The following is a 57,156-nucleotide window of genomic DNA, read 5'->3' on the forward strand; positions in this document are numbered from 1 at the left end:
AGTGGGCGATACCGTGCTGTTCCCGGTGTCCGAAGCCATCGACAAAACCATGTGGGAGCAAAAGAAGCTGTTCCCCAACGCCGACTTCTACCATGCCTCGGCGTACCACTTCATGGGCATCCCGACCAAGCTGTTCACCCCGATCTTTGTCTGCTCGCGCCTGACCGGCTGGGCTGCACACGTGTTCGAACAGCGCGCCAACAACCGCATCATCCGTCCAAGCGCCGAGTACATCGGCGTTGAACAGCGCAAGCTCGTGCCAATCGAGCGTCGCTGAATGAGGGAGTTGACGGCCGCTGTTGACTAAATGTGGGAGCGGGCTTGCTCGCGATTCGGCTACCTCGGTCTTTCAGCAAGACCGTGTCGATGCTTTCGCGAGCAAGCCCGCTCCCACATGAGCGCTGCGCCGTCACTCTTTTTTGTCATTACCGTGATCGAGTCCCGCACCATGAATACTGAATTTCGTAAAACGCTGCCGGGCACCCGGCTGGATTACTTCGACACCCGTGCGGCGGTCGATGCGATCACCCCCGGTGCCTACGACACACTGCCTTACACCGCGCGCGTGCTGGCCGAAAACCTGGTGCGGCGTTGCGATCCGGCCACGTTAAATGCCTCCCTGAGCCAGTTGATCGAGCGCAAGCGCGACCTCGATTTTCCGTGGTTCCCGGCGCGTGTGGTGTGCCACGACATCCTTGGCCAAACCGCTCTGGTTGACCTCGCAGGCCTGCGTGATGCCATCGCCCAACAGGGCGGCGACCCGGCGCAAGTCAACCCGGTGGTGCCGACCCAACTGATTGTCGACCACTCGCTGGCCGTGGAATGTGGCGGTTATGACCCCGAGGCGTTTGAAAAGAACCGCGCCATCGAAGACCGCCGCAACGAAGACCGTTTCCACTTTATCGAGTGGACCAAAAAAGCCTTTAAAAACGTCGACGTGATCCCGCCGGGTAACGGCATCATGCACCAGATCAACCTAGAGAAAATGTCTCCGGTGATTCAGGTGCGTGACGGCGTAGCCTTCCCGGACACCTGCGTCGGCACCGACAGCCACACCCCGCACGTCGACTCGCTGGGCGTGATCGCCATCGGCGTCGGCGGCCTCGAAGCTGAAAGCGTGATGCTCGGTCGAGCCTCGTGGATGCGCCTGCCAGAAATCGTCGGCGTTGAGCTGACCGGCAAGCTGCAACCGGGCATCACCGCCACCGACATGGTGCTGGCGCTGACCGAGTTCCTGCGTAAGCAAAAAGTGGTCGGCGCCTGGCTGGAGTTCTATGGCGAAGGCGCTGCGGCGCTGACCCTGGGCGACCGCGCGACTATTTCCAACATGGCCCCGGAATACGGCGCCACGGCGGCGATGTTCTACATCGACCAACAAACCATCGATTACCTCAAACTGACTGGCCGCGAAGACCAGCAAGTGCAGTTGGTGGAGCACTACGCCAAGGTCAACGGTCTGTGGGCCGACAGCCTCAAGGGCGCGCAGTACGAGCGAAACCTGAGCTTTGACCTGTCGTCGGTGGTGCGCAACATGGCTGGCCCAAGCAACCCGCATGCGCGGGTGGCCACCAGCGATCTGGCGAGCAAAGGCATCGCCGGGCAGTGGGATGAAGTGCCGGGGCAAATGCCCGATGGCGCGGTGATCATCGCTGCGATCACCAGTTGCACCAACACCAGCAACCCGCGCAACGTGATTGCCGCCGGTTTGCTGGCCCGCAACGCCAACAAATTGGGGCTGACCCGCAAACCGTGGGTTAAATCGTCGCTGGCGCCGGGCTCGAAAACCGTGGCGCTGTACCTGGATGAAGCGGGGCTGACTGACGAGCTGGAGCAACTGGGCTTTGGCGTTGTGGCGTTTGCCTGCACCACGTGCAACGGCATGTCCGGGGCGCTGGACCCGGTGATTCAGCAAGAAATCATCGACCGTGACCTCTACGCCACGGCCGTGCTGTCGGGGAACCGTAACTTTGACGGGCGTATTCACCCGTACGCCAAGCAGGCGTTTCTGGCCTCGCCGCCGCTGGTGGTGGCTTATGCGATTGCCGGGACCATTCGTTTTGACATCGAAAAAGACGTGCTGGGCCTGGACGCTCAGGGCAATGAAATCCGCCTGAAAGACATCTGGCCGAAGGATGAAGAAATCGACGCAGTGGTCAAGGCTTCGGTGAAACCGGAGCAGTTCCGCCAGGTGTACATTCCGATGTTCGCCATTCACGAAGACACCGGCCCGAAAGTCGAGCCGCTGTACGACTGGCGCCCGCAAAGCACCTATATCCGCCGCCCGCCGTACTGGGAAGGGGCGCTGGCCGGTGCGCGTCCGCTCAAGGGCATGCGCCCGCTGGCCGTGCTGCCGGACAACATCACCACCGACCATTTGTCGCCGTCCAACGCGATCATGCTCGACAGCGCCGCCGGTGAATACCTGGCGAAAATGGGCTTGCCGGAAGTCGACTTCAACTCCTATGCCACCCACCGTGGCGACCACCTTACCGCCCAGCGCGCGACCTTTGCCAACCCGAAACTGTTCAACGAAATGGTCATCGAGGACGGCAAGGTCAAGCAGGGTTCGCTGACCCGCCTCGAGCCGGAAGGCCAGGTGATGCGCATGTGGGAAGCGATTGAAACCTACATGGATCGCAAGCAGCCGCTGATCATTATTGCCGGTGCCGACTATGGCCAGGGTTCGTCCCGTGACTGGGCGGCCAAGGGCGTACGCCTGGCGGGTGTGGAGGCGATTGCCGCCGAAGGTTTTGAGCGCATTCACCGCACTAACCTGGTGGGTATGGGCGTGTTGCCGTTGGAGTTCATGCCGGGCACCAACCGCAAAACCTTGCAGATCGACGGCAGTGAAACCTACGACGTGATTGGCGAGCGCACCCCGCGTGCCACGCTGACGCTGGTGATTACCCGTAAAAATGGCGAGCGCGTCGAGGTGCCGGTGACTTGCCGCCTGGACACGGCTGAAGAAGTGTCGATCTACGAAGCGGGCGGCGTGTTGCAGCGCTTTGCCCAGGACTTCCTGGAGTCGGCAGCCGCTTAACCACTTCCTGTAGGAGCGAGCTCGCCTCGCGATCTTTTGATCTTTTAAAAAGATCGCGAGGCGAGCTCGCTCCTACAGAGGACATGACAGGATTCTATTCATGGCTTTTGCAGCGCAAATCAAAATCCCGGCGACGTATATGCGGGGCGGTACCAGTAAAGGGGTGTTTTTCAGCCTGCTCGACTTGCCTGACGTAGCTCAGGTGCCGGGGGCGGCCCGTGATGCGTTGTTGTTGCGGGTGATCGGCAGCCCGGACCCTTATGAGAAGCAAATCGACGGCATGGGCGCCGCCACGTCCAGCACCAGCAAAACCGTGATCGTCAGCAAAAGCCTACACGCTGACCATGACGTCGACTACCTGTTTGGTCAGGTGTCGATCGACAAGCCTTTTGTCGACTGGAGCGGCAACTGCGGCAACCTGTCGGCGGCGGTCGGTTCGTTCGCCATCAGCAGCGGTCTGGTCGACCCAAGCCGTATACCGCGTAACGGCACGGCGGTGGTGCGCATCTGGCAAGCCAACATCAGCAAAACCATTATTGCCCACGTGCCTATTACTGACGGCGCGGTCCAGGAAACCGGCGACTTTGAACTGGATGGCGTGACCTTTCCGGCGGCAGAGGTTCAGCTTGAGTTCCTCAACCCGGCGGCAGAAGAAGAGGGCGCGGGCGGTTCGATGTTCCCCACCGGCAACCTGGTGGACGACCTGGAAGTGCCGGGCGTCGGCACCCTTAAAGTCACGATGATCAATGCGGGCATCCCGACCATTTTCGTTAATGCCCACGACATCGGTTACACCGGTACGGAACTGCAGAACGACATCAACGCGGATGCGAAAGCGCTGGCGCTGTTCGAAACCATTCGTGCCCACGGTGCGTTGCGCATGGGCCTGATCGATAACCTCGACGATGCCGCCAAGCGCCAGCACACCCCCAAAGTGGCGTTTGTGGCCAAGCCTGCGGATTACTTTTCGTCCAGCGGTAAGCCGGTGAGCGCGAACAGCATTGATTTGCTGGTGCGTGCCTTGTCTATGGGCAAACTGCACCACGCCATGATGGGCACCGCTGCGGTAGCGATTGGCACGGCAGCCGCCATTCCGGGCACCTTGGTCAACCTGGCCGCGGGTGGTGAATTGCGCAGCGCCGTGCGCTTCGGCCATCCGTCGGGCACCCTGCGGGTGGGCGCACAAGCGCAGCAGGTTGACGGCGAATGGACCGTGACCAAAGCCATCATGAGCCGCAGCGCGCGGGTCTTGATGGAAGGTTGGGTGCGGGTGCCCCCGATTTGAAATAAAAACCTGTAGGAGCGAGCTTGTCTCGCGATCTCTTAACGACCCAACAGATCGCGAGGCAAGCTCGCTCCTACAATTGGTATGTAGAGCGGGCATTCAGACCTGCCAGCCTGACCCTGAGGATGGAACACGACACTCATTCACCCACTTGGAGTCACTCCACATGAGCGCCAACGTCGACCTCAACAACCGTCCCGACTATGACAAGGTTTTGCAGGACATTGCTGACTACGTCCTGACCTACCGCATCACTTCCCCAGAAGCCCTGAACACCGCCCGAAACTGCCTGATGGACACCTTGGGCTGCGGCCTGCTGGCGTTGCGTTTTCCGGAATGCACCAAGCACCTGGGCCCGATTGTCGAGGGCACGGTGGTGCCGTTCGGCGCCCGTGTGCCCGGTACGTCGTTTCGCCTGGATCCGGTCAAGGCTGCATGGGACATTGGCTGTATCGTCCGTTGGCTGGATTACAACGACACCTGGCTGGCGGCGGAGTGGGGGCATCCTTCGGATAACCTGGGCGGTATTCTGGCGGTGGCCGATCACCTCTCGCAAAAACGTGTGGCCAATGGCGAAGCGCCGTTGACCGTGCGTGCGGTGCTGGAAGCGATGATCATGGCGCATGAGATTCAAGGCGTCATTGCTCTGGAAAACTCTTTCAATCGCGTCGGCCTTGACCATGTGCTGCTGGTGAAAGTCGCGTCGACGGCGGTCTGTGCCAAGCTGATGGGCGCTGACCGCGAGCAGTTGCTGGCGGCGTTGTCCCATGCGTTTGTCGATGGTCAGGCCTTGCGCACCTATCGCCACGCGCCGAACGCCGGCTCGCGCAAGTCGTGGGCAGCGGGGGATGCGTCGAGCCGCGGCGTGCGCCTGGCAGATATCGCGCTGCGCGGTGAAATGGGCATTCCGGGCGTGCTGACGGCGCCGCAGTGGGGCTTTTACGACGTACTGTTCAGCCACACCAACAAGGACCTGGCGCTTAAGCCTGAAGGGCAGCGCCAATTCAGCCTGTCACAGCCTTATGGCACCTATGTGATGGAAAACGTGCTGTTCAAGATCAGTTTCCCGGCTGAGTTCCATGCGCAAACGGCGTGCGAAGCGGCCGTGACCTTGCACCCGCAGGTGAAAGATCGCTTGCATGAGATCGACAAAATCGTGATCACCACCCACGAATCCGCGATCCGGATCATTTCCAAGCAAGGCCAACTGGCCAATGCGGCGGATCGAGATCACTGCATTCAATACATGACCGCCGTGCCGCTGGCATTTGGCAACCTGGTGGCTGAGCAGTACGAAGACGATTTCCACGCCGCGCATCCGATCATTGATGAACTGCGCGAGAAGATGGTCATTGTCGAAGAACCGCGCTACACCCGTGAATACCTGGAGGCCGACAAGCGTTCGATTGCCAACGCCATTCAGGTGCTTTTCAAGGACGGCACCCACACGGAGCAGGTGGTGGTGGAGTACCCGATCGGCCATCGTCGGCGCCGGGCTGAAGGCATTCCGTTGCTGGAAGACAAGTTCAAGGCCAACCTGGCCACGCGCTTTGTCGGCCAACGCTGCAAGCAGATTTTTGAACTGTGCAAAGACCAGGCGAAGCTTGAAGCAACGCCGGTTCATGCATTTATTGATTTGCTGGTGATTTAAACCCAATCCCCTGTAGGAGCGAGCTTGTCTCGCGATCTTTTGATGGTTTAAAAGATCGCGAGGCAAGCTCGCTCCTACAAGGCGGTGGGGTTATTTAAAACGTCGCTCCACGCCTTTTTCGACCAGGATCTTGGCCGAGATTTCTTCTACCGAGAAATGGGTGGAGTTGATGTGCGGGATGTTTTCGCGCTGGAACAGGCTTTCGACTTCGCGCACTTCAAATTCGCACTGGGCGTAGCTGGAGTAGCGGCTGTTGGGCTTGCGCTCGTTGCGAATGGCGGTGAGGCGATCCGGGTCGATGGTCAGGCCGAACAGTTTGTGCTTGTGCGCGCGTAAGGCCGCGGGCAGCTTCAGGCTTTCCATGTCGTCTTCGGTCAACGGGTAGTTGGCCGCCCGAATGCCGAATTGCATGGCCATGTACAGGCAGGTCGGGGTTTTACCGCAACGTGACACGCCCACCAGAATCAGGTCGGCCTTGTCGTATTTGTGTGTGCGCGCGCCGTCGTCGTTGTCGAGGGCAAAGTTCACCGCCTCGATACGCTCCATATAGTTGGAGTTATGGCCAATTGAGTGGGATTTACCCACCGAATAGGAGGAATGTTCCGCCAGTTCCTGCTCCAGAGGCGCCAGGAAGCTGGAGAAAATGTCGATCATGAAGCCATTGGCGGTCGCGAGGACTTCGCGAATATCCTGATTGACGATAGTGTCGAAGATTATCGGGCGAACACCGTCTTTTTCGGCGGCGTTGTCGATTTGTTGTACCATTGCCCGCGCTTTTTCCACGGTATCTATATAAGGGCGTGTGAATTTGCTGAAGGTCACGTTTTCGAATTGCGCCAACAAACTCTGGCCGAGGGTTTCGGCTGTGATGCCGGTGCCGTCGGATATAAAGAAAGCAGATCGTTTCATTTGCGCCTTGGGCCTTAAGCTGGTGACGTTTCTTGGATATGATAGGCGCGATTTTGTCGCCCGCAATGGCAGGCAGTGTCACTTATTTTCCAGGTCCAGGCCACAATCGCCGAGATACTCCATAGATGGAGTGTCCGGCACCCTGAGCTTTTCCAACACAGTTAGTGGAGAGATCACCTTGGTAGAGTACGTAGTTTCCCTCGATAAGCTCGGCGTCCATGATGTGGAGCATGTGGGGGGCAAGAACGCATCCCTCGGCGAGATGATCAGCAACCTTGCAGGCGCTGGTGTATCGGTTCCCGGTGGTTTTGCGACGACTTCCCAGGCATACCGTGATTTTCTTGAGCTGAGCGGCTTGAACGATCAGATCCATGCAGCGTTGGACGCGCTGGATGTTGATGACGTCAACGCCCTGGCCAAGACCGGCGCCCAGATCCGTCAATGGATCATGGAAGCCGAGTTCCCTGAGAAACTCAACGCTGAAATCCGTGCTGCGTTTGCGACCCTCTCGCAAGGCAACCCGGACATGGCCGTTGCCGTACGTTCTTCGGCCACCGCCGAAGACTTGCCGGACGCCTCCTTTGCCGGTCAGCAAGAAACCTTCCTGAACATCCGTGGCGTTGAAAACGTGATTCGTGCGGCCAAGGAAGTGTTCGCTTCCCTGTTCAACGACCGTGCGATTTCTTACCGCGTGCACCAAGGGTTTGACCACAAGCTGGTGGCCCTGTCGGCTGGCGTACAGCGCATGGTGCGTTCCGAAACCGGCACCGCAGGCGTGATGTTCACCCTGGACACCGAGTCGGGCTTCCGTGATGTGGTGTTCATCACCGGCGCCTACGGCCTGGGCGAAACCGTCGTACAAGGCGCGGTCAACCCGGACGAATTCTACGTTCACAAACCAACCCTGGAAGCCGGTCGCCCAGCGATTCTGCGCCGCAACCTGGGTAGCAAAGCGATCAAAATGATCTACGGCGACGAAGCCAAGGCCGGTAAATCGGTCAAGGTCATCGACGTAGAGAAGGCGGACCGCGAGCGTTTCTGCCTGAGCGACGCTGAAATCAACGAACTGGCCAAGCAAGCGATGATCATCGAGAAGCACTACAAGTGCCCGATGGACATCGAGTGGGCCAAAGATGGCGACGACGGCAAGCTGTACATTGTTCAGGCCCGTCCTGAAACCGTGAAGAGCCGCACCCAGGCCAACGTGATGGAGCGTTACCTGCTCAAAGAAACCGGCACTGTGCTGGTTGAAGGTCGCGCCATTGGCCAGCGCATCGGCGCGGGCAAGGTACGCATCATTAAAGACGTCTCCGAGATGGACAAAGTCCAGCCGGGCGACGTGTTGGTGTCGGACATGACTGACCCGGACTGGGAACCGGTCATGAAGCGCGCCAGCGCTATCGTTACCAACCGCGGTGGCCGTACCTGCCACGCCGCGATCATCGCGCGTGAGCTGGGTATCCCGGCGGTCGTCGGTTGCGGCAACGCCACTCAGTTGCTCAAAGACGGCCAGGGCGTGACGGTTTCGTGTGCTGAAGGCGATACCGGTTTCATCTTCGAAGGTGAGCTGGGCTTCGACATCAAGAAAAACTCCGTCGATGCCATGCCGGAACTGCCGTTCAAAATCATGATGAACGTGGGTAACCCGGACCGTGCGTTTGACTTCGCGCAACTGCCGAACGCCGGTGTGGGCCTGGCCCGCCTGGAGTTCATCATCAACCGTATGATCGGCGTGCACCCAAAGGCACTGCTGAACTACGACGGTTTGCCGCAAGAAATCAAAGACAGCGTCGACAAGCGCATCGCGGGTTACAGCGATCCGGTTGATTTCTACGTCGACAAACTGGTTGAAGGCATCAGCACCCTGGCTGGCGCGTTTACCCCGAAAAAAGTGATCGTGCGTCTGTCGGACTTCAAGTCCAACGAATACGCCAACCTGATCGGCGGCAAACTGTACGAGCCGGAAGAAGAAAACCCGATGCTGGGCTTCCGTGGTGCTTCGCGTTACATCAGCGAAAACTTCCGCGATTGCTTCGAGCTCGAGTGCCGTGCCCTCAAGCGCGTGCGCAACGACATGGGCTTTACCAACGTCGAAATCATGGTGCCGTTCGTACGCACCCTGGGCGAAGCGAGCCAAGTGATCGACCTGCTGGCTGAAAACGGCCTCAAGCGTGGCGAAAACGGCCTGCGCATCATCATGATGTGCGAGCTGCCATCCAACGCGATCCTGGCTGAAGAGTTCCTTGAATTCTTCGACGGTTTCTCGATCGGCTCCAACGACCTGACTCAGTTGACCCTGGGCCTGGACCGTGACTCCGGCGTGATCGCTCACTTGTTTGACGAGCGTAACCCGGCCGTTAAAAAGCTGCTGTCCAACGCTATTCAGGCGTGCAACAAGGCTGGCAAATACATCGGTATTTGCGGTCAGGGCCCATCCGATCACCCGGATCTGGCGCTGTGGCTGATGGAGCAAGGCATTGAAAGTGTGTCGTTGAACCCGGACACCGTACTGGAAACCTGGTTCTTCCTGGCTGAAGGCCAAGCGCAAGCTTGAGTCGTTGAGAGAAGGGGCAGGGCAACCCATGGGTTGCCTTGCTCTCTATACGTGTTAGGGCGAGTTCGTGTTCGGATTCGCCCTTTTTTGTGCAAGAGCATTATGCAAAGCAGCAGCCATTTATTTCCCGTTGCCCTGATCAGCGCTGAGCGACGGGGTGATCTGAGCGAAGACGTCTATCGCTTGAAACCCGCCAACAGCCCGGATATTTCCGTGGAGTTGGTGGTGACCCGTCTGGGCATGGCCGATGCGGGCCAGGTGCGGGGTGTGCCGGTCATTTTGTTGCACGGCAGTTTTTCCAATCGACGCTTCTGGTATTCGCCCAAAGGTGTCGGGCTAGGGGCCTTTTTGGCCCGGGCCGGCTTTGATGTGTGGCTGCCTGAAATGCGCGGCCATGGTTTGTCGTCGCGCAATATTCACTGGGCCAAAAATCGGGTGGCGGATTACGCCCGCTACGATTTGCCAGCCATTGGTGCGTTTGTGCGCGAGCAAAGCGGGCAAACGCCGCATTGGATCGGCCATTCCCAAGGCGCTATCAGCCTGGCGGCAGCCCTGGGCGGTGAGTATCTGCAGGCGGCAGACGTGGCCTCGGCGGCGTTTTTTGGCTGTCAGATCAATCGCCGCTACTGGTCGCTGAAAATCCCGCCGGTGCAGTGGGGCGCTTATCTGTTGTTGAAGCGATTTGCGCAGTTGTCAGGCACCCGTCTTAAACGTGGCCCTGAAGATGAGCCGGTCAGCATCGCACTCGAAACCCTGCGCTGGAATGGCTTTATGGGCCGTTTTAAAGACGCGGATCGCGATTGGTGGGCCGGCTTGGCACAGGTTGAACTGCCGGTGCTGGTGGTGGCCGCGGCGGGCGACCGACAAACGCCGGAATGGGCTTGCCGCAAGCTGTATGACCAACTGGGCGCCGCGCCGCGCCAGTTTGTGTGCCTGGGGCGCGAGCAGGGGTTCAGTTCCGACTTTAACCATGTCGACATGCTGGTCAGCCCGGCGGCTCAGCAAGAGGTGTGGCCGCGGGTGCTGAACTGGCTGGCCCACGCTGAAATGCGTTGATTGAAACCGCTCGGCAAGGGGTAGGGGGTTTCGGCGGGTAGTGGTTGCGGCTACTATATGACGCTTGTGGTGTTTCTGGTCATATTTTGTGGCCGGTTAGCTAATGAGTTCTCTTTGGCGAGTGCGCGGCATGTTTAACGCCAGCGCTCGTCAGAACGTCTATAACAGTAGTGCTGCCGTTTTTCATCTTGCTGCGCCCACCTTAAACAGGAGCTAGTTCATGAATCACTACCTTACCCCCGACTTGTGCGATGCCTATCCAGAGCTGGTGCAAGTGCTGGACCCCCTGTTCAGCAACTTTGGCGGGCGTGATTCCTTTGGTGGTGAGATCGTGACCATCAAGTGCTTTGAAGACAACTCGCTGGTCAAGGAGCAGGTTGAGCTCAAGGGCCATGGCAAGGTGCTGGTGGTGGATGGCGGCGGCTCTCTGCGCCGGGCGTTGCTGGGCGACATGCTGGCTGAAAAGGCCGCTAAAAATGGCTGGGAAGGTTTGGTGATTTATGGCTGCATCCGCGACGTCGACGTGATTGCGCAAACAAACCTGGGCGTTCAGGCGCTGGCCAGCCACCCGATGAAGACTGACAAGCGCGGCATTGGCGATTTGAACGTGGCGGTGACCTTTGCGGGTGTTACGTTCCGTCCCGGAGAATTCATTTATGCCGATAACAATGGCGTTATTATTTCGCCTTCAGCTCTGAAAATGCCGACATGATTCAGGGCAAAAGCTCAACGCTCTAATCACAAGGACCACGGATGCAAGAGGAAGACAACGCACAGTGGGGGCTGGTGTATGCCCTGGTGCTGGACGGTAAGGGCGGTGCTCGCCATATCCCGCGCACTGAGCTGGACACGCTGGAACTGCAAAGTCATGAAAGCCTTTGGTTGCACTGGGATCGCAGTCACCCGCAAGCCCAGACCTGGCTGCGCGGTTCCAGTGGTTTGAGCGATTTCAGTTGTGATTTGCTGCTCGAAGAAAACACCCGTCCCCGTCTGTTGACCTTGCCCAACAACGAACTGTTGCTGTTTTTGCGCGGGGTTAACCTCAATCCGGGCGCTGAGCCGGAAGACATGGTTTCGCTGCGCATCTTCGGCAGCTCGCAGCGGGTTATCTCACTGCGTTTGCGAAGGCTGCGTGCCATTGATGAAATGCTCAGTGATTTTGAGCAAGGCGATGGCCCAAAAGATCCCGCCGAATTGATCTTGTACCTGGCTCAAAACCTGACGCTGAAGGTCCAGGATTTGATCGGCGACCTGTCCGAAATCGTCGATGACGAAGAAGATAAGATAGATGCCGACGAACGGTATACGCCGGAGCACGGTGCTATCTTGCCGATCCGTCGAAGAGCCGCCGGTTTGCGTCGTTTTCTGGCGCCGCAACGGGATATTTTCGGGCAACTCGCGCGAACAAAAATCCCGTGGTTCAGCAGTGATGTGCTCGATTACTGGAACGAGCTCAACAACAGCCTGACGCGCTACCTGGAAGAGCTCGAACTCACGCGAGAGCGCGTGGGGCTGGTGCTTGAGGCCGTAGACCGGCGCATGAGCGAGCGCATGAGCCGCATCATGTACCGCTTCGGGGTGATCACCGGGATCTTTTTACCGATTACATTTCTCACGGGCTTGCTCGGGATCAATGTGGGCGGCGTGCCGTTCTCTAATAATCCTTGGGGTTTTCCCGTGGTTTGCAGCCTGATGGTGGTGATTGCCGTCGTGCAGTGGTGGTTTTATCGACGTTTGCAGTGGCTTTGAATGGGCGCGGAATGTGACCCGATTAAAGTGGCTTGCGTCTTTCACTGAGATACCGAGAGGTGCATATGCACGATCCGTTTGAACAGTCGCTACGTGAAATGCTCAAAACGCCGTCATCCAGCCGTGACGATGATGCGTGTTTGGGGCGAGTGCTGAAAACCGCCAATCGCCAGGTAGGCGCGGGCGATCTATTCAGCCTGCCCGGTCGCTGGATGCAAGCGCTGACGATTGCATTGAATAGCGGTTCGGCCCATATTGCGCCCGTTTCGCGGCGCAAACCTGCTGCTCGCCCTGTTGATAAGGCTGATTGAACATGGAACTTGATCTCTGGACTCAGAGCCTGGTCACGGCAATGACTGCCCTGTGGACTAAAATTGCCAACTTCATCCCGAACCTTTTCGGGGCGCTGGTTGTCGTACTGCTGGGCTTCGTGGTTGCCAAACTGCTCGATACCCTGCTGTCCAAGTTGCTCGCAAAGTTGGGCCTCGATCGCCTCATGGGCGGCACCGGCCTGACCAAGATTCTGGCTCGCATCGGCATCAAGGTGCCGATCTCGATCCTCATTGGCAAAATTGTTTACTGGTTCATCCTGCTGGTGTTTCTGGTGTCGGCGGCGCAATCGCTGGGGCTGGACCGCGTTTCTGCGGCACTGGATATTTTTACGGTTTATTTGCCCAAGGTTTTCGGAGCTTTGCTAGTGTTGTTGGCGGGTGTGCTACTTGCACAGTTGCTCAATGGCCTGGTGCGGGGAGCGGCCGAGAGCGTCGGGTTTGATTACGCAAGCGGCCTGGGGCGTGTTGCCCAGGGGTTGGTCATCATCATCAGTATTTCCGTGGCTATCAGTCAGTTGGAGGTCAAAACCGACCTGCTGAACCACGTGATTGTGATTGTGTTGATTACCGTTGGTCTGGCTGTGGCCTTGGCCATGGGCTTGGGAAGTCGTGAAATTGCCGGTCAGATTCTGGCCGGGATCTATGTGCGTGAGTTGTACCAAGTTGGGCAAGAAGTGCGAGTTGGCGAGGTCGAAGGGCAGATCGAAGAGATCGGCACGGTTAAAACCACGTTGCTGACCGAGGAAGGTGAGCTAGTCTCCATTTCCAATCGGATCTTGCTGGAGCAGCACGTGACAAGCCGCTAATGCGGCAAACCCTGCTAATGTATGCCGCCGTAAAAATGCCTGCTTTGAAGGCTGATACGGTGGCCATTGACCTGACTGTCGGCACGACTCGTTTTGAATAAAGCCCAATCGCTATCCATGCGCTACGATCCCCGCGAGCTCTCTGATGAGGAGTTGGTTGCGCGCGCGCATGATGAGTTGTTTCACGTTACGCGTGCTTATGAAGAATTGATGCGTCGCTATCAACGCACTTTGTTCAACGTTTGTTCAAGGTATTTAGGGAACGATAGGGACGCGGATGATGTCTGTCAGGAAGTGATGCTTAAGGTGTTGTACGGCTTGAAAAATTTCGAAGGAAAATCGAAATTCAAGACATGGCTATATAGCATCACTTACAACGAATGCATCACACAGTATCGAAAGGAACGGCGAAAGCGTCGCTTGATGGACGCATTAAGTATTGACCCCCTTGAGGAAGCGTCTGAGGAAAAGGCGCCGAAACCTGAGGAAAAGGGCGGACTTGATCGCTGGTTGGTGCATGTGAATCCGATTGATCGCGAAATTTTAGTGCTGCGTTTTGTCGCAGAACTGGAATTTCAGGAAATCGCAGACATAATGCATATGGGTTTGAGCGCGACGAAGATGAGATACAAGCGCGCTCTTGATAAATTGCGTGAGAAATTTGCAGGTCTTGCTGAAACTTAGTTCAGTGCAAATGGCTCTACGTGTAGGCAAGGTCTGATAGACTTGCCGCCGAGTTGTCCCCCGGTATGTGGGACTGCTTTACAATCACCAGATGGGGATTTAACGGATGAAACTGAAAAACACCTTGGGCATTGCCATTGGTTCCTTTGTAGCCGCAACTTCGTTCGGTGCCCTGGCACAAGGCCAAGGCGCGGTCGAGGGTGAACTGTTCTACAAAAAACAGTACAACGACAGCGTCAACCACGTACAAGACGGTTACAACCCAGGCGCATCGATCGGTTACTTCATCACTGATGACGTGTCGATCAACTTCGCTTACGACAAGACCAACTACACTCGTTCGTCGACCAACACTGGCAACCAGAAGCTGCAAGGCGACAACTTTGGTCTGAACGCTCAGTACCACTTCGGCACCGTAGGCGACGCTCTGCGTCCATACGTTTCCGGCGGTGTTGCTCACAAGAGCCTGTCGAACGTTGTAGCTGATGGCCACAGCGGCCGTGACAAGTCGACTTTCCTGACTGCTGGCGCCGGTGTTAAGTGGTACATCACTGACAACCTGTTCGCCCGTGCAGGCGTTGAAGCTGACTACAAACTGGACAACGGCCGTTGGGACTACGCTCCTACCGTTGGTCTGGGTGTGAACTTCGGTGGCAGCGGTGGCAAAGTAGCTCCTGCTCCAGTTCCAGCTCCAGCACCAATCGCTGAGCCAGAACCAGAAGCTCCGATCGCTGAAGTGGTTAAAGTTGAGCTGGACGTGAAGTTCGACTTCGACAAAGCCGTTGTTAAGTCTCAGTACCTGCCAGACATCAAGAACGTTGCTCAGTTCATGCAGCAGTACCCTGCGACCAGCACTACTGTGAATGGTTACACTGACAGCGTCGGTACCGATGCTTACAACCTGAAACTGTCCCAGCGTCGTGCTGACTCTGTGCGTCAGGCTCTGGTACAGCAAGGTGTTTCGGCTGGCCGTGTAGACGCAGTTGGTCACGGTAAGGCAGATCCAGTTGCGACTAACGCAACTGACGAAGGCCGCGCTCTGAACCGTCGCGTTGAAGCCGTTGTACAAGCTCAATCTAATTAATTTTAGATAAGCTGCCAGAAAAACCCGGCTCAGGCCGGGTTTTTCTTTGCCTGTGATTTGCCAGGCGGCGCGGCTATAATTGCGCCCACTTTCCGTCACCCATCGAGTCCATTGCGCCCATGTATAACCTGGCCCGCCAGCTGCTTTTCAAACTGTCCCCTGAAGCCTCTCACGATCTGTCGCTGGATTTGATCGGGGCGGGCGGCCGTCTGGGGCTTAATGGTTTGTTGTGCAAGGCACCGGCGAAGCTGCCAGTGACAGTCATGGGGCTGAATTTTCCAAACCCGGTCGGTCTGGCTGCCGGTCTGGATAAAAACGGCGCAGCCATCGATGGTTTCGCCCAATTGGGTTTTGGCTTTATTGAGATCGGCACGGTCACGCCGCGCCCTCAGCCAGGCAATCCAAAGCCACGTATTTTTCGCTTGCCGGAAGCGCAGGCCATTATCAACCGCATGGGCTTTAACAACCTTGGAGTTGATCATTTGCTGAGTCGCGTTCAGGCGGCCCGCTACAGCGGCATTCTGGGCATCAATATCGGCAAGAACTTCGACACGCCGGTTGAGCGTGCCGTCGACGATTACCTGATCTGCCTGGACAAGGTGTATGCCCACGCCAGCTACGTCACCGTCAACGTCAGTTCGCCGAACACACCGGGTTTGCGCAGCTTGCAGTTCGGTGATTCGCTCAAGCAGTTGCTCGAAGCCCTACAACTGCGTCAGAACGAACTGACGCAGCGCCACGGCAAGCGCGTACCGCTGGCGATCAAGATCGCACCGGACATGAGCGACGAAGAAACCGTGCTCGTGGCTCAGGCGCTGCTGGAGACCGGGATGGACGCTGTTATCGCCACTAACACCACGCTCAGCCGCGTCGGCGTTGAAGGTTTGGCCCATGGGGATGAGGCGGGCGGCTTGTCTGGCGCCCCGGTGCTCGAAAAAAGCACGCACACCGTCAAGGTGCTGGCCGCTGAGCTGGCAGGGCGTTTGCCGATCATCGCGGCCGGCGGGATTACAGAAGGCAAGCACGCGGCTGAGAAAATCGCCGCGGGTGCGAGCCTGGTGCAGATCTACTCAGGCTTTATCTACAAAGGCCCGGCGCTGATTCGCGAATCGGTTGATGCCATTGCAGCGTTGCCGCGCAAGTAACGGGCAGCGCCTGGCGTGCGGGCATAAAAAAGGGCTCCTTTAGGAGCCCTTGGGCCGAAGCCCGCCGCCTGGATAGGACGGCAAGGTTAAATCGTTGTCGCTTCAAGGTGATGTCGGAAGGTGTCCAGTGTTAGCCGACGGCGTTGATTTCGTTGAGTCTGTGGATGCCCGCAGTGCCAGTCATACCGTCCCAGTTGTCGCCGCGTCCTTCGCGCCAGCCGTTAATCCAGGCTTGACGTACCGACGGTAGAGTAAATGGGCAAAGCTCACGGGATTTACCATGTACGCCATTTTGATATCCGCGCAAAAATGCTCTTTCCAACGGATCACGCTTAAGTCTTCTCATAGGGTGTTTCCCTCACTTGTTGACTGTTTTATTTAGCGTCGACCTTCCAAAGGTCGGGGCAGACTGATCTGCCGTCGGGGGTGCTCGCTGCCGGCGTGGCGAGCCTTTCTGTTGTTGCCTGTGCGGCGACAACCTGAGTCCAGTTCTAACCAATGCACTCGGGTGAGGGAATGATCGTTTTGTCATAAGCACGTAACGAAAATGGTGTTACAGCCATAAGACAGGCTGTTTTTACTCGTCCGGCTCCGGCAAAAGCCTGACAGGACGAGCGCTTGCAAAGATGATGAGTTTCATTCTCCGTTGCTAATAGCTGCCTGCTCCATTTGGGCACTATTCGACGAAGGGTCTGAATATGACCAATTGTTTCTTAATGAATGACCTGCCTCAGCGTCTAGACTCACTCTGCCTCAGGGTGGGTGTTGTCGCTGAAGTGGAACGGCACAGTTTCGTGCCACGCGAGCGCTCTTCAAGAAAAGCGCTTGATTGAAAACGGAGCAGGCGATGCGTTGCCTGCCCACAGAAAGCTAAAAGCTCAGGAATCCCATGTCGGATCGTAACGAACTCTTCCTTACCTGCCCTAAAGGCCTTGAAGGTCTGCTCCTCGAGGAGGCTATTGGCCTTGGTCTTGAGGAAGCTCGCGAGCACACCTCGGCCATTCGTGGCTTGGCAGATATGGAAACTGCCTACCGTCTGTGTCTGTGGTCACGCCTTGCCAACCGCGTGTTGCTGGTCCTTAAGCGCTTCCCGATGAAGAACGCCGAAGACCTGTACAACGGCGTGCTCGACGTTGACTGGCATGATCACATGGTCCCGGACGGCACCCTGGCCGTTGAATTCAGCGGGCATGGCTCGGGCATCGATAACACCCACTTCGGTGCCTTGAAGGTCAAGGACGCCATCGTCGACAAGCTGCGTACGCCGTCTGGTGAGCGCCCGTCGATTGACAAGTTCAGCCCGGACTTGCGTATCCACCTGCGCCTGGATCGCGGCGAAGCGATTCTGTCCCTGGACCTGTCGGGCAGCAGCCTGCACCAGCGTGGCTACCGTCTGCAGCAAGGTGCTGCGCCCCTGAAAGAAAACCTCGCCGCCGCCGTGCTGATCCGTGCCGGCTGGCCGCGCATGGCCGCTGAGGGCGCCGCACTGGCTGACCCGATGTGCGGTGTGGGTACGTTTCTGGTCGAGGGCGCAATGATCGCCGCCGACATTGCGCCGAACCTCAATCGCATTCATTGGGGCTTTGATGCCTGGTTGGGTCACGTACCGGCCATATGGAAAAAACTCCATGAAGAAGCCACTGAGCGCGCAGAAATCGGCATGGCCAAGCCGCCGCTGTGGATTCGCGGATACGAGGCTGACCCACGGCTGATTCAGCCTGCGCGCAACAACATCGAGCGAGCTGGGCTGAGCCACTGGATCAAGATTTACCAGGGTGAAGTGGCGACCTTTGAGCCGCGCCCAGATCAAAACCAGAAAGGCCTGGTGATCTGCAACCCGCCGTACGGCGAGCGTCTGGGCGATGAAGCAAGCTTGCTTTATCTCTACCAGAACCTCGGTGAGCGTCTGCGTCAGGCGTGTCTGAACTGGGAAGCGGCGGTGTTCACCGGCGCCCCGGATCTGGGCAAGCGCATGGGCATTCGCAGCCACAAGCAGTATTCGTTCTGGAACGGCGCTTTGCCGTGCAAGTTGCTGTTGATCAAGGTCACCCCGGATCAGTTCGTGACGGGTGAGCGTCGTACCCCGGAGCAGCGTCAGGCCGAGCGTGAACAGGCTGAGTCTGTGGTCGAAGCGCCTGTGCAGCAGCAGTTCAACAAGAACGGCAACCCGATCAAGCCTGCACCGGTGGTGATCGAGCAACCGCGCTTGAGCGAGGGCGGGCAGATGTTTGCCAACCGTCTGCAAAAGAACCTCAAGGCACTGGGCAAATGGGTCAAGCGCGAGGGGATTGATTGCTATCGCGTTTACGACGCCGACATGCCTGAGTACTCGATGGCGATCGACCTGTATCACGACTGGGTCCATGTCCAGGAGTACGCCGCGCCTAAATCGGTTGACCCGGAAAAAGCCTCAGCCCGTATGTTCGACGCCCTGGCGGCGATTCCACAGGCGCTGAACATCGACAAGAGCCGGGTGATCGTCAAGCGCCGTGAGCGTCAGAGCGGCACCAAGCAGTACGAGCGTCAAAGCGCGCAGGGCAAGTTCACTGAAGTGATGGAAGGTGGCGTAAAGCTGCTGGTGAACCTCACCGATTACCTGGACACCGGGCTGTTCCTTGATCACCGTCCAATCCGCATGCGCATCCAGAAAGAGGCGGCCGGCAAACGCTTCCTCAACCTGTACTGCTACACCGCAACGGCGAGTGTGCACGCTGCCAAAGGCGGTGCGCGCAGCACCACCAGCGTTGACTTGTCCAAGACGTATCTGGACTGGGCGCGGCGTAACCTGTCGCTGAACGGTTTCTCGGACAAAAACCGCCTGGAGCAGGGCGATGTGATGGCCTGGCTGGATGCCTGTCGTGAAGAGTACGACTTGATCTTCATTGATCCGCCGACCTTCTCCAACTCCAAGCGCATGGAAGGCATCTTCGACGTTCAGCGTGACCATGTGCAGTTGCTCGATCTGGCCATGGCGCGTCTGGCGCCGGGCGGCGTGCTGTACTTCTCGAACAACTTCCGCAAGTTCGTTCTGGATGAGCATCTGGCCGCGCGTTATGCCGTTGAAGAAATTACCGCGAGCACCATCGATCCGGACTTTGCCCGTAACAGCAAAATCCACCGGGCCTGGAAAATCACGGCCCGCTGATGCTGCCCCGGCGGTAATCAGCCCATATAAAACGCCCCCTTTCTTGCGATCGGGGGCGTTTTTTATTGCCTGCCTGACGTTATGGCGCGATAGACACTGTTCGGTTAGCCACGGCTGGCTGGCGATACAGGTCCAGCAATACCTGATCGAGAATCGAAGACGCACCCCACGGGCGCGGGTCGTTCAGAATGGCGACCACGGCCCAGGTGTCGCCGTTGCTGTCGCGGCTAAAGCCGGAAATGGCGCGTACGGTATTCAGGGTGCCTGTCTTGATGTGTGCCTGACCGTTCATCGCTGTGGTTTTCAGGCGCTTGCGCATCGTGCCGTCTTTACCTGCGATCGGCAGGGAGCTGATGAACTCGGCAGCGTAGGGGCTTTTCCAGGCGGCTTGAAGCATTTGCGCCATTTCACGTGCGCTCACACGCTCGGCACGCGACAGGCCGGAGCCGTTCTCCATGACCAGATGCGGCGCTGTAATGCCCTTTTTGGCCAGCCATTGGCGTATCACGCGCTGCGCGGCTTTGGCGTCATCGCCGTCGGCATCGGTACGGAACTGAGCGCCGAGGCTGAGGAACAACTGCTGGGCCATGGTGTTGTTGCTGTATTTATTGATGTCTCGAATGATCTCGGCCAGGTCAGGCGAGTAGGCGCGAGCCAGCAGTTTTGCACCTTTAGGGACGCTGGCCTGACGGTCCTGGCCCTGAATGCTGCCGCCCAGCTCCTTCCAGATGGCGCGCACGGCGCCGGCGGTGTAGGTCGCGTGATCAAGCAAGGACAGATACGTCTGAGAGTTGCAGCCGTCTGCCAGTTGTCCGCTGACGGTGACAATCACCGAGCCGTCGGCTTGGGTGACGGGGTTGTAGCGGACATCGCCGGTGCATTGCTTGGCGTTGATGGCCTTGACCTGATTGTCGATGCGGATGCTCGCAATAGGCGGCTCCACCGAGACCAGCACCTTGCCCGAATCGTTGCGCGCCACAAAGCGCAAGGCTTTGAGGTTGACCATCAGTGCGTCGGGTTTGACCAGGAACGGCTTGTTTTCGTCATTGCCGTCATCGTTGAACACCGGCAATTGCGGTTGTTCGAAGAAATTGCGATCCAGTACCAGGTCGCCGGTGATTTGCTGCACGCCGTTGGCCCGCAGATCGCGCATCAACAGCCAGAGCTTCTCCATGTTGAGCTTGGGGTCGCCGCCGCCCTTGAGGTACAGGTTGCCCTGCAAAATACCGTTGTTCAGGGTGCCGTCGGTGTAGAACTCGGTTTTCCACTGGTGGGTCGGGCCGAGCATTTCCAGAGCTGCATAGGTGGTCACCAGTTTCATGGTAGACGCCGGGTTCATCGACACATCAGCGTTGAAGACGGTCGGAACACCCGGGCCGGTGAGTGGCAACAGCACCAGGGACAGCGCGTCGTCTTGCAGCTTGTTGGTCTTGAGCGCTTGCTGGACTTTCGGAGTCAGGGTGGCGTTGACAGGGGCGGCATTGGCGCCGAAGGCGAGCGGCAAAAACAGGCTGGCCAGAAACAATGGTCGTAAAGATTTAATCATCAAAAGTAAAACCCTGCAGGCGAGGGGGAAAATAAGAGGGCATGAACAAAAAGTCCCTCGATGGTCATAAAAGTGTTGGCATTATGCCCCAAGGTTATCGGGCTTGTGCATCAGCGTAGGCCAGGGATTGACTTATTTAATGCATAAAACGATGAGTCGCTCACATGCAACCGGGCAGCGCCAGCCTGAAGCTGGTAAAGTGCCGCCGGTAATTACTTAAGAGGATTGTTCAATGGCTACTAATCGTTCCCAGCGTCTGCGCAAAAAACTGTGCGTTGATGAATTTCAGGAGCTGGGTTTTGAGCTGAACCTGGATTTCAAAGAAGACCTGTCGGATGAGGCTGTCGACGCATTCCTTGACGCTTTCTTGAAAGAAGCCATGGAAGCTAACGGCCTGGGCTATGTTGGCGGCGACGACTACGGTCTGGTTTGCCTGCAGAAGCGCGGTTCGGTCAGCGAAGAGCAACGTGCTGCTGTTGAAGCCTGGTTGAAAGCTCGTCCAGAGCTGACCAGCGTTGAAGTGAGCCCGCTGCTGGACGTGTGGTACCCGGAAAAGCCAATCAATCCGGTAGCCTGACGTCAAACATAAAGGCAGCCTGCGTGGCTGCCTTTGTGTGTTTCATGCCTTTGCCCGTCCTGGGTGCTTGCTGTTTCAAAAATCCCTGTGCTGACACTGTATGCCTATCTCTTCGGACGTAGCCTCGCAAGGCTCGACAACGACTACGGGCATGGCACAGATTTTTAGTCGTAAATGGCTTTCTTCTTCCAGTCGCCCTCAGCCTCATCGGTTTTAAGCCCTTCAGTCAGCGCGTTGACCTCATCGCTGCTGGGCTCCAGCGTGCTTTGCAGCAGGGCATTGGCACGCACCAATTGTGCTTCAAAGGCTTTGAGTGACTGGCCATACGGGGCAGGGTCGGCCTGTTTGCGCAAATACTGCACGCCGCGCTCATAGGCCAGGCGCGCCTGACCCGGCTGGTTTTGCTGGAACGCCAATTGGCCAAGGTTATTGAAGAACTCAATATGCAGCACCACCAGCAGGTGACGGATCTCTTTGAGCCAGTGCTTGGCTTCATTGGCGGGCAGTACACGGTCTTTGGCGGCGCGGGTGATCTGGCCATGCAGCGTTTCCAGCAGAAAGCGCACATCTTTGGCCTTGGCTTCGGTCATGATCGGGTTGGGCGGATTGTTGACCGGGATCGACTCACCTTGCGCAACCAGTGCTTCAAGCTCGGCAACCCGTGCTTTTAAGCTGGCGTCGGATTTTTGCAGCAGCAACAGACGTTGGGTGGCATTGAGTTCAAGGCGGGTCAGCAACAACTTGAGTGCCGACGTCATCAGTTGCCCGGGAAAGGTCTCGTTGACTTCACTGCAACGGCGAATACGGTCATTAAGTTCGGTTTTGAGCCGGGCTTTTTCCACCTTGTTGTGTTCCACCATGTGGTTGATGTAGCCGATGGCGATCAAAAGCACGATCCCGGCAACGACGAGCAGGGTGATGATGGAAGGCGTCAACGTTAAAACCTCTTCGGGTGGTCTGCCTGCAATAGAGTGTGCCAGACAATGTTGCTAATAGGCTTGATCTTAAACAGGTGCGTTAGTTCATTGGGGTCAGGCGGTTGGCTATCTATAGAGAGGTCCATATTCGATAGGTGCATTTGGCCATCACTCAAGCCTGATCATCATAGCGCCTTGTAGGAGGCCGGAATATAGGCCCTAGGAGTCATACGTCACACTATGTAGGAAAAGGCCTAGAAGGGCGGGAAGTCATTGATTTCAATAAATTTTCATATTGGGGTTGACGACTTCCAAAACCATCCCTAGAATGCGCGCCAATTGCAGCGTAAAGCGAACAGCGAAACGCATGTAACCAGTGAAGTTGTAGTGTGTCCCCTTCGTCTAGTGGCCTAGGACACCGCCCTTTCACGGCGGTAACAGGGGTTCGAGTCCCCTAGGGGACGCCAATGCGGGAATAGCTCAGTTGGTAGAGCACGACCTTGCCAAGGTCGGGGTCGCGAGTTCGAGTCTCGTTTCCCGCTCCATTTTTAAGCAGCTTCGCTCTCGGGCGGGGTTGAGTGAAAGCCAAAGCACACACTTCGGTGAGTGCAGTTGGCACTGAAATGTACAGTGTACGTTTCGGGCAACGTCCCCTTCGTCTAGTGGCCTAGGACACCGCCCTTTCACGGCGGTAACAGGGGTTCGAGTCCCCTAGGGGACGCCATTATTGCGGGAATAGCTCAGTTGGTAGAGCACGACCTTGCCAAGGTCGGGGTCGCGAGTTCGAGTCTCGTTTCCCGCTCCATTTTTAAGCAGCTTCGCTCTCGGGCGGGGTTGAGTGAAAGCCAAAGCGCACACTTAGGTGAGCGTAGTTGGCACTGAAATGTACAGTGTACGTTTCGGGCAACGTCCCCTTCGTCTAGTGGCCTAGGACACCGCCCTTTCACGGCGGTAACAGGGGTTCGAGTCCCCTAGGGGACGCCATTATTGCGGGAATAGCTCAGTTGGTAGAGCACGACCTTGCCAAGGTCGGGGTCGCGAGTTCGAGTCTCGTTTCCCGCTCCATATTCTTGTTTTAAAGAGTGCTCAGTCACTGTTTAAAGCATTAAAAAAAGAGGCCTCTTAGGCCTCTTTTTTTATGTCTGTACTTTTTACTCCCTACCCAAATCGGTATCCGCTCAATCAGTGCACCTCCCCAAGTGAACGCTTGAGCAGTTGCGCCGCCGGATCGGTCTCAAAGCGCGCTTCGAGCACCCGTATATCGAGGTTATTGGGCAGGCTGATGCGATGGGTCAGCACCAGGGTCATGGCCTCGGTATCGATGCGCAGGGTGGCGTCTGGCGTATGGTTTTGCGCGACGAATGCCTGGACACCCTCCAGATGTGGGCCGCTTTTGAACTCATGGCTATTTCATAAACTTGTCAAAATCGATGTTGGAGAAAGGAAGAGTCGGACTGTCGAATTGACGCAGAATGTGGTGGTGTGGATCCAGCTTAAGGCGTCGAAGGTTATCCAATGTAGCGCTTCCACCCACAACGAGCGCAGGTTCGAAGCCGTACATTTCATCGGGCTCAAGTGGGCCGTACTTCTTTATAGCGCGTTCAAACAGTAGTTTTCCGTTGGCGTCAGGGTAGTCGAAGTCTTCTGGTTTTCGGGAGCCAAAAAATGATTGGATTGAAGAATCTTGATCATGCAGAGGTTTAGGTTTTAGCTTGTTTTTCAGTGCCAGTATTTCGTTATTTAGACAGGAAGTTGTCACGCTTCTCCCCATTTTCTCGCCACATAAATAGAGGTTACCAAACGCGCTGCGCGCGATTACGTGGAAGTTATCAATGTTGACAAGCGGTGTCCCCTCAAGCCATGCATCCTTGATGTCTTCATATTCATCGGGATTAACTGTCCATACTCGCCCGTTTGCATACCCTGCCCAGCCCTCTTCACGCCAGTAAGTCATCAAGATGGGAGGGAGCTTGCCGGTCCATTGAGCAAGGGTGGCTTCTGAAACAGGCATGCTGTAAGTGGCTTCGCCAAATTTCTCGATGAAGTATTCGAAATGAGGGTCTCTCATGTTTATTTTCCTTTTTTGGCTGATGGCAGACTGTCAGTTCCATATTCTTTACGTCTGAGCCATCACTGCGGGCGACTGCATTGAGTTATTTCTAATAGTACTTTCGTAAATACCATCATTAACTTGCCCGCTGAAAGGCAACTCTTTCTCTGGCAGATTGCGGCTTGTGGGCGACCATGCATCGAGCTTGCTATTCCTGACGCCGGAGTTCGTTCAGCTGTTCGAGCGGCAAGTCTATGTGTTAGTACACAGCTGGCACGGCGCATTTTTAATGACTTATGCGCGTAATCGCCCCGGGAGGTCATAAATCGGCAACAACCAGTAATCGACCTCGTGGTTAGTACTGGTTACTGTCCTATTACATCTCGGAACTGAGGTCATACGCTTAGTATGCCGGGGTGCCTGCTCTAAGTTGGAGCGCAGCTCTGCTGCTCCAAAAAGAGTTGTGATGGGGTTTCAATAATGGCACAAAGTTTACTTAGGCTTATAAATAACCTTTGTCGGGTATTTATTGCTAACGCGGGACCATCAATTTAATTAGTACCAATCGATTTTTGCATCTTCGCCTAGATGGTTTTTTATCCATGTCTCGCGGCGCTCAGAGCTTTTTCCGAAATCCGAAATATCTTCGTAACCTAGATTTAGACTCATTTTAAATGTGTTTATCAGGTGGAATGTAGCCGAATTCCAAGGTTCACTGGTTTTGTCTTTGTAAAATGAGTGTAGTAATTTGATTTTTTCCTCTAAAGAATCTATGTCGTCATTTATATATCCATATGTTCCTTTGGGTTTCTTATAAAAAATGCTGATGCTCCACGCATCTTCGGATATTTCTGTTCTGATCCATGATTCTTTGAAGTCATCAGGTATCAAATTTATCAGCTCTTGGCCAATCTCTGTATAGATTTCATCTAAGTCTGTGATTTCATGTTTCATAGAGTTAGCTCCTGTGCTATCCGCCGAATTTGTTTCCGAACATTATAAAATCTTGAGGAGTCCCGTCTATCCATTGTTTTACTTTTAATGTGTCCGGTCGTAGGGAATCTCCAGTGTATTTTGGGGTTATTTCTATGGGTACATTTTTCTTATCTTTTAGCATTCGCTCCCAAGAGTTTTCTAGTTTTCTATAGGAGCTATTATTGAAATTTCCATTTTGTGCAAAATGGTTCATTTCGTCTAATGGCGTATGCATAAAATCGGGACGCAGCAGGGTGTAATGGCTTCCCGGCCGAGGGGTTGATGCAACGCCTCAATGTGCAACGGATCTTCCGAGGTGCAGTCGGCCAACAGATCGAGCAGCACGTATAGCGTGTCGTCGGTGCATGTTGTTGCGCGACGAATGCCTGGACACCCTCAATGTGGGCCGCTTTTGAACTCATGGCTATTTCGTAAGCTTGTCAAAATCGATGTTGGAGAAAGGAAGAGTCGGACTGTCGAATTGACGCAGAATGTAGAAGTGTGGATCCAGCTTAAGGCGTCGAAGGTTATCCAATGTAGCGCTTCCACCCACAACGAGCGCAGGTTCGAAGCCGTACATTTCATCGGGCTCAAGTGGGCCGTACTTCTTTATAGCGCGTTCAAACAGCAGTTTTCCGTTGGCGTCAGGGTAGTCGAAGTCTTCTAGCTTGGCAGAACCAAATAGCGCCTGAATGGAAGGATCGTGATCTGGTAAGGGGCTGGGGTTGAGCTGGTTTTTCAGAGCGAGGATTTCATTGTGGATACAAGTGATGGTGACGTTTGCGCCTGTTGTTTCGCCGCACAAGTAGAGGTCGCCAAAGGCATCGCGGGCAATGACGTGGAAATTATCTATGTTGACAAACGGTGTCCCCTCAAACCATGCATCCTTGATGTCTTCATATTCATCGGGATTAACTGTCCATACTCGCCCGTTTGCATACCCTGCCCAGCCTTCTTCACGCCAGTAAGTCATCAAGATAGGAGGGAGCTTGCCGGTCCATTGAGCAAGGGTGGCTTCTGAAACAGGCATGCTGTAAGTGGCTTCGCCAAATTTCTCAATGAAGTATTCGAAATGAGGGTCTCTCATGTTTATTTTCCTTTTTTGGCTGATGGCAGACTGTCAGTTCCATATTCTTTACGTCTGAGCCATCACTGCGGGCGACTGCGTTAACAGCAGCACCAGTGACCAGCGATACGCCGAATGATCGCCTTCGAAGAGCGGCAGGACCAGGCGGTATTTCAGTTGTCGCCTGAGGATTGCAGAGCTCTTGCCATGTTGCCCGCTGAGCTGGTTTCGACGAGTCGCAACTTGACGTTGACCCCAACCTCTGCACTCATGGTCGCGCAATTTAATTCTTGCTATGTCTTTCTTGCGCTGCTTCTAAACTCAGGTCCAATATTTGCGGGTGAATGTGATTGTCTATGGCACGACTTATAGTGCCTTTGTATCTACGAAGAGCATAGGCGCGTATGACTCTTATGGGGGCGAACTCCAGCCCCTCTATAGGCGAATGGCCTGTGATCACGGGGGTATTGAAGTTGACGTTTTTCTTATCCTTCAGTGGCAGGGTCCATTTTCCGTCATAGTTAAGTCTTATAAATTCTCCGAGATATCTACCGAACATAACTATCAATTTTTCAATATCCTCTTCGTTAAGTTCTTCGGATATTAAGTCAAATGTTTTTTCGAGAAGCTCGGGTGTGTTGGGAGAGTTTATTAAAGCGATTTTGTGTTTTTTTGCTTCTTCAATTAGCCACTCTATTTGGTCATCCATTGCAAATAAAAAATCATCAAATACTTCGGCGGCCTGATCTTGGTTAATGTTCATTATCTATCCTTAATGTGGAATCTGCGGGGTTGTCTTATAACTGATTCCGGCCTTTTCTAGCGCATCCAAATAAGGCTTTGAGGCTCCTTTCTCCAGAGTGTGTTCTACCGCCCATCCATTCTTTACTAAGAATGCGTTTTTCTTGGAGGCCATCGAAAACTTGTTCCCTTTTCGTGCAGTACCTCACTTATGTGAGGCGCTCTAGGTATGGATCTTCCGGCACCCATTCCCCCTTAGTAAAAGCGGTTATCGACTTGTTGCCGTTATCTTCCCCAGAGAGTCCTGAAACTGCTATTCCATACTTGAAAAAAACTGTAATTCCAACAGTTTTCATGGCCGAAGGATCCGATTTTATTAATGAGTTGTAAGTTGTATTTGATGTATTCCAGTCGAACTTAATTCCTGGAAGTGTTATGTTTCTAATGTTTGAATACATGCTGATGGATGTAAGGGTGTTATTTTTTTTTGAAAACGAAAGCTGTAGTCCATTGTTGTTCCAATATTGAGTGGTTGCATCAGTATCTGGGTCGTAGTATGAAAAGTTTGGCTTGCCAAGAATTTTCTCGGCCATAGATGGGGATATTCCAAACTTTAATTCTCCTACGCCTACGTACGGAGAAATTTCGTAATTATTCATTTTATATCCTGGAGTTATGAGGTGAGATTGTTTTTTTCAAGGCATCTGAAATACTTTAGCATTTCCAAAATTGCTTCATTGTATTTGTTAGGCTCGCCAATGATTTTCTGGATTCGTCGGACATCTTTAATCTCTTTGATCATTGCTTTTCGCCATTCCCCCATTTCTATTAATTCCTGAATTGATTGGCGGTATTTTGCTGATCCTTTTACTGATCCATTGCTTTTCGTGAGCTTATGGTCATTTGGGTGCATTTGTATTGCAGGTCCGTCTCTTTTCGGAAGGGGGCTGGCGTCATCAGCGGGCATATGGTGGGAGTCTTTATTGTCGTTTACAGGCTTAGAAGTTTGGTTGTGCGCTCCACCACGGTATGGCCCTTTTCCGCTCCCCTTACGAAGGTGATCGCATGGCCCTCCTTTTGACTTGCCGCCGTCTTTAACATCTTTGGGTGGCTCTTGATTTTTGCTTGTGATTTTTTTTATGGGGGGCATTTGTGTAATTTCGCGTGCGACTTTACCCGAAGCCTCAGCCATCTTCGCGCCATAGCGCGTGGCTTTGCCCGCAGTACCCGCATACCCCACAAACGGTATGGCCGACAGCAGTGACAGTCCAGCGCCTACATAGTCCCCGCGAGCAAGGCTGATGCCAGCGCTGATAATGTCTGCCGCTTCTCCCACCACTGGGATCAGGCCCACCACATCCAGGCCTAGCTGGAGGCCATCGAGAACGTGTTCTCCGGTGATGCCTTCCTCTTGGGTTTCGGCTTCTATCGCCGCATTGGCCTGTGTGGCGGGCACTGCAGTTGGCGCGGTTTCTCCCACCACACGCCCCAGCGTATTGCCGTTTGCATTTGTGCCGCCTTGGCGGCGCATGAGCGGAGCTGGGTAGTCGCGCAGCCCAAGTTCCGGGGCTTTTTCCCTGAATGTTGCGTAGTCGGTGTAGCTGAGATCGCGCTGGAGTTCGAGTTGTTGGTTTTTCCAGACCTGAACCGTAACGCCATCGCCGTTTTCATAGGTCGCCCATTGCTTGCCGCCATGCTCGACGAAGGATTTGCTGATGTTGATCTCTAGGGGCTCGGCCATGTTCTAGACCCCATTCATCCAGAACGTATCGCCATGGCGCACGATCAACTTGCCCTCAGCGCGCACGCTGCTGCTTTTTTCCAGCGGGTAGCATTTGCCGCCGACGGTGTTGCTCTTGATGCCTTTGGCCGCGCCCGCTTGGTCACCTTGGGTGGTGGGCACCAGGCTCATGTCGTAGACCACCACCGGTTTGCCATTGGCGCGCACGGAGTTGGCCACGCCGGTGGCGGTTTTGAGTTCGGCGGTGACGGGGTAGGGCACAGGCGGGATGGCGCTGCCCATCGGTGTTTTGCACACGTCCGGAGCGATGCTGATCACCTTCCATTTGGTCTGTTTGCGGGCGATGACGTTATCGGCCATATCAATGCACCTCCCGCTGCGAGCGCTTGATTAGTTGCGCCGCCGGATCGGTCTCAAAGCGCGCTTCGAGCACCCGGATATCGAGGTTATTGGGCAGGCTGATGCGATGGGTCAGCACCAGGGTCATGGTCTCGGTGTCGATGCGCAGTGTGTCGGTGAGCATGGGCAGCGGCAGCAAGGCGCCGTTGAACAAACGCAGCAACACAAACGCTCGATGGCCGGGCATTTCCACCTGCGCGTATCCGCTCGGTGTCAGGCACGGGTCGGTCAGGTTGAAGAGTTCGATGCGCAGGTTGGGCGGTGGAAATTCGATCTGTTGATCGGTGGGCGCACCGTTCCAGTAGGCGAAGTCAAAGTCATAAGGCAGACCCGGCCAGCGCTCTGCTTGCCATACAGCGTCGTAGTTACCGGCCAGAGCCAGTCGCGGTGCCCAGGCCCGGCCGACCACCCCGAAACCTGCAGGTTGGTATTTGTAGGTGCCGGCCACCTGCATCATTTGCGTGGAGTCGAGCAGTCCATCAGGGTGTTTGGCTTTATCCAGGTGCAACACGGGCCTGTCGATTGCTTCGATTTGCGGCGCGGGCAGCACCCGCAGGGGCGCATCCAGCTTGAAGCCCAACTGCTCCTGGCGTTTCTCGATCCAGCCGCTGCCCAGCGGGTTGCTGTAGCAGACCTCGTTGAGCAGATACTCCGGGCTGTCAGGCTTTAACAGGTGCTCGGGGTTGCGCACCACGCTGCTGCCGCCAAAGGCATATTCCCAGCGCAGCGGAACGCTCAGAACGGGCTGCGCTTGAGTCAGTTGCCAACCGCCAAACAGGCTGTCTTTAAATTGCCGTGGCCCGCTAAAACGCAACTGTTTGTCCAGCAGATTGCGCCGGGTAGGGGCATTGGCGTGTGCCTTGGCGGCGGCCACGCGTTTCGCTTGCCATTCTTGAAGCTGGTATTCGTTCAACCGTTCGCCGGGGCTCAATGCTTCGGGCAGCGGCACGTCTATGTGCTCGTGCGCGACCGGAATGCTCAAGCGTACGCCTGCGTTCCACGACGTGGCCGGCAAGCCCTGCGGCGCATATGCCAGTCCCACCACGATCACATCACAGCGCGGTTTAAAGGGGGCCAGGTCGCTTTCTTCGCTGACGCTGCTGGTCCCTTCTTCGCCGTAATAGGCGTCATCGGTACACAACGCCACGGGCTCAACGTCCATGACCTCGGCGCGCAATTGCCCCGGTTGGCCATCCACCGGCAACAACCGATAACCGACCTTCATGGCCAGCACCGGATACTCTTGATCGTCCACACCCAGGGCGCTAAAACACAGCGCATCGAAGGGCGTCAGGTTACGAAATTCCATGACGCCTCCTCGCACGAGGGCGTTGAATACGGGTGGGCTTCAGGCGAAACCGGCTGGTCAAAATCTGTAGAAAAACCTCAAAGGCATCGTCCGGCAGGGGCTCGAAGATAAAGCGCAGATCGTGTTGATGGCACATGGGCGTCTCCTGGTCATTGGTAAGCGTTAATCGACCAGCCAGCTGGCATCGCCGTTTTCCAGCGATCCGCCGTGGTCAGTGGTATCACCTACGCGTGCGACGGCTTTGCCCTCGATGGTCATCAGAGCCGAACCGCTGGTAATGACAGCACCGCAACCCAAAGTGTCGCCAACACGCGCGACCGCGCTGTTGTTGATATTGAAAGCTGCTGCGCCACTGTTAACCGTGGTGGGGCCGCACAGCGGGCAAATGTGGTCATGGCCGACCAGTACGACTGCAGGCATAGAAAATCCTCAAAAAGTGATGTCGCAGGGGGGATTGCGCTGCGCTTGAAACCTGCGCAACGGAACGTGGGGTGTGAGGTTAAAAGCAGTAACAGGAGTGGTTAGCCGGGCATCGACGGCGCCGAGCGTGACTCCAGGTCGATAGCCTCTGGCCAGTGCACTTTGGGCGCGAGGCGGCGGGCGAGGTTGAAGCGTATTTTTTCGTTGTTCCAGTCGCGGGGCGGGTGCGGGAACAAGGGCAGCGCTTGCGGACCTTGCTGCATAAAGAGCTGGGCCATGGCCCAGTACATTTCACCTTGTTGCAGCTCATGGGCGAAATGAAAGCGATCAATCACCTTGCGGGTGCTGGGCTCCAGAACGGCCAAAGTGACCGTCTCAATCAGACCACCGCTGCCCATAGCGCCATAAATGCTGCAGGCCTCGGCGTGCAGATTGTCCCAGTCATACACTTCAGCGCGAGCCCCCCAAGCGCTGCGGCTGAAGGGCTTGAGGCCGTTATGACGGAAGCGGTAGACATAGACCTTGCCTCGGGCGCGGTTGAAACGGATGGGTTCGTCGCGTGGGGCTTCAGTGTCCATTCTCCAGATGTAGACTCCGAACGATGAGCCTGTAATAAACAGAACAGAACCGAAAAAGCTCAGCATCAAAGGAGGAGAATACTGCACTGTTACAACAAAAATAATTAATCCAGCGGGAAAAATCATTGATAACAGAAATATAAAAAGTGCTAACCAAACACCAATCCCACGCATCCTCATCGTTGCGCGCGCCAACTCAAGGTAGACATCGTCAATATGATTGGGTGGATTAGTGAGTACTGGCGGGTAAGGCTCTATGGATGGAGGCTCGTTGGGACCCGGTAAATCACGCTTCCAACCCGGAGCCGGTTTATCGAGTAGAGGTGTTTTTAATAGCATAAGTACGTTCCAGTTCGGAGTGAGCAGGCAGCCACAGGGCGAACGAAATATGAGGGTTAACCGTGCATCGACGGCGCCGAGCGTGACTCCAGGTCGATAGCCTCTGGCCAGTGCACTTTGGGCGCGAGGCGGCGGGCGAGGTTGAAGCGTATTTTTTCGTTGTTCCAGTCACGGGGCGGGCGCGGGAACGAGGGCAGCGCTTGCGGGCCTTGCTGCATAAAGAGCTGGGCCATGGCCCAGTACATTTCACCTTGCTGGATATCGTGGGCGAAGTGAAAACGGTCGACTACCTTATGAGTACCGGGCTCCAGTACTGCCAGCGTGACTGTCTGGGTCGAGCCGCCGCTGCCCATGGCGCCATAAATGCTGCAGGCTTCGGCGTGCAGATTGTCCCAGTCATACACTTCAGGGCGTGCCCCCCAGGCGCTGCGGCTGAAGGGCTTGAGGCCGTTGTGACGGAAGCGGTAGACATAGACCTTGCGTCGGGCGCGGTTGAAACGGATGGGCTCGTCGCGTGGGGCTTCAGTGTCCATTTTCCAGAAGTACATGCCCGCCCATAGGGCTGTAATACACCCGCACAGGCCAACTAAGACTAGAGATAGCGAAGGCGCTCTATGTTGTGTGACTGCATACACAATCAGAATGGCCGGGAAAGCTATGGACAGCAGGAAATTAAAAGGAGCTAGCCAAACGCCTACCCCACGCATCCTCATCGTGGCGCGCGCCAACTCAAGGTACACATCATCAACATGATTGGGAGGATTAGTGAGTACTGGCGGGTAAGGCTCTATGGATGGAGGCTCGTTTGGCCCCGGTAAATCACGCTTCCAGCCCGGGGCCGGTTTATCGAGTAGAGGTGTTTTAAATAACATGCGTTCTTTCCAGTTCGCAGTGAGCAGGCAGCCACAGGGCGAACGAAATATGAGGTTAGCCGTGCATCGATGGCGCCGAGCGTGATTCCAGGTCGATAGCCTCTGGCCAGTGCACTTTGGGCGCGAGGCGGCGGGCGAGGTTGAAGCGTATTTTTTCGTTGTTCCAGTCACGGGGCGGACGCGGGAACAAGGGCAGCGCTTGCGGGCCTTGCTGCATAAAGAGCTGGGCCATGGCCCAGTACATTTCACCTTGTTGCAGCTCATGGGCGAAATGAAAGCGATCAATCACCTTGTAGGTGCCAGGCTCCAGAACGGCCAGAGTGACCGTCTCAATCAGACCGCCGCTGCCCATGGCGCCATAAATGCTGCAGGCCTCGGCGTGCAGATTGTCCCAGTCATACACTTCAGCGCGTGCCCCCCAGGCGCTGCGGCTGAAGGGCTTGAGGCCGTTGTGACGGAAGCGGTAGACATAGACCTTGCGTCGGGCGCGGTTGAAGCGGATGGGTTCGTCGCGTGTGGCTGAAGTGTCCATTCGCCAGATGTAAATACCTAGCCATAGAGGTGCAATGGAGGCGAACAAAAGAGCCACACTGATGGCAAGTGAGGGGAAGGAAGCTCCGCTTGCGATAGAGTCGATCCACGTAGCCGGGGGGATCAATGAAATCAAAAGAAGAAAAGGAGCTAACCAAGCACCAACGCCCCGAGTTCTTACCGTGGCGCGCGCCAACTCAAGGTACACATCATCAACATGATTGGGAGGATTAGTGAGTACTGGCGGGTAAGGTTCTTTAGATGGAGGCTCGTTTGGGCCCGGTAAATCTCGCTTCCAGCCCGGGGCCGGTTTATCGAGTAGAGGTGTTTTAAATAACATAAGTACGTTCCAGTTCGCAGTGAGCAGGCAGCCACAGGGCGAACGAAATATGAGGGTTAGTCGTGCATCGACGGCGCCGAGCGTGACTCCAGATCGATAGCCTCTGGCCAGTGCACTTTGGGCGCGAGGCGGCGGGCGAGGTTGAAGCGTATTTTTTCGTTGTTCCAGTCACGGGGCGGACGCGGGAACGAGGGCAGCGCTTGCGGTCCTTGCTGCATAAAGAGCTGGGCCATGGCCCAGTACATTTCACCTTGCTGTATATCGTGGGCGAAGTGAAAACGGTCGACTACCTTACGGGTACCGGGCTCCAGTACTGCCAGCGTGACTGTCTGGATCGAGCCGCCGCTGCCCATGGCGCCATAAATGCTGCAGGCCTCGGCGTGCAGATTGTCCCAGTCATACACTTCAGCGCGTGCCCCCCAGGCGCTGCGGCTGAAGGGCTTGAGGCCGTTATGACGGAAGCGGTAGACATAGACCTTGCGTCGGGCGCGGTTGAAACGGATGGGCTCGTCGCGTGGGGCTTCAGCGTCCATTTTCCAGATGTGTATACCCGCCCATAGGGGAGCTATAAACGCAAATAGCCCGAAGAAGTAAAAAGCCAAAGAAGGGATGTTTTCCGTTGCTCTAAAAAGAACAATCCATATGAGAGGTGGAATCATAGAAAGCAACAAAAGAAAAGGCCCTATTAAAATACCAACACCCCGAACCCTCATCGTTGCGCGCGCCAATTCAAGGTACACATCATCAACATGATTGGGTGGATTAGTAAGTACTGCCGGGTAAGGCTCTATGGATGGAGGCTCGTTTGGCCCCGGTAAATCACGCTTCCAGCCCGGAGCCGGTTTATCGAGTAGAGGTGTTTTAAATAGCATAAGTACGTTCCAGTTCGCAGTGAGCAGGCAGCCACAGGGCGAACGAAATATGAGGGTTAGCCGTGCATCGATGGCGCCGAGCGTGACTCCAGATCGATAGCCTCTGGCCAGTGCACTTTGGGCGCGAGGCGGCGGGCGAGATTGAAGCGTATTTTTTCGTTGTTCCAGTCACGGGGCGGACGCGGGAACAAGGGCAGCGCTTGCGGGCCTTGCTGCATAAAGAGCTGGGCCATGGCCCAGTACATTTCACCTTGCTGCAGCTCATGGGCGAAATGAAAGCGATCAATCACCTTGTAGGTGCCGGGCTCCAGCACAGCCAAGGTGACCGTCTCAATCAGACCACCGCTCCCCATCGCGCCATAAATGCTGCAGGCCTCGGCGTGCAGATTGTCCCAGTCATACACTTCAGCGCGTGCCCCCCAGGCGCTGCGGCTGAAGGGCTTGAGGCCGTTGTGACGGAAGCGGTAGACATAGACCTTGCGTCGGGCGCGGTTGAAACGAATGGGCTCGTCGCGTGGGGCTGAAGTGTCCATTCGCCAGACGTAGATACCTGACCATAGAGCGACAGCAAAAGCTATTAATAAGAGGATGCTTGGAACTAGAGGCGGGGTGCTTTCAAGTTTGAATATGTCTGAGATCAAAAAGATTGGTGCGATGGTTGAGAGTAAGAAAAAAAAAGGAGCAATACAAACACCAACTCCACGCATCCTCATCGAGGCGCGCGACAACTCAAGGTAGACATCATCAACATGATTGGGAGGATTAGTGAGTACTGGCGGGTAAGGCTCTATGGATGGAGGCTCGTTTGGCCCCGGTAAATCACGCTTCCAGCCCGGGGCCGGTTTATCGAGTAGAGGTGTTTTAAATAACATGTGTTCTTTCCAGTTCAGGTAAGCGCCATTTGCCTCTTCGATCTTTCGAGAAGGAAGCCAGCAGTAAAAGGGCAAGTTAAGTGTTAATGGCTTGCAGCAAGGTTTGCCGTAGGACAGATACGAAATAAGCGGACTAACAGCAGACAGGCCATGTGGTTTACTGGTGATCCATTAAGGTGAGTTCCGCATAGGCATCGAGAATGTCGCGATTTGGCCAGTAGGTCAGGGACAAAGTGGCCGCTTCGATGTTGTGTCGACGGCTATCGGGCATCAGTTCAATCGCGCCTTTGATGTCTTTTACTTGCAGTGTGCGGGCATCGGCCGACGTGACCGTCCGAATGTTTAGGGTGGGTGTGGTGCTGTTGGACTGGTAATCCGGTTTTTTTGGCAGTTTGGGAACGGCCAGTGCTGTTTGACGCTTGCTGGCCGGTGTCGCCAGCCCGGGTGGGTTCAAATTGCCTTGCGCCACGACTTCACCGCCCAAGTACTGATCGGCCGCACCATCGCCGTGGCGATGGACCGTAAGTGACCAGCGATACGCCGAACGCTCGGCATCGAAGAGCGGCAGGATCAAGCGATATTCCAGTTGTCGCCTGAGGATTGCCGAGCTCTTGCCCATGTTGCCGGGAGAGTCGGTTTCGACGAGTCGCAAGCTGAAGTTGACGCCCGCCTCAACCCCCATGGTCGCGGCGTTGAGTTCGGCAATGGCCATGGCGGCATGTTCAGGTTTGTCCCAATGAACGGGGGGTGTTTCATTGTGAAAACCGAAGTAGCAGCGGCGTGCCCAGCGGTCGAGAGCTTTTGACTCTTTTCCATCTGCCCATTTGAACAATGCGTATCCTGCTAAACCGAGCAGTAAGGCTATGCCGAGTGGACCTAGCAGCGTGCTAGCACCCGTAGCAGCAGCCAAAATGCCCAGTCCTGCTCCCAAGCCGGAAAGTATCGTGGAGGAGGCGTACGCGTAAGACGCATAAATGTCCCCCCCCTTCGAACTACGACTAGCGGCAAACCCCGCTTGAGTCGCATCATAAAGACCCGACACAGCACTAATACTGCCCCCAACCCTTATAACAATGTTGCCAGCGTGTGCCGTTGCTTTGGCGGCTGCGGATGCCCGGGCAGATAATCCGCCGATCTTTTGCGCCTGCTCCGCTCCTTTTTCCAGTGCAATGCCTACGACTTCAATCCCGCCACCCAACACCCCCAAGCTACTCCCAAACAGCGCCAACCTGGCCTCATCGGATTTATCCCCAATGGCCTTTTCCGCTTCTTCAATGTTCTTCTTCAATGAGTCGCTGACCAAGTAGAGCCCGCCAATGGCCAGCAGCAGTTCGCTGCTGGTGGCGACACCGCGCAGCCCGGTAAATCCGGTGCGTACCCAGTGCGCCGCTTGTTGGGTTGATACTTTGAGGCCTTGCAGCAGCTTGCGCGTTTGCGGGTCGAGGGTGCCAAAACCGACGGTGACGTTCACCAGCAAGGCGTGCGCGCTTCGGCCCAGATGATCCACGCCCAGGTTGGCCTGGCGCATCAGGCTGTCTTGCAGTTCGGTGACTTTACCTTCGACCCAAACGCTGATGGTCACGGCATGGTCAGCTATTTTGGGGTGCAATACCGCCAGGCTGAGCAGGCCGTTCTGGATGATCGGGCGTACCTGTTTGCGCGCTTGGCGGGCCTCATGGTCGATCTCTCCCAATTTGTCTTTCGCGCTGTCCCAGGTGCGGTCGATGGCATCAGCGGCTTTTTGTTGCAGGCTGCGCAGGTATTCGGATTGCAGGGCGTAGTACTGACCCAGAGTCATCGTCACTTTGAGCTGGGTCAGATGCACGCCGTTATAGAGCAGTTGCACGGCACTGTTAAGACGCGACACAACACGCGCCACAGCCGGGCTGAGCGCCGGTTGCAAGCGGGCCGCCGCGCTGTTGAGAGCCCCCAGAAGTTGCGCCATGGCCAGTTGCAGATGAGGGCGAACAGAGTGTTTGAACTCGTCGCTGCCGATGAGCGCGACAATCGTGGAATAGAGTTTTTCAGTGTCGTTCCACTCACTCTCATCTGTCTCAGCGTTAAAGCTGGGCAGCAAGTCTGCCAGCAGTTTTTTGTCACGGACTAACAGGGCGCGATAGACCGGGCTTTGCGGATTGTTTAGCCAATCGCTCCACAGTGATGCCGTGGGGCCGGTGTCTGCAGGAGGGTTTTGGGTGTGCGAGTCTTTGTCTTGCGGGGGCGGCGCCTCGCTGATGCCGCCCTCCAGGCAGCGTGCCATGGTTTGGCAGTAGGCCAGCCCTGACGGGCGGTTGGCCCCGTCGTAGTCATGTTGCTCGATTCGTACAAACTGCTGTGAGCGGCAGGCGGCAACGTAGGCGTGTGCGCTCTGATCGATATAGCGCTGGTAGTTCGCCAACGCCTCTTCATAAAGTCGCTGAAACAGCGCGCGGGCTTGTTCGTCGTAACGCTCTTCCAGCGCCTCATCGGCGCTCAGGGTTCTTTGCCGTACGAGTCGTTCGCGTTGCACCTCGGGGCTGGAAAAGTCCGGTGGGCCATCGCCACTGACAGGATCAATCGCTGGCGGTGTCTGATTGTCAGCGGTTTCACGGTTTACGACGCGGATAGCCAGCAACAGCTGAGAGGTCTGGTATTTGTAGGCCCGCTCTGGCTCGCTCATCCACTGTTGTCGGGTCTCGATCCAGCCGTTACGCAGGCCGTTGTATTCCTGCACCAGACCGATGGTGTCATCCAGCACAAAGGCCAGTACGCCTTGCTGGAGTTTATGGGTCGCGATGGCGCTAATCACAAAGCCCTTCAGCGCGCCCACACGATGGGCCCGGCTGCAGAACCCGTGCACGCTATCAAAATACGGCGTGTGCGCTTGTTGTGAGTGCTCGTAGAAGCGCCAGTCTTTTACCGGAGGGTTAAGTGTTAGGACTGCGGATGAGGCTTCGGTTTTATGCGCTTGGTACTCGTAGACCTGCTTGTCCACCTGCAGGTTTTCAGTGTTCATGGCCAGGCCGACGCTGGCCGGATTGTCGCGTGCGCTGGCGAGGTCGAGCTTTTGAAAGCGCTCTGGAGCGCGACCGGCTTTGTAACCGTCCAGCACGCTGGCAGGCCAAGGGTCGCTGGCAAAGGCCAGCCAGGCGGTGGCGTGTTTGTCGGTGTCTATGTTGAGGAACGATGCCGGGCCATCGTGATGGGCGCTGACGCATGCATCGGACAGAGAAGCCTCGTTGGCGGGCGCGGGCTCGTAGGGGTTGAACTGGCGCAAATAGCCGTCCGGCGTCACCTGATAAGCCTGCCAGATCGAACGATCCAGCAGCACGTAGAGGTAGCCCGCACGCAAGGTGCGCAACCCCATGCGCGTATCAGTTTGTACGGTATCGGGTCGGGTTTGTTCATCCCGTGAGCGCGGCACGAGGGCGTGGCGCAACGGCAGAATGGGCAGGCCCTTACGTTGACAGGCCCTGCAACGGTCCGTTGAAACGGCCGTTTCGCTGATGGCGATGTTGAGTTGTGTACCCACAGTCATGGACAAGCTCCGGCATAGAATAAATCCTCCACAGCCTGCCTCCAGGCGCTGTCGTTGAAGAGAGCAAACAAGGTGCTGAGCGGTCGCTGTTCTTGGACAGCCTGCTTGATCACGCTGCGAACGCCGGCATGCTCATGCAGACGCGGGTGCAGCATCAGGTGGAACAAGGCCAGTGTCAGGAGGTCGGGTTGTTGTGCGAGCCCCAGCGTGCGGGCTTGGCGGATTTGCATGTAAGCCTTTGCAGCGGCTAGCGGCGGGAGTGCTGTAGGGCCGTTCCAGCGATCAGGTGCATAGGTGAGTGGCACTTGCAGCGCCCGCCGCCAACTGCTCAGCAGTGCAGACACCATGGGCACATCCTGCTGTATGGCGTAAGCGCGCTCGTCGGGAGCAGAACCCTGATCGGGGATGCCTGTCAGCATACCGCTGTCGCCGCTGCTAGTGGGCAGCAGCCAGTGTCGAACTGGCCACCACGGCCCCGGTTCATTACGACGGTAAGTGGCGACGAGCAACTCCAGGCGAAGGGGTTCATGCACCGGGAAATACGTGCGTGTCTGCCCCTGCGTCAGTTGGCCCAGAGCGATGACGTGGGCGCTGACGGTCTGTGCATTGGCGCCACTGCTGAGCCAGCCACACACATAGCGTTTGTGGCGGAAAAAATCATCTTTTGCGCGCAGAGCCGAGAGTGCCAACAGCTGTTGTGAGGGCGACCTGCCCGGCTCGGCCAGAGTCACGAGCACGGGGCAAGCTAATGGCGTATGCATCAAATCGGGACGCAGCAGGGGCGTAATGGCTTCCCGGCCGAGGGTTTGATGCAACGCCTCAATGTGCAACGGGTCGTCCGAGGCGCAGTCGGCCGACAGATCGAGCAGCAAGTACAGCGTGTCGTCGGGCGCATGGTGTTGTGCGACGAATGCCTGAACAGTGGCCGGGGTCATCGGTTTTTCTCCACGCAGGTCTGGCCTGTATCGGGCAGCAACGTCAGCGCCAGGGCATTACCTTCACCCGCTGCTTTAGCCGTCACCGGGCCCTGCAGGGTGATTGCAACGCCATTGAGATGAATGCCCTGTGCATCTAGCGTGATACTGCCGCCGGGGCCCTGGAACACCACGCGTTCACTGGCCTGCAGTTGATAGACCGTGGTGGCTTGATGCATGCCTTGGCCTGCGGTCAAACGATGCTGGCCTTTGATCGTGCTTTGGCTGTGGCCACCGACTTCGCTTTGGTGATTAGCGGTGGTGGAGTCGTAGCGATCATTGCCGACCTGCTGCCAAAGGTCTTTGCCGATGCTGACATCATGGTTACGCCCGATGGAAAGCGAGCGGTCTCGTCCGATCTCATTGGACTGGTCATGTGCAATGCAGAGGTGTTCGTCATTGCCTACTTCCTCCTTCCTGTCATTGCCCACAAACGTCGTGTTGTCATGCTTGATGTAAACGTTCTTGTCCCGCTCGGCATGGATGTAAACCTCTTGCTGGCCCACCTCGTCTTCAAAACGCAGTTCGTTAAAGCCCGTGCCTTTGTGGGTGCGGCTTTTGATGGTCATGCGGGTTTTGTGTTTGGGCAGTTCGTAGGGCGGCAGGTTGGCCTGGCGGTAGGCTCTGCCGGTGGCGATGGGTTGGTCGGGGTCGCCGTCGAGGTAGCTGATGATCAGTTCCTGGCCGATGCGCGGCACGGCCATGGCGCCCCATAAGGTGCCCGCCCAGCCTTGGGTGACGCGGATCCAGCAGGAGCTGTGGTCGTTTTCCTGGCTGTCTCGGTCCCACGGGAAGCTGACTTTGACCCGGCCCCATTCGTCGCAGTAGATCTCTTCCCCCGGCGGGCCGACCACGGTGGCGGTGTGCGGGCCATCGATGCAGGGTTTGGGCTGCAACGGGGCTTTCCACTCGGCGTCCCAGCGGATGGCGCTGGCCTTTAAATGGTAGGTGCTGCTGTAGTCGCTGCCGCCGGCTTCTTCTTGCAGGCTGCTGTGCTGTTTGCCGGTGTGTTCAAGGGCGATGCTGCGCCAGCGGTCGTTGAAATCCGGGCGCGGGTGTTCGCTGAGGTCGAAGGCCAGACCGGGTTGCAAGCGGGCGTCGTCGCCTTCGAGTTCGGCCATGCGCGCGTCGCTGCGCAAGGCGTGGAGGCGGGTTTTGGTAAAAGGTTTACCCGCCGCATCGCGTTTATAGCGGCCGGGGTAGTCGTAGCGCTCGTAGTCCTTGTGCTGGTTTTTCAGGGCCAGGCCGCCATCGGCGGTGTGTTGCTGGTTGTAGCGCGGGTGGGTAAAGGTGTAATCGCGCTGGACTTGCCGAGAAGTGCGCACCTGCTCGGTGTAGCTGAAGCGATGCAGGGCAGGCTCTGCCGAATCGCCGCCGCCCATGGGCTGGTAAAGCACCGGGCAGTCTTTGTGGGTGCCGATGGTGCCAAGGCCGCCAACACGATCGGTGAGGATCAAGGTGTGGCCATCGGTGCGGTGTTCGAAGGTGTAAAGGAGGCCTTCTTCAGCGGCGAGGCGGGCAATAAAGTCGAGATCGGTTTCACCCGCCTGCACGCAGTATTCGCGGGTCTGGTGATCGAAACAGATCTGTTTTTCCAGGTCGGTGATGCGTTGCCCCTTGAGCACCAGGGTGATGATCTCGGGTACGGTTTTGTACTGAAACATCCGCCAGTTGGAGCGCAGGCCCGCGCGGGCCAAGGTCGGTTCGATCACCGCGTGGTAGCGGGTACGGCGAAAACCGGTGTCGCCCTGACGGAACAGACTGACCAGACCATGGACATAGCGCACCGGCGTTTCGCCGCGCCAGACCGTGAACAGCGCGCCCAAATCAAGGACACGATTAAAGTCCACTGCCGGGTCGTGGCTGACCAGGTCCAGGGTTAATTTGAAGGGTTGCGACAAGCCTTCTTCGAGCTTGAACTCGACCACCTCAAAGGCATCGCCTTGCAGGGGCTCGAAGGTAAAACGCAGATCGCTTTGACGGGGCATGGGCGCTCCTGAGGCACGCTACCGCACGCCCCGTCATGGCGACGGGGCGTGCGCTGGCGAACACATAAAACTGCCTGCCAGAGCGGGCAGAAACAGCGGTGGGTTAAACCGGCTTGCGCCAGTCGTCTGAGGCTTCGGTCCCTGCAACCACGTGGCTCCAACTGACCTTGCGGTAGGCCAGGCTGGTCTTGATCAGTTGGGTGTAGTTGGCGTTATCGCTGTCCTGGGCGTGAGGCAGCAGGGTGTGTATTTCGACGACGGTGGCGTCTTCCAGCTTGGTGGTGAAGAAGTGCTCCTGTTTGCCATCGGTGGAGGTACGGAACCACTTGACCTCAACGGTGGGCAGCATTTCGCCGGTGGCCAGCGCCTGGTAGAGCATGGGCGAGGCCTTGCTCAAGGCACTGGTGAAGATCAGCGGTTTGTGTACCCGTTGCCCCGAAGGCTGGCCGCTTTGCGGGTCGGTGGGGGTGCTGATCAGGTGGTCGACTTCCTGGGCCAGAATTTCGTCCTCATGGCCTTCCACATACACGTTGCCCACCGAGTCGCCGGTAAACGCGCCTTTGGTGATGTGGCCCTGGGTCTGGCCGTGGATGCTGATGTAGGCAGGTGTTGGCATGACAAACTCCTTGTAACGATCAATAGAACAACCCGATGGGGTTGCTACCGTCGGTGTGACGGCATGGGTTTATGGCCCGGCAAGGGCCAAGGGTTTGCAGGCGCCCGATGCGGGCGCGCTGAAAATCGGCTACAGCGTGAGAATCCGGTCGAGGGAAACCAGCACTTGCTGGGTGATGCCGTGCAAACGCACGGCGTACACCGTGTACGCCACGACCAGCACCGCACCCGCCATGGCCCAAGGTGTCCACAACGGCCACGCGCGTTTGATGCGGTAGTTACGCGGGGCGACGTGGGTCAGGGGCTCGGTCAGGCGTTTGGGCGTCTCGCCGCGCAGCGGGCGCAAGAGGCCGTGCAGGTGATTGATGATCCGTTGCAGTTCGTCATCGCCTCGGGGCACGTTGCCGTGTTTGCCCTTGAGGCCCGTGCACAGGCACAGGTACATGAACTCCAGCACATGCTGGTATTTGGCGGCGTCGGTGGCCATGCGGGCGAGCAGGGTGAAGAACTTCTCGCCACCCCAGGATTCATGATGAAACACGCTGAGCAGCGAGCGCGTACTCCAGTTTGAACACCTGCCCCACGGCGTACTCATCACCACTTCGTCCACCAGCAGGCACAGGCTGTAGGAATATGCCTTGAGGGCGCCGGGGTCATAGTCCAGCGAGTTGAGCTCTTCCATGATCGTGCTGATCTGGTTATGCAGGTCGCGGTACAGCGCGTTGATATCGGCATGCCGGTCCAGGTGGCGCAGGCGAATCAGCAGGCCGATCAGGGGCATGGCCGGGTCGCACAACGGATTCCAGGCCAGACCGCGCAACTCGAATTCAGGGTCGGCCAGGTACGTTTGCGTCTGCTCTGTGATCACCGTCTCGTCGGAGGTGATCGCGCCCTGAAGGTCCTTGATGGAGGGTGCTGACGTGGTGTCTTCACTCATTTTTTTCACTCCTGATCGCCCAGAACTGCAGTTCCAGTTCGGGGAAGTCGCCGGCGACATGGAAGCCAAACCCGCTGCCCGTGCTCAGGCTCTGCCAGCCAGGGTGATGACGGTCGAGTTCGAAGTAGCTGAAGCCGGAATGGAACGGCAGATGGCGCGGCGCCACGGGCAGCGGGATCAGGGCAATGCCCGGTAACTGCAAACTGACCAGTTCGCCCAAGGCTTCGGTGGCGCTGATCTTTATCTGTTTGGGCAACTGCTCGCGCAGGGTTTCCAGCGGCAGATTGGCGCGTACCGCGAGGATGAACTCGGCAGAGTCCAGCAGGCGTTTGTCGCCCAGCAGCGCAGTGAGCACGCCGAATTCCTGGGCGACGATGGGCAGCGACACGGCGCGTGGCTGCAAGACGGTCCCCAGCGCCCGGCGCAAGGTGTGCTCCAGCGGTTTGAAGCAGGCCCGCAAGTTGTCGTGCTGGTAGGCCGGGTACTCCTGGGGCAGGCGGCCCTCGTCGGTAAAGGTCACCAGTTCGCCGCAGGCCTGGGCGAAGGTGATGTACAGCCGCTCGGGGTGGACATGGCGTTGCCGGGCCAGGTGCTGGAACAGCGGGTACATCCGGTTGAGGGTTTGCAGCAGGTTGAAATCGGTGACATCGGCCACCCCCGATTGCCCCGACGAGCCGATGCGTTCAGCCAGGTTTTTGGCCCGCTCGCGGATCTGCCCGGCCACTTCACCGAGGTAGCGTTGCAGCACCGGTACGGCCTGCAAGGACACACAAGTGGGGTAAAAATGCTCGTCCATCACCAGGCTGCCGTCCGGGCGTTTATCGAGGATCTTGCCCACGGCAATGCAGGTGAAGGCGCTGCGGTCTTCGTCCTCAAGCATCAGCTTGAGGTTGGGCACGGCCACATTCATCGTGGTCACATCGCCGACTTCGCTGTGGGTGTCACGCACATCCACCTGCTGGGCCAGGTAACGGCTATTGGCATAGCCTTCGGGCCAGCGTATCTCCAGGGCCTGAGCCGACTTGAGCGGCAGCGTCAGGAACACGGTCTGGTTGGCCGCACTGCTGTGGGTAATTTCCAGCGGGGTGGGTGGCGCCTGATCAGTGGGAATATCAAAGACGCTGCCGTCGGGCATGATCCCGCGTGCCCGGGTCAGGGCGATCTTGCCAAAGCTCAGGTACTCGCTGTTGAGCGCCAGTTCGCTGAAACCATAGAGCGCGTCGTTGAGGCTGTTGAGGCGTTGCTGCACGGCCGCTTCGGCGGCGCGGGCCTGTTGCTGGAAATGCTGGGGTTTGACGAACAACCCCTCGTACCAAATGACCGGGTGACGTGAACTCATCAGTGGGCTCTCTGCGTGAAAGGGGGAGAAAAGGCATTCATCGGGTTTCCCCTTTGAGCTCAACGCTGGCGGCGTCCAGTTGCACCAGCAGCGCGTATTGATGGCCCTTGGGGTCTACGCGCAGGGTCTGCTTCCACTGGGCGTTGTCGGCGTCGTAGTAGTGGGCGATCACCGCGATAAAACGCGTGTCTTCGTCCAGGCTCTGCGGGTCGATAAATTTGAATTGGCCCGGCTGCAGCAGGTAGTCGTCGGCGCGGATCCAGGTGCTGCCCAAGGTCTTTTTCAGGTCATCCGTCAGCGTCTGGAGACTGGCGTTGCGCAGCAGGCTGTCATCGCTCAGTTGCAGCACCTTGAACCCGATGGGGCTGGCGATGGAGCGCGGCGCTTCAGCGTCTTGCGGGGTAGACAAACTGACACCGGGGGCGTCGTAGTCGCCAAAGGGCGAGGCTTCAACCACAGACATTTGTGTGTCCGTGTCGGGCTCTGGCAGGCCCGCTGACTGCGGCGTGACGGTCTCGTGAACGTGATCCAGCAGCGCCTGCAATTGCTCGGTCAGCGCCTGCGGGCTGGCGGCCTCCACGCTCACGGTATAGGGCGAACGAATCGGCGTTTCGGCGGGGCCGGCTCCGGGGATGATCAGGCGCTGATTGACGCTGTGGCTGGCATACAGGCTCAACGAGTAGCGGCTGGGTTGATCATCAGGTCCGCCCACCGGGATCGACGGCGTCCAGATCACCTGGCCGATCTTGCCGAGCAGGGTGCAACCGACCAACGCCAGGCAGCCGAGCAGCAACAGGGCGAAGCGGATATGGCCGCCCATGTGCGTGCTGTCGAGGTGCACGGCGCGGTGGGGTTTTGCGCGCTCGACGCGGGGTTTGTCAGCGCTGGCATGGGCTGCATAATCCAGCACGTCGTGCAATGGCGGCGCTGCGGTGATCGCCTCCAGTGCCAGCAGCGGGTCGCTCTCCCGGGCGGGGTCCAGAGGGCGACTCAACTGCTCAAATTCGTGGCAGATGTGCGTGTTTGTGTCTGCCGGGGGCAGAAAAGGCAACGTGTGGGCGTTCCAGTCTTCAAGTCCATCCCGGCGGCCGGTGAGCAGTTCATTGAGCGAGCGCTGGCTCAGGTGGCGACGGTCGTCTGTCAGCTCATGGGCATCCAGGTGCACGGCGATTTGGTAGTCGCCGATGTGTAAAAAATCCCCCTCGTTCAACTGCACGGTGGTGCCACGGCCCAAGGGCAGGGCATGGCCGTTGGCATAGGTGTGGCCGCAGTGATCGGTGACGCAGGCGCGATTGCCCAGCCAGTGGATCTGGCAATGGTGGGGGCGAACGCTGTGGCTGCGGTCGTTGAGCAGCCAGTCGCAGTCCACACTGCCGATGCTGCCGCCGTGCAAGGCAAAACGGTGGGTGGGCTGGCAACCGTGGAGTAATTGCGCGGGGTTGCTGATGACCAACGTGAGGTTCATGCGCGCCCCCTGATCCGTACCACGGCGGGGTGACGTTGTGCCTGGCACTCGATGAAACTGGTCCAGCCCAAGTGAGTCCCGCCTTCGCGGCGCAGGTTGAACGGCGGCACGTCTTCTTCGCGCAGGCCCAGTTCCACGTAATAAGCCGGTACATCCCGCGCCAGAAAATCCAGTAACTGGCGCAGCCGTGCACACTGGCCCCCGCTGGGCAGGAACTCCCGGAAGCGCTTTTGCGACAGGTTGGGGATCACCAGGGTGAATTGGCTGGCGCGTGTGCGGGCACGGTCGCCGATGGTGAAGTTCTCCCCGAGTACACAGTTAAGTGAGCCGAGGGCCACGCGATGGCGCTTGAGCAAGGGCACCGAGCGCGGTTCAAACTCACGGATGTAAACGCCGTGCAGATCAAAACAATGCTCCACAATCCCGCTCACCACTGACGGCGCACGGCTGCGGCTGGCAATCAACCCGGCAAAGCTCAACAGACGCCCCCAGGGCAGCGGTGTCGCGCCGCGCAGGTCGTTGTCATTGAGGCCAATCAGGGAAAACACATAGCGCGAGAAGCGGTCGCGAGCGTTTGCCTGGAAGCGGATGTAGTAGCGATATTTTCGCCAGCTGTGGTGCAGCAAGGTCAGCAGGCGATGATTGAAAAAATCGAGGAACTCGGGGCGAATGCCACGGCCCTGCGCTTGCTCATAGGCCAGGCGGTCCAGGTAATAACCGGGCAGCGGCGAGTCGGCACCCTGCAAGCCCAGAAACGTGGTTTGCACGCGGTAGCGCTCGTTGCCGAGCGTTTCATCGACACGCTCGGCAACGGTCAGGTCCGAGGCCGGAAAGCCCATGCCCGCGTGGCTTTGCAAACGAATCCGGCGACGGCTGGCGCGGCTTGCAGGCTGGGCTTCCAGGTCATCGTCGTGCAGCGCGTGCAGGTGTTCCAGCAGACGATGGAACGAGTAGTTCCGCGCATCGGCCAGGAGCGTGTCGGCTAGATCACGGGTTGTCTGCCAGTCAACAGTGGCCATTCATAGCACTCGTTGTTAGTGGTATTGATCACTTCCAGCATGTGGAAGGAGTTGATGCTTGCGTAGAGCGCGAAGAAGTGCGAAAGCACGCTGGCGAACAGGTACAGCTCGCCCTCGCAGAGGAACGCCTGCTGGTCCAGCTTCAAGCGGGTGTGCAGGCCGCGCACGGGCAGGCCCTTCATCAGCCAGTCAATGGGCGTGGTGACGGCTTCGCCAATCCCGTCCAGGCGCTTGCGGGTGGCGCGGGTCTGTTGCAGGTCGTGCAAGGCGGCAAAGTCATAGGCGCGGATCACCGCCTTGAGCGGCTCTGCCGAGAGCAGTGACAGGTAGTTCAGTGACAGGTTGGAAATCAGCGTCCAGTGCAGGCTGGCGTCCAGCACCGGGCGATACGAGCGGGTGGGCGCGATCAGGTTGGTGTAGGTGGCAAAGGACGGCGTGGTCTCGGTCGACAGCGACACGTCATCAATGCCCAGCGCCTGGGGTAAATCACGGTTGCTGCAGGTCAGTTCGATGGACGCGGTTTCATGCTCGCCGATGTAGTCGCGTTCATCGCCGCGCACAAAGGCAATGCGCTGCTGCAACCCCTCGCGGCCATGGGACTCTTCGATGTGGGTGCGAAAGTACAGCGCCGTGCGGCCCTGGGCGTGTTCGATCTCATGCTGAAAAGACTCAAAAGGCGTAAAGGTGCGCAGCGGGTCGCCCTTGTGTTCTTTGTCGCTGGCGCTCCAGCCGGCCACGCGGTCGACACTGAAAATCTCATAGGCGTCAGGGCGCTGCCCGGTGGGGATGACCCGCTGTTCCAGGCTGCGCCCGTCCAGGGCAATGGGTTCGGCATCGTGACTGAACAGGTTGACCGCCGGGGCGCAGAACAGGTGCAGGTCGTGGGTCTGTAAACGAATGTCGCCGGGCATGGGCCGGGAGAACTGGAACTCGAAGCGAATCTCATCGGTGCTGATGGCAGGCCAGGCTTTGCCCAGACGGGTCAGGCTAAAGAAGTGAAAGCGCTGCGGGAACACGAAGTATTCCTGCAAGATCCGATAGCCGTCGAAGACATTGCGCGGGTAGGGCAGCAACGCCTCTTGCGGGGTAAACCCCGGAAAGCCGATGTCTTGGGGGTTCAGCCCGTAGGCGGTGCCATTGACGTACAGGGTCACGCTTTTGAGGTAATGGGCGATCCACAGGTACAGGGTTTGCGCCGTGGCGTTGCCACCGCCCAGGTGAAAATCCAGTTGATCGCAGCCCAGGCTGTTCAGCGGTTGCCGGGTCAATACGCTGAGGTCGATGCGCACCACCGAGGCTTCGCGGCTGTGGGCATCGCTCACGCATTTGACCGCCAGCGGGTACAGACTGACCTCGGTGCAGGTGCGAAATTCGCAACTGATGCCGTCCACCGGTTTGGCAAACAGCGGTGTGCCTTTGGGCAGCACCTGGCGCTGGCTGATGGCGTCGGGCAGCGGTTTGAAACGCACGATGGTGCAACTGGGCAATGGCCGCAAATAGTTGGGCCAGAGCATTTGCAGCAGCGGATGCGTCAACTCCGGCAGGTCATCGTCAATCTTCATGCAGAGCTTGGCGGTGAGAAACGCAAAGCCTTCCAGCAGCCGTTCCACATCCGGGTCGTTGGCCTTGTCACCCAAAAACTGCGCCAGTTGCGGGTTGTCCTCGGCAAACTCACGGCCCAGCTCACGCAAGTAACGCATCTCTTCGGCAAAGCGTTCTTTCAAGCCCATGACGTCCCCCTTTATTTCACGCGGGTGTAGCCGTCGCGGCCGTGCATGGCCACGTCGATCAGCACCCTTTCGTCCTTGTGGTTGAGCTGCACCTGGCAATCGAGGCGAAAGTTCAGCTCCAGCGGTAAATCCGGGTCGGGCTGATAGCGCACGCCAACGACCTTGATCCTTGGTTCGAATGCTTCGATTGAGCGGCGTATGTCGGCGCTGATAGCGATCACCAAGTCAGAGCTGCCCTGGGCTGCGCCATTGAAGTCGCGCAGGCCCAGTTCAGGGCTGCTTTGCGAGCAGCCCTGGCGGGCATTGAGTACGTGCTCCAGATGGCGCTTGATCGCGTCGATACGCTGGCGGGCCTGTTCGTCCGCGGTGCCCGGGCGGTAGCGCGGTGCGTCAGGCTCCAGACGTTCGAACAGGCTGGCGCGGCCCAATTACTGGGTGTCCAGCCGACCGACCAGTGAGATCTCGAAGTTGGCGCCCATGTACTTGAAGTGCGGGCGGATCGACAACGACACCTGATACCAGCCCGGGTTACCAGCCACGTCCTGCACATCAATCTGGGCCGCGCGCAACGGGCGACGGCTGCGCACATCGGCTGAAGGGTTGTCCTGATCGGCGATGTACTGCTTGAGCCAGGTGTTGAGTTCGCGCTCCATGTCCTGGCGTTCTTTCCAGCTGCCGATCTGCTCGCGTTGCAGGACTTTGATGTAGTGGGCCAGGCGGTTGACGATAAACAGGTAGGGCAATTGCGTGCCGAGCTTGTAGTTGGTCTGGGCCTCCTGACCTTCGCGGGTCTTGGGGAAGGCTTTGGGTTTCTGAATGGAATTGGCCGAGAAAAACGCCGCGTTGTCGCTGCCCTTGCGCATGGTCAGCGGGATAAAACCGGCTTCTGCCAGCTCATATTCCTTGCGGTCAGAAATGAGCACTTCGGTGGGGATCTTGGCTTGCAACTGGCCCAGTGATTCATACAAATGCACCGGCAGATCCTCTACCGCACCCCCCGATTGCGGGCCGATGATGTTCGGGCACCAGCGGTAACGGGCGAAGCTGTCGGTGAGTCGGGTGGCCATCAAAAAGGCCGTGTTGCCCCACAGGTAGTTGTCATGCTGGCCGTCGATGGCTTCGTCGTAACTGAAGCTGCGCACCGGGTTTTCCAAGCCGTCATAGGGCGTGCGCAACAAAAAGCTGGGCAGGGTGGCGGCGATGTATTTGGAGTCTTCCATCTCGCGCAAGCTGCGCCATTTGGTATGGCTGGGGCCTTCAAAGATGTCGTTGACCTCCTTGATCGATGGCAGGTCCTGGAAGCTTTTGAGATTGAAGAATTCGGGGCTGGCGGCCATGACGAACGGTGCGTGGGCCATGGCGCCTACAGAGGCCACATAGCTGAGCAAACGGATGTCCGGTGACGAAGGACCGAAGGTGTAGTTACCGATCATGGCAGCGATGGGTTCGCCACCAAACTGGCCGTAGCCTGCGGTGTACACGTGCTTGTAGAGGCCGCTACGGGTGATATCGCCAGCGTTGTCGAAATCGTCGAGCATTTCTTCTTTGGTGACATGCAGCACGTCGAGCTTGATGTTCTCGCGAAAGTCCGTGCGATCCACCAGCAGTTTCAGCCCGCGCCACGCCGATTCCAGTTGCTGGAACTGCGGCTGGTGGAGGATTTCGTCCATCTGCTTGCTCAAGGCAAGGTCGATTTCGCTGATCATCTGATCAACCCGGAACTTGTTCACGGGCTGTTCGTGATGGCCGCTTTGCAATATCTCGCTGATGAACGCGGCCACGCCTTGTCTGGCGACCGCATAGCCTTCCTGGGCCGGGGTCATCATGGTGTTGGCCAGCAGTTGATCGAGTAGCGAGGTGGGGGCATCGGTCACCCGGATTTGGGCGTTGGCACTTTCCATCGGCATGGGTGGTACTCCGTTTTATGAGCTCGGTTTCGGCAGTCGCAGGGCAGTGAACAGGCAGGTAACGCTTGGCGTTTGGGCCTAGGCGTCAGGCGAATCCTTGGGGGCAGGCAGGGTCAGGTTCAGTTCGCGAATAAGCCGTTGGCGCGAAGCATCGTCAGCCAGCAGGCTTTGCAACTGTTTGCGGAAGGCGGGGGTATTGCCCAGCGGGCCTTTTAACGCCACCAGCGCGTTGCGTAACTCCAGCAGTTTGTTCATTTCAGGCACTTGGCGGGCGATGGCATCAGGGCCGAAATCGTTAATCGACTTGAACTGCAAATTAATGCTCAAGTCGTTCTCGATATCGTTGGTCAAGACGCAAGGCACTGCCATTTCTAATGACACTTCGGCTTTGGTCAGTACATCATTGAAGTTGTCTTTGTCGATACGTACGGGTTGTCGGTCTTCAAGAGCGGACTCTTCGCCGTGGCCTTTAAAATCACCGGTTATCAGTAACTTTAACGGCAATTCAACTTCGGCCTGTTGATCGCCTGTGGCCGGAATGTATTTGATGTTAATGCGTTCTTTTGGAGCTACGGAACCGTGAGCTTTCGACATGGGAAAAGTCCTTTTCATTCGAAGGTAGCCCTATTAGGAACCGATTTCTCTAGGCCTGTCATGTCGGCCAAAGCCGTTAGTTGTGTGGCTTTTCTCTGTAGGAAATTACGATTATGAGTTTGGTAGTACTTGCCCTACATAGTTGCAGGAAGTCGCTGAGGGATATGTCTGTTAATTGCACTAATAACGTTAATTGTGGAGTGTTTTACTTGCTACTTAATTGCCGGTTAGTCCACGCTCCGGACAATTAAGGCGTTATACGTCGAACTTTTTATCAGCGAGAAAGGATCTTGCGCGTTATGTCATGCCCATCATTCATACAGGAGGTGCAAATGCGAATAAGCAGTGGGCGGGCATGGGCGTTAGGCGCCTCTCTATTAGTGCTGGCGGGGCAACAGGCATTGGCCATGCCGGCAGCGCGAGACTGTACGACCGTTGTGTCGTCGTTAAAGCGTCTGGAATGCTTTGATCAGGCGGCCGGAACGCCGATTCGCAGCATGGCGCCACAACCCATCACTTATGTGGGGCGAATGTTGCCCATCGTCGATCTGGTGCAGCGCAATGAGGCCAGACGCAGCCCCGGGGACTTCCGCTTTTTGATATCCCACTGGCCAGAGCTGGATGACGAGCGAGCACAACGGGTGGTTATTTCTGCTCCGGCCCTGGGGGCGTTTGCCCCCCGGCCTACCTTGGCCATCAGTTGCGAATCCAAAATCACTCGCCTGCAACTGGTGCTCGATGAGCCAAGCAAGCGCAACAAGCACCGTATCCAGCTGTTTGCAGATGACAAGCCGGTCTCGAACGCGACATGGCAAGTGATGGATGAAGCAGGGCTGGTGGTCGAGTTCAGTCGGGGGTTACCGACCATTGCGCTGTTGCGCCAGATCATGGGCAGCCAGCGTCTGGAGCTGAAAAGCACGCAGGACGCAGCCCTGAATGGGCTGGTGTTTGACGCGCAAGGCCTGGACGCGTTGATTGCGCAGGAGCGTCAAGCATGCCGCTGGTGATCGAGGTACCGGCCGATATTGTCCCGCTGTTGCTGGCGCCGATTGAACCGGAACAACCCGCCGGGTATTTCGATATCGAGGACGAAACCTATCAGGCAATTGATCAGGAAATGATCAAGCTCGGGGGCTTGCGTGAAGCCAGCATCGACTGGCCGTATATCGATGAAGCGTCCCGCCAGTATTTGGCCAGACAGTGCAAGCACTTGCGCATCCTCGGGCATTTGCAGGGGGTGTGGCTGCGCACCCGGCAGTGGGCGCGCTGGGCCGATGCCGTGGGCTTGCTGGCGGGTATCGTCGAGTTGTATTGGGACAGCGCCCACCCCAAGCCCGGGCCGACCGGCTATCTGGCCAAGCGCAAACAGATCAAGCGCCTGCTTGAAGAGTTGGGACAAGCCCTGTCGAGCCTGGACCGCAGCAGTTTTGCCCCGGTGCATCAGGCCACGGCGGAGCAGGCGTTACTCGACCTTGCGCGCGGCGCAGTCGCGGCCAAGCTCGACTCGGCGCCGATTGAGGCACTGCAACGTCAGTTGGCCAAATACAGTGAGCCACTGGTGCCTGAGTCGACCAACCAGGCCCCATCTTCCGGCGTCCTGAACCCGACCTTGTTTACCCGCACCAGCGCGCCGCCCGTGGGCAGCGAACGTGAACAACGGCGTGCCTTGCTGGCAATGGCCGAGCAACTCAATCAACAAGACCTCTATGACCCGGTGGGCTATCAACTGCGCCGTTTTGGCTTGTGGGCGCACCTGCATGCCGCCCCGGCCATCACCCGCGACCGCCGCACTGAATTAAGCGCGGTGCCTCAAGACATTGTTGACGCGTATCAAGAAGCACTGGGCGCCAATGCCCTTGAGCCCGCCTTGCTGTTGCGCATTGAAAAAAGCGTCGCGGCCTCGCCGTACTGGCTGCGTGGCAGCTACCTCGCGGCCCAGGTGGCCTCGCGCCTGGCGATGGATGACGTGGCCTTGGCTGTGCGCCGCTGTTGTGAGCGACTGGTGTGTCGGCTCCCGGCTTTGCTGGAGCTTAATTTCAGCGACGGCACGCCCTTCGTCGACGCGTCAACCCAGGCCTGGATCAGCGGTGCCGATCAGCGCGAGGGCGCCAGCAGTGCGGTGCCTGAGTACGCGGGCCTGCGCGACGAATTGGTGACTCAGTTGAATACCGAAGGTGTTGAGGTGGTGCTGCTGCGTTTGCAGGCATTGCACGCAGCCCATGAAGCCCCGCGCCAGCGCAGCCACACCACGGTGATCGCCGCTGACTTGCTGGGTGCCCGCGGCCTGTCCTGGCTGGCCGATGACCTTTACGCCGGGGTGGCCCGGGTGATGCGCGAAACCAGCGCCCAGGCGTGGGAACCCGAGTTGTATCAGAAGTTGGCCCAGCACCTTGGCAACCCCGCGTTGGTCAAGGCCGTTCAGGAGTAGGAGCAGTTTATGGAAAGGGTCTGGAGTTACATCAAGCGCTGGGGTTGGCCCGTGCTGCGGCATTTCAAGCAGGCGCTGGGGCTGATGGTTGTCCTCGGCGTGGTCTTTGCGCTGATCGGCATCTGGTGGCTGGGGCCGCACTGGACATGGCGCGAGCATCAACCCTTGGCTGCGCTGGCGATGCGCGTGTCGGCCAGTGTTGTGGTGGTGGTCGTGCCGCTGCTGTTCTGGGCCTGGCGGGTGCGTCAACGCTTGCTCAGGCTCAATGCCGAGCACGCGCGTGAAGCGACGGTTGTGCTGGATCCCTGCCTGCCCTATGTCGAGGCGCAGGAGCGTTCACTTGATCAAAGCCTGAGCCATTTATTGAACAATATGGAGCGTCGCCGTTCGCTCTATCAATTGCCGTGGTACCTGGTGCTGGGCGAAGAAAGCGCGGGCAAGACCAGCCTTGTCACCCGTTCAAATCAGAGCTTTTCCCTGTCCCATATCAACAGGACGGGGGCCCGCGCGCAGCCGGAAGAAAAACTGGCGTATGGCATCGACTGGTGGATCGGCGACGAAGCCGTCTTGATCGATCCGCCGGGTGAGTTGCTCACGCAACCGAAGCCCTTGACGCAAGAACAGCGCGCCGAGCAAGCGCAAGAACCGGTGGCGGCCAAAGGTAAATTCAGGCCGGTATTGCCTGGGGACACTCACCCGCGCCTGTGGCTGCACCTGCTGGACTGGCTGGGGCGCAATCGCAGCCGCCGCGCCCTTAACGGGGTGGTGCTGGTGATCGATGTACAAGCCTTGCTGATGCAGCGCCCCGAAGCGCGCAAGGCTCGCGCTAACGTGCTTCGCACGCGGGTGTATGAATTGACGCGGCACTTGGGCACACGCCTGCCGGTGTATGTGGTGCTGAGCAAATTTGATCTGCTGGAGGGCTTTGAGGAGTTCTTTTCTCAGCTGTCGCGCCGGGGCCGTGAAGACTTGCTCGGCTTTACCTTCAGCCTGGACGCGGTCGACGATTTCGATGCTTGGCTGGCGGAATTGGCGGAGCATTACAGCGCGTTTGTCGAGCGTCTCAACGAGCAGGTTTTTGACAGCCTCAGAGGCGCCCGCTCATTGGAGGACCGTGACCGGCTGATGGGTTTTCTGCGCCAGTTGGCAGGGCTGCGCCCGGCGCTGTTTGGCTTCTTGAATGAAATGCTCGGCACCGACCGCTTCACCACGCCGGCGCTGGTCCGGGGCGTGTATTTTTCGTCGGTCTTCCAGCAGGGCACCCTGAGCAATGCGTTCGTCAAAGAGGCGGGCCAGCCGTACCACCTGCCGCCACCGCCTGCCGAGGTCAAGCCTGCGCAGGGCAAGGCCATCTACTTTGCCCAGCAACTGTTCAAGCAAGTGATTTACCCCGAAGCGGGGCTGGCCGGTGACAACATCAAAGTCGCCCGCAACAAGCAACGACTGTTGATCGCAGGTTTTGGCGTGGCTTCGCTGGGTTGTTTGCTGGCGGTGGGCTTGTGGCAGTACTACTTCACCGTCAACCGTGACAAGGCCGCGAACGTTTTGGCCAGAAGTCAGGAGTTCAGCACCGGGGACATTGACGCCAACCTCGATGCCACCGGGCGCAATTTGCTGGCGCCGCTGGACCAGATCCGTGACGCCGTCTCGGTGTACGGCGATTACCGTGAGGCCTGGCCGTTGCTGTCCAATATGGGGCTGTATCAGGGCCGGGCGATTGGCCCGCGGGTTGACGAAGCCTATTTGAACTTGCTGTCCAGGCGCTTTTTGCCCGCCATCGCCAGCAGTGCTCTGGAGGCGATCAATATCGCGCCTGCGGGCAGCAATCAGCAACTGGTGGCGTTGCGGGTGTACCGCATGATCGAAGACCGCCAGAACCGCCGACCGGAGATCGTCGAAGACTGGGTTGCCAAACAGTGGCAGCGCGCGTATCCGGGCCAGGGGCAACTGCAGGCAGACCTCATGCGCCATCTCAATTACGCGTTGAAATATGCCGACACGGACTTGCCGCACTACCGCGAACGGATCGTCCAGGTGCAACAACAACTGCGCCAGCGACCCATGGCAGAGCGGGTGTACAGCACCTTGAAACAGGATGCCCAAGAGCGCTTGCAACGCCCGCTGGACTTGCGCAACGAAATCGGTCCGGCTTTCGATATTGTTTACCGCCCGTTGGTGGTCAACCCGGACACCGATGGCAGTGAGTTGCAGTTGGCGCCATTGCTCACCGCCAAGGGGTTCAAAGAGTACTTTGAGCCCGGCACGCAAGACATTATTGAACTGGCCATGATCGATCAGTGGGTGCTCGGTGAGCGCCAACGCCTGGACTACTCCCCAGAAGACCGCAAGGTCCTGACCCAGCGGGTTCGTGCCCTGTACAGCGCTGACTATGTAGACAGCTGGCGGCGGGCGCTTAACCAGTTTGTGATCACTGATTTTCGTGACCTGAGCCATGGGGTTGCCGTGCTGGAGCAGGTCACCGGCCCGGCCGCGCCGTTACGGCGTTTGCTTGAAACGCTGCGCGACAACACCGTGATCTACCCGGCCGTGCCGTTGATTGAGGGCACTGCGGTGGTCAGCCTGGACAAAGTGCCCGAGGGCCAACAACAGGCGGCGGGTATTCGGCGTGCCTTTACCGGCTTGGCGCAATTGATCATCCCCCAGGGGGAGCGGCCTTCCTACTATGAAGAGACCCTGCGCGCCATTGGTGCCGTGCATGACTATGCTAAGGCTGTGCACGACAATCCGGACCCCGGCAAGGCCGCGTTGAAGACTGTGCTCAATCGCTTTTCGCTCAGCGGCAGCGACCCGATTGCCAACCTGCAACGGGTTGCTGTAGGCCTGCCGGAACCGATGAACCAGCAGGTCAAAAAACTCGCGGACCAGACCTCGCAAGTGCTGGTGGTAGCCGCCCTGCGCGAGCTGGAAAAGCGCTGGGACAGCGAGATCTACAGCTTCTATCGTGATCGGCTGGCCGATCGTTACCCGTTCAAAGCCACGGGCGAAGACGCTTCGCTGGACGACTTTGAAGCCTTTTTCGGGCCGCAAGGGCGGTTGC

At 57.5% G+C, this 57,156-nt stretch carries 50 protein-coding genes and 6 tRNA genes (2 of these 56 only partly in view); 24 read left to right on the forward strand and 32 right to left on the reverse strand.

Going from position 1 to position 57,156, the window contains the following annotated elements; all coding sequences use genetic code 11:
* The 4 genes from prpC to prpD form a co-directional block, all read left to right on the forward strand.
* Positions 1-277 carry the 3' end of a 2-methylcitrate synthase gene (gene prpC, locus GHO41_RS00270; RefSeq protein ID WP_153432551.1) on the forward strand. The gene continues 851 nt to the left of window position 1, outside the view, so only the last 277 of its 1,128 coding nucleotides appear in the window; the start codon falls outside the window, past its left edge; it ends in the stop codon at positions 275-277.
* Between the two features lie 171 nt (positions 278-448).
* Positions 449-3,040, forward strand: coding sequence for a Fe/S-dependent 2-methylisocitrate dehydratase AcnD (gene acnD / locus GHO41_RS00275; RefSeq protein WP_153432553.1), 2,592 nt, complete (start codon positions 449-451; stop codon positions 3,038-3,040).
* A gap of 100 nt (positions 3,041-3,140) precedes the next feature.
* Positions 3,141-4,325 carry a 2-methylaconitate cis-trans isomerase PrpF gene (prpF, locus tag GHO41_RS00280; RefSeq protein WP_153432554.1) on the forward strand — a complete coding sequence of 395 codons (1,185 nt, stop codon included), beginning with the start codon at positions 3,141-3,143 and terminating at the stop codon, positions 4,323-4,325.
* A 166-nt stretch (positions 4,326-4,491) separates the two neighbouring features.
* On the forward strand, positions 4,492-5,976 hold the full coding sequence (gene prpD / locus GHO41_RS00285) for a 2-methylcitrate dehydratase (RefSeq protein ID WP_153432556.1): 1,485 nt from the start codon (positions 4,492-4,494) through the stop codon (positions 5,974-5,976).
* A 90-nt stretch (positions 5,977-6,066) separates the two neighbouring features.
* Here the strand turns inward: prpD and GHO41_RS00290 are convergent, their stop codons facing one another.
* Positions 6,067-6,885, reverse strand: coding sequence for a pyruvate, water dikinase regulatory protein (locus GHO41_RS00290; protein ID WP_153432558.1), 819 nt, complete (start codon positions 6,883-6,885; stop codon positions 6,067-6,069).
* 178 nt (positions 6,886-7,063) lie between these two features.
* Here GHO41_RS00290 and ppsA point away from each other — a divergent pair, with 178 nt between their 5' ends.
* The 9 genes from ppsA to GHO41_RS00335 all read left to right on the forward strand — a co-directional run bounded on the left by ppsA (position 7,064) and on the right by GHO41_RS00335 (position 16,295).
* Complete coding sequence (gene ppsA / locus GHO41_RS00295; protein ID WP_048369825.1) at positions 7,064-9,439, forward strand: phosphoenolpyruvate synthase; 2,376 nt, start codon at positions 7,064-7,066, stop codon at positions 9,437-9,439.
* Positions 9,440-9,541: 102 nt separating this feature from the next.
* Positions 9,542-10,495: an alpha/beta fold hydrolase gene (locus tag GHO41_RS00300; protein ID WP_153432560.1), complete on the forward strand. Its 954-nt coding sequence runs from the start codon at positions 9,542-9,544 to the stop codon at positions 10,493-10,495.
* A 220-nt stretch (positions 10,496-10,715) separates the two neighbouring features.
* Complete coding sequence (rraA, locus tag GHO41_RS00305) at positions 10,716-11,207, forward strand: ribonuclease E activity regulator RraA (RefSeq protein WP_048369829.1); 492 nt, start codon at positions 10,716-10,718, stop codon at positions 11,205-11,207.
* 41 nt (positions 11,208-11,248) lie between these two features.
* Complete coding sequence (locus GHO41_RS00310) at positions 11,249-12,244, forward strand: zinc transporter ZntB (RefSeq protein ID WP_048386838.1); 996 nt, start codon at positions 11,249-11,251, stop codon at positions 12,242-12,244.
* Positions 12,245-12,309: 65 nt separating this feature from the next.
* A complete protein-coding gene (locus GHO41_RS00315) occupies positions 12,310-12,555 on the forward strand; it encodes a hypothetical protein (protein WP_048369831.1) in 246 nt (81 codons plus the stop codon).
* Between the two features lie 2 nt (positions 12,556-12,557).
* A complete protein-coding gene (locus GHO41_RS00320) occupies positions 12,558-13,382 on the forward strand; it encodes a mechanosensitive ion channel domain-containing protein (RefSeq protein WP_048369832.1) in 825 nt (274 codons plus the stop codon).
* Between the two features lie 93 nt (positions 13,383-13,475).
* Positions 13,476-14,066: an RNA polymerase sigma factor SigX gene (gene sigX / locus GHO41_RS00325; RefSeq protein WP_088500243.1), complete on the forward strand. Its 591-nt coding sequence runs from the start codon at positions 13,476-13,478 to the stop codon at positions 14,064-14,066.
* A gap of 106 nt (positions 14,067-14,172) precedes the next feature.
* Positions 14,173-15,150, forward strand: coding sequence for an OmpA family protein (locus GHO41_RS00330; protein ID WP_153390764.1), 978 nt, complete (start codon positions 14,173-14,175; stop codon positions 15,148-15,150).
* 119 nt (positions 15,151-15,269) lie between these two features.
* Positions 15,270-16,295, forward strand: a complete 1,026-nt coding sequence (locus GHO41_RS00335) for a quinone-dependent dihydroorotate dehydrogenase (RefSeq protein WP_153432561.1) — start codon at positions 15,270-15,272, stop codon at positions 16,293-16,295.
* Positions 16,296-16,425: 130 nt separating this feature from the next.
* On the opposite strand, the gene rmf is transcribed toward GHO41_RS00335, so the two are convergent.
* Positions 16,426-16,641: a ribosome modulation factor gene (rmf, locus tag GHO41_RS00340; RefSeq protein ID WP_082148720.1), complete on the reverse strand. Its 216-nt coding sequence runs from the start codon at positions 16,639-16,641 to the stop codon at positions 16,426-16,428.
* A 543-nt stretch (positions 16,642-17,184) separates the two neighbouring features.
* Between rmf and rlmKL the strand changes: the two genes are divergently transcribed.
* Positions 17,185-19,440: a bifunctional 23S rRNA (guanine(2069)-N(7))-methyltransferase RlmK/23S rRNA (guanine(2445)-N(2))-methyltransferase RlmL gene (gene rlmKL / locus GHO41_RS00345; RefSeq protein WP_048369839.1), complete on the forward strand. Its 2,256-nt coding sequence runs from the start codon at positions 17,185-17,187 to the stop codon at positions 19,438-19,440.
* A 79-nt stretch (positions 19,441-19,519) separates the two neighbouring features.
* On the opposite strand, the gene dacB is transcribed toward rlmKL, so the two are convergent.
* On the reverse strand, positions 19,520-20,986 hold the full coding sequence (dacB, locus tag GHO41_RS00350; protein ID WP_123751828.1) for a D-alanyl-D-alanine carboxypeptidase/D-alanyl-D-alanine-endopeptidase: 1,467 nt from the start codon (positions 20,984-20,986) through the stop codon (positions 19,520-19,522).
* 232 nt (positions 20,987-21,218) lie between these two features.
* On the opposite strand from dacB, the gene GHO41_RS00355 reads away from it, so the two are divergent.
* A complete protein-coding gene (locus GHO41_RS00355; RefSeq protein WP_048369844.1) occupies positions 21,219-21,563 on the forward strand; it encodes a YggL family protein in 345 nt (114 codons plus the stop codon).
* Positions 21,564-21,727: 164 nt separating this feature from the next.
* Here GHO41_RS00355 and GHO41_RS00360 read toward each other — a convergent pair whose 3' ends face one another.
* Positions 21,728-22,498 (reverse strand): hypothetical protein, encoded by a 771-nt coding sequence (locus GHO41_RS00360; RefSeq protein ID WP_048369846.1) that lies wholly within the window; start codon positions 22,496-22,498, stop codon positions 21,728-21,730.
* A 373-nt stretch (positions 22,499-22,871) separates the two neighbouring features.
* Between GHO41_RS00360 and GHO41_RS00365 the strand changes: the two genes are divergently transcribed.
* The 6 genes from GHO41_RS00365 to GHO41_RS00390 all read left to right on the forward strand — a co-directional run bounded on the left by GHO41_RS00365 (position 22,872) and on the right by GHO41_RS00390 (position 23,545).
* A tRNA-Glu gene (locus tag GHO41_RS00365) sits at positions 22,872-22,947 on the forward strand.
* A gap of 2 nt (positions 22,948-22,949) precedes the next feature.
* Positions 22,950-23,025, forward strand: a tRNA-Gly gene (locus GHO41_RS00370).
* Positions 23,026-23,128: 103 nt separating this feature from the next.
* A tRNA-Glu gene (locus GHO41_RS00375) sits at positions 23,129-23,204 on the forward strand.
* 5 nt (positions 23,205-23,209) lie between these two features.
* Positions 23,210-23,285 (forward strand) — tRNA-Gly (locus GHO41_RS00380).
* Positions 23,286-23,388: 103 nt separating this feature from the next.
* Positions 23,389-23,464 (forward strand) — tRNA-Glu (locus GHO41_RS00385).
* 5 nt (positions 23,465-23,469) lie between these two features.
* A tRNA-Gly gene (locus GHO41_RS00390) sits at positions 23,470-23,545 on the forward strand.
* Between the two features lie 117 nt (positions 23,546-23,662).
* Here the strand turns inward: GHO41_RS00390 and GHO41_RS30210 are convergent.
* From GHO41_RS30210 to tssB, 28 genes are all read right to left on the reverse strand, one after another.
* Positions 23,663-23,788 carry a hypothetical protein gene (locus GHO41_RS30210; RefSeq protein WP_256678650.1) on the reverse strand — a complete coding sequence of 42 codons (126 nt, stop codon included), beginning with the start codon at positions 23,786-23,788 and terminating at the stop codon, positions 23,663-23,665.
* Between the two features lie 97 nt (positions 23,789-23,885).
* Positions 23,886-24,548: a GAD-like domain-containing protein gene (locus GHO41_RS00400; RefSeq protein WP_153432563.1), complete on the reverse strand. Its 663-nt coding sequence runs from the start codon at positions 24,546-24,548 to the stop codon at positions 23,886-23,888.
* Positions 24,549-25,085: 537 nt separating this feature from the next.
* Complete coding sequence (locus tag GHO41_RS00405; RefSeq protein WP_153432564.1) at positions 25,086-25,484, reverse strand: immunity protein YezG family protein; 399 nt, start codon at positions 25,482-25,484, stop codon at positions 25,086-25,088.
* A gap of 16 nt (positions 25,485-25,500) precedes the next feature.
* Positions 25,501-25,740 carry a DNA/RNA non-specific endonuclease gene (locus tag GHO41_RS30600; protein WP_153432566.1) on the reverse strand — a complete coding sequence of 80 codons (240 nt, stop codon included), beginning with the start codon at positions 25,738-25,740 and terminating at the stop codon, positions 25,501-25,503.
* Positions 25,741-25,929: 189 nt separating this feature from the next.
* Entirely contained in the window at positions 25,930-26,592 is a 663-nt protein-coding gene (locus GHO41_RS00415) for a GAD-like domain-containing protein (RefSeq protein WP_153432568.1), read from the reverse strand.
* A 262-nt stretch (positions 26,593-26,854) separates the two neighbouring features.
* A complete protein-coding gene (locus GHO41_RS00420) occupies positions 26,855-27,334 on the reverse strand; it encodes a hypothetical protein (protein ID WP_153432570.1) in 480 nt (159 codons plus the stop codon).
* Positions 27,335-27,521: 187 nt separating this feature from the next.
* The gene (locus tag GHO41_RS00425) at positions 27,522-27,971 is read right to left on the reverse strand and encodes a hypothetical protein (RefSeq protein ID WP_153336891.1); all 450 of its coding nucleotides are present in this window, start codon (positions 27,969-27,971) and stop codon (positions 27,522-27,524) included.
* 14 nt (positions 27,972-27,985) lie between these two features.
* On the reverse strand, positions 27,986-29,053 hold the full coding sequence (locus GHO41_RS29730; protein WP_178126438.1) for a hypothetical protein: 1,068 nt from the start codon (positions 29,051-29,053) through the stop codon (positions 27,986-27,988).
* A 3-nt stretch (positions 29,054-29,056) separates the two neighbouring features.
* Positions 29,057-29,413 carry a DUF4150 domain-containing protein gene (locus GHO41_RS00435; RefSeq protein WP_153432571.1) on the reverse strand — a complete coding sequence of 119 codons (357 nt, stop codon included), beginning with the start codon at positions 29,411-29,413 and terminating at the stop codon, positions 29,057-29,059.
* Position 29,414: 1 nt separating this feature from the next.
* On the reverse strand, positions 29,415-30,761 hold the full coding sequence (locus GHO41_RS00440) for a DUF2169 domain-containing protein (protein WP_153432573.1): 1,347 nt from the start codon (positions 30,759-30,761) through the stop codon (positions 29,415-29,417).
* A gap of 162 nt (positions 30,762-30,923) precedes the next feature.
* Positions 30,924-31,181: a PAAR domain-containing protein gene (locus GHO41_RS00445; protein ID WP_048373686.1), complete on the reverse strand. Its 258-nt coding sequence runs from the start codon at positions 31,179-31,181 to the stop codon at positions 30,924-30,926.
* A gap of 101 nt (positions 31,182-31,282) precedes the next feature.
* A complete protein-coding gene (locus tag GHO41_RS30605) occupies positions 31,283-32,098 on the reverse strand; it encodes a DUF6708 domain-containing protein (protein ID WP_371928779.1) in 816 nt (271 codons plus the stop codon).
* Positions 32,099-32,154: 56 nt separating this feature from the next.
* Complete coding sequence (locus GHO41_RS30610) at positions 32,155-32,970, reverse strand: DUF6708 domain-containing protein (RefSeq protein WP_323370827.1); 816 nt, start codon at positions 32,968-32,970, stop codon at positions 32,155-32,157.
* 55 nt (positions 32,971-33,025) lie between these two features.
* Entirely contained in the window at positions 33,026-33,841 is an 816-nt protein-coding gene (locus GHO41_RS30615; protein ID WP_371928780.1) for a DUF6708 domain-containing protein, read from the reverse strand.
* Between the two features lie 56 nt (positions 33,842-33,897).
* Complete coding sequence (locus tag GHO41_RS30620; protein ID WP_371928781.1) at positions 33,898-34,713, reverse strand: DUF6708 domain-containing protein; 816 nt, start codon at positions 34,711-34,713, stop codon at positions 33,898-33,900.
* A 56-nt stretch (positions 34,714-34,769) separates the two neighbouring features.
* Positions 34,770-35,585: a DUF6708 domain-containing protein gene (locus tag GHO41_RS30625; RefSeq protein WP_371928782.1), complete on the reverse strand. Its 816-nt coding sequence runs from the start codon at positions 35,583-35,585 to the stop codon at positions 34,770-34,772.
* A 157-nt stretch (positions 35,586-35,742) separates the two neighbouring features.
* Positions 35,743-39,102: a T6SS effector BTH_I2691 family protein gene (locus GHO41_RS00475; RefSeq protein ID WP_153432582.1), complete on the reverse strand. Its 3,360-nt coding sequence runs from the start codon at positions 39,100-39,102 to the stop codon at positions 35,743-35,745.
* The gene (locus GHO41_RS00480) at positions 39,099-40,037 is read right to left on the reverse strand and encodes a hypothetical protein (RefSeq protein ID WP_053225214.1); all 939 of its coding nucleotides are present in this window, start codon (positions 40,035-40,037) and stop codon (positions 39,099-39,101) included. The genes GHO41_RS00475 and GHO41_RS00480 overlap by 4 nt, the downstream gene beginning before the upstream one ends.
* Positions 40,034-42,064 (reverse strand): type VI secretion system Vgr family protein, encoded by a 2,031-nt coding sequence (locus GHO41_RS00485; protein ID WP_153432583.1) that lies wholly within the window; start codon positions 42,062-42,064, stop codon positions 40,034-40,036. Before GHO41_RS00485 ends, GHO41_RS00480 begins: the two co-directional genes overlap by 4 nt.
* 103 nt (positions 42,065-42,167) lie before the next feature.
* On the reverse strand, positions 42,168-42,680 hold the full coding sequence (locus GHO41_RS00490; protein WP_048373680.1) for an Hcp family type VI secretion system effector: 513 nt from the start codon (positions 42,678-42,680) through the stop codon (positions 42,168-42,170).
* A gap of 129 nt (positions 42,681-42,809) precedes the next feature.
* Positions 42,810-43,616 carry a type IVB secretion system protein IcmH/DotU gene (gene icmH, locus GHO41_RS00495; protein ID WP_053225470.1) on the reverse strand — a complete coding sequence of 269 codons (807 nt, stop codon included), beginning with the start codon at positions 43,614-43,616 and terminating at the stop codon, positions 42,810-42,812.
* Positions 43,609-44,955, reverse strand: a complete 1,347-nt coding sequence (gene tssK, locus GHO41_RS00500) for a type VI secretion system baseplate subunit TssK (RefSeq protein ID WP_153432584.1) — start codon at positions 44,953-44,955, stop codon at positions 43,609-43,611. Before tssK ends, icmH begins: the two co-directional genes overlap by 8 nt.
* A 37-nt stretch (positions 44,956-44,992) precedes the next feature.
* Positions 44,993-46,420, reverse strand: coding sequence for a type VI secretion system lipoprotein TssJ (tssJ, locus tag GHO41_RS00505; protein ID WP_153432585.1), 1,428 nt, complete (start codon positions 46,418-46,420; stop codon positions 44,993-44,995).
* Entirely contained in the window at positions 46,417-47,439 is a 1,023-nt protein-coding gene (gene tssG / locus GHO41_RS00510) for a type VI secretion system baseplate subunit TssG (protein ID WP_153432586.1), read from the reverse strand. Before tssG ends, tssJ begins: the two co-directional genes overlap by 4 nt.
* Entirely contained in the window at positions 47,403-49,169 is a 1,767-nt protein-coding gene (gene tssF / locus GHO41_RS00515; RefSeq protein ID WP_153432587.1) for a type VI secretion system baseplate subunit TssF, read from the reverse strand. Before tssF ends, tssG begins: the two co-directional genes overlap by 37 nt.
* Positions 49,170-49,180: 11 nt before the next feature.
* Complete coding sequence (gene tssE, locus GHO41_RS00520; RefSeq protein WP_048373670.1) at positions 49,181-49,597, reverse strand: type VI secretion system baseplate subunit TssE; 417 nt, start codon at positions 49,595-49,597, stop codon at positions 49,181-49,183.
* The gene (gene tssC / locus GHO41_RS00525) at positions 49,598-51,070 is read right to left on the reverse strand and encodes a type VI secretion system contractile sheath large subunit (protein ID WP_153432614.1); all 1,473 of its coding nucleotides are present in this window, start codon (positions 51,068-51,070) and stop codon (positions 49,598-49,600) included.
* Positions 51,071-51,154: 84 nt separating this feature from the next.
* Positions 51,155-51,670: a type VI secretion system contractile sheath small subunit gene (tssB, locus tag GHO41_RS00530; protein ID WP_048373666.1), complete on the reverse strand. Its 516-nt coding sequence runs from the start codon at positions 51,668-51,670 to the stop codon at positions 51,155-51,157.
* A 332-nt stretch (positions 51,671-52,002) separates the two neighbouring features.
* On the opposite strand from tssB, the gene vasI reads away from it, so the two are divergent.
* The 3 genes in view from vasI to tssM are tightly spaced (at most 9 nt apart) and all read left to right on the forward strand, a layout consistent with a single transcriptional unit that may run on beyond the window.
* Positions 52,003-52,677, forward strand: a complete 675-nt coding sequence (gene vasI, locus GHO41_RS00535; protein ID WP_228392726.1) for a type VI secretion system-associated protein VasI — start codon at positions 52,003-52,005, stop codon at positions 52,675-52,677.
* A complete protein-coding gene (gene tssA / locus GHO41_RS00540) occupies positions 52,665-54,098 on the forward strand; it encodes a type VI secretion system protein TssA (protein ID WP_153432588.1) in 1,434 nt (477 codons plus the stop codon). Before vasI ends, tssA begins: the two co-directional genes overlap by 13 nt.
* 9 nt (positions 54,099-54,107) lie before the next feature.
* On the forward strand, positions 54,108-57,156 hold the 5' portion of the coding sequence (tssM, locus tag GHO41_RS00545) for a type VI secretion system membrane subunit TssM (RefSeq protein ID WP_153432589.1). The gene runs 629 nt beyond the window's last position; 3,049 of the gene's 3,678 nt are visible here — the first part of the coding sequence; the start codon lies at positions 54,108-54,110; its stop codon lies beyond the right edge, outside the window.

The sequence above is a fragment of the Pseudomonas sp. FSL R10-0399 genome, from assembly GCF_009600165.1.
In the GTDB taxonomy this organism is placed as follows: Bacteria; Pseudomonadota; Gammaproteobacteria; order Pseudomonadales; family Pseudomonadaceae; genus Aquipseudomonas; species Aquipseudomonas helleri.

What these genes read in the sequence shown, in the direction of transcription:
- GHO41_RS00335 (WP_153432561.1), top strand. Translation starts at nt 15,270, where the DNA reads ATGTATAACCTGGCCCGCCAGCTGCTTTTCAAACTGTCCCCTGAAGCC.
- GHO41_RS00415 (WP_153432568.1), bottom strand. Translation starts at nt 26,592, where the DNA reads ATGAGAGACCCTCATTTCGAATACTTCATTGAGAAATTTGGCGAAGCC.
- GHO41_RS00320 (WP_048369832.1), top strand. Translation starts at nt 12,558, where the DNA reads ATGGAACTTGATCTCTGGACTCAGAGCCTGGTCACGGCAATGACTGCC.
- GHO41_RS00355 (WP_048369844.1), top strand. Translation starts at nt 21,219, where the DNA reads ATGGCTACTAATCGTTCCCAGCGTCTGCGCAAAAAACTGTGCGTTGAT.
- GHO41_RS30600 (WP_153432566.1), bottom strand. Translation starts at nt 25,740, where the DNA reads ATGCATACGCCATTAGACGAAATGAACCATTTTGCACAAAATGGAAAT.
- icmH (WP_053225470.1), bottom strand. Translation starts at nt 43,616, where the DNA reads ATGAGTGAAGACACCACGTCAGCACCCTCCATCAAGGACCTTCAGGGC.
- GHO41_RS30610 (WP_323370827.1), bottom strand. Translation starts at nt 32,970, where the DNA reads ATGTTATTTAAAACACCTCTACTCGATAAACCGGCCCCGGGCTGGAAG.
- GHO41_RS30625 (WP_371928782.1), bottom strand. Translation starts at nt 35,585, where the DNA reads ATGTTATTTAAAACACCTCTACTCGATAAACCGGCCCCGGGCTGGAAG.
- GHO41_RS30605 (WP_371928779.1), bottom strand. Translation starts at nt 32,098, where the DNA reads ATGCTATTAAAAACACCTCTACTCGATAAACCGGCTCCGGGTTGGAAG.
- GHO41_RS30210 (WP_256678650.1), bottom strand. Translation starts at nt 23,788, where the DNA reads ATGACCCTGGTGCTGACCCATCGCATCAGCCTGCCCAATAACCTCGAT.
- GHO41_RS00310 (WP_048386838.1), top strand. Translation starts at nt 11,249, where the DNA reads ATGCAAGAGGAAGACAACGCACAGTGGGGGCTGGTGTATGCCCTGGTG.
- rlmKL (WP_048369839.1), top strand. Translation starts at nt 17,185, where the DNA reads ATGTCGGATCGTAACGAACTCTTCCTTACCTGCCCTAAAGGCCTTGAA.
- GHO41_RS00315 (WP_048369831.1), top strand. Translation starts at nt 12,310, where the DNA reads ATGCACGATCCGTTTGAACAGTCGCTACGTGAAATGCTCAAAACGCCG.
- tssA (WP_153432588.1), top strand. Translation starts at nt 52,665, where the DNA reads ATGCCGCTGGTGATCGAGGTACCGGCCGATATTGTCCCGCTGTTGCTG.
- GHO41_RS00435 (WP_153432571.1), bottom strand. Translation starts at nt 29,413, where the DNA reads ATGGCCGATAACGTCATCGCCCGCAAACAGACCAAATGGAAGGTGATC.
- vasI (WP_228392726.1), top strand. Translation starts at nt 52,003, where the DNA reads ATGCGAATAAGCAGTGGGCGGGCATGGGCGTTAGGCGCCTCTCTATTA.
- GHO41_RS00425 (WP_153336891.1), bottom strand. Translation starts at nt 27,971, where the DNA reads ATGAATAATTACGAAATTTCTCCGTACGTAGGCGTAGGAGAATTAAAG.
- prpF (WP_153432554.1), top strand. Translation starts at nt 3,141, where the DNA reads ATGGCTTTTGCAGCGCAAATCAAAATCCCGGCGACGTATATGCGGGGC.
- prpD (WP_153432556.1), top strand. Translation starts at nt 4,492, where the DNA reads ATGAGCGCCAACGTCGACCTCAACAACCGTCCCGACTATGACAAGGTT.
- rmf (WP_082148720.1), bottom strand. Translation starts at nt 16,641, where the DNA reads ATGAGAAGACTTAAGCGTGATCCGTTGGAAAGAGCATTTTTGCGCGGA.
- GHO41_RS30620 (WP_371928781.1), bottom strand. Translation starts at nt 34,713, where the DNA reads ATGCTATTTAAAACACCTCTACTCGATAAACCGGCTCCGGGCTGGAAG.
- GHO41_RS00445 (WP_048373686.1), bottom strand. Translation starts at nt 31,181, where the DNA reads ATGCCTGCAGTCGTACTGGTCGGCCATGACCACATTTGCCCGCTGTGC.
- tssJ (WP_153432585.1), bottom strand. Translation starts at nt 46,420, where the DNA reads ATGAACCTCACGTTGGTCATCAGCAACCCCGCGCAATTACTCCACGGT.
- tssF (WP_153432587.1), bottom strand. Translation starts at nt 49,169, where the DNA reads ATGGGCTTGAAAGAACGCTTTGCCGAAGAGATGCGTTACTTGCGTGAG.
- GHO41_RS00490 (WP_048373680.1), bottom strand. Translation starts at nt 42,680, where the DNA reads ATGCCAACACCTGCCTACATCAGCATCCACGGCCAGACCCAGGGCCAC.
- GHO41_RS00440 (WP_153432573.1), bottom strand. Translation starts at nt 30,761, where the DNA reads ATGGAATTTCGTAACCTGACGCCCTTCGATGCGCTGTGTTTTAGCGCC.
- GHO41_RS29730 (WP_178126438.1), bottom strand. Translation starts at nt 29,053, where the DNA reads ATGGCCGAGCCCCTAGAGATCAACATCAGCAAATCCTTCGTCGAGCAT.
- GHO41_RS00405 (WP_153432564.1), bottom strand. Translation starts at nt 25,484, where the DNA reads ATGAAACATGAAATCACAGACTTAGATGAAATCTATACAGAGATTGGC.
- tssC (WP_153432614.1), bottom strand. Translation starts at nt 51,070, where the DNA reads ATGGAAAGTGCCAACGCCCAAATCCGGGTGACCGATGCCCCCACCTCG.
- acnD (WP_153432553.1), top strand. Translation starts at nt 449, where the DNA reads ATGAATACTGAATTTCGTAAAACGCTGCCGGGCACCCGGCTGGATTAC.
- GHO41_RS00290 (WP_153432558.1), bottom strand. Translation starts at nt 6,885, where the DNA reads ATGAAACGATCTGCTTTCTTTATATCCGACGGCACCGGCATCACAGCC.
- tssG (WP_153432586.1), bottom strand. Translation starts at nt 47,439, where the DNA reads ATGGCCACTGTTGACTGGCAGACAACCCGTGATCTAGCCGACACGCTC.
- tssB (WP_048373666.1), bottom strand. Translation starts at nt 51,670, where the DNA reads ATGTCGAAAGCTCACGGTTCCGTAGCTCCAAAAGAACGCATTAACATC.
- GHO41_RS00485 (WP_153432583.1), bottom strand. Translation starts at nt 42,064, where the DNA reads ATGCCCCGTCAAAGCGATCTGCGTTTTACCTTCGAGCCCCTGCAAGGC.
- GHO41_RS30615 (WP_371928780.1), bottom strand. Translation starts at nt 33,841, where the DNA reads ATGTTATTTAAAACACCTCTACTCGATAAACCGGCCCCGGGCTGGAAG.
- dacB (WP_123751828.1), bottom strand. Translation starts at nt 20,986, where the DNA reads ATGATTAAATCTTTACGACCATTGTTTCTGGCCAGCCTGTTTTTGCCG.
- rraA (WP_048369829.1), top strand. Translation starts at nt 10,716, where the DNA reads ATGAATCACTACCTTACCCCCGACTTGTGCGATGCCTATCCAGAGCTG.
- GHO41_RS00420 (WP_153432570.1), bottom strand. Translation starts at nt 27,334, where the DNA reads ATGAACATTAACCAAGATCAGGCCGCCGAAGTATTTGATGATTTTTTA.
- GHO41_RS00400 (WP_153432563.1), bottom strand. Translation starts at nt 24,548, where the DNA reads ATGAGAGACCCTCATTTCGAATACTTCATCGAGAAATTTGGCGAAGCC.
- GHO41_RS00330 (WP_153390764.1), top strand. Translation starts at nt 14,173, where the DNA reads ATGAAACTGAAAAACACCTTGGGCATTGCCATTGGTTCCTTTGTAGCC.
- GHO41_RS00300 (WP_153432560.1), top strand. Translation starts at nt 9,542, where the DNA reads ATGCAAAGCAGCAGCCATTTATTTCCCGTTGCCCTGATCAGCGCTGAG.
- GHO41_RS00480 (WP_053225214.1), bottom strand. Translation starts at nt 40,037, where the DNA reads ATGACCCCGGCCACTGTTCAGGCATTCGTCGCACAACACCATGCGCCC.
- tssK (WP_153432584.1), bottom strand. Translation starts at nt 44,955, where the DNA reads ATGAGTTCACGTCACCCGGTCATTTGGTACGAGGGGTTGTTCGTCAAA.
- GHO41_RS00475 (WP_153432582.1), bottom strand. Translation starts at nt 39,102, where the DNA reads ATGACTGTGGGTACACAACTCAACATCGCCATCAGCGAAACGGCCGTT.